Annotated in this window: 52 protein-coding genes, 2 tRNA genes and 1 pseudogene (1 of these 55 only partly in view); 28 read left to right on the forward strand and 27 right to left on the reverse strand. The window is 65.8% G+C overall.

Going from position 1 to position 54,819, the window contains the following annotated elements:
• The 4 genes from KHY18_RS00710 to KHY18_RS00725 form a co-directional block, all read left to right on the forward strand.
• Positions 1-1,110, forward strand: a 1,110-nt coding sequence (locus KHY18_RS00710) for a pseudouridine synthase (RefSeq protein ID WP_249728821.1), incomplete at its 5' end; no start/stop codon positions are given.
• A 236-nt stretch (positions 1,111-1,346) separates the two neighbouring features.
• Positions 1,347-1,697 (forward strand): hypothetical protein, encoded by a 351-nt coding sequence (locus tag KHY18_RS00715; RefSeq protein WP_213293291.1) that lies wholly within the window; start codon positions 1,347-1,349, stop codon positions 1,695-1,697.
• Positions 1,698-1,901: 204 nt separating this feature from the next.
• Positions 1,902-3,902, forward strand: a complete 2,001-nt coding sequence (htpG, locus tag KHY18_RS00720) for a molecular chaperone HtpG (RefSeq protein WP_213293292.1) — start codon at positions 1,902-1,904, stop codon at positions 3,900-3,902.
• Positions 3,903-4,049: 147 nt separating this feature from the next.
• The gene (locus tag KHY18_RS00725; RefSeq protein ID WP_249728822.1) at positions 4,050-4,463 is read left to right on the forward strand and encodes a hypothetical protein; all 414 of its coding nucleotides are present in this window, start codon (positions 4,050-4,052) and stop codon (positions 4,461-4,463) included.
• A 291-nt stretch (positions 4,464-4,754) separates the two neighbouring features.
• On the opposite strand, the gene KHY18_RS00730 is transcribed toward KHY18_RS00725, so the two are convergent.
• Both KHY18_RS00730 and KHY18_RS00735 read right to left on the reverse strand, forming a co-directional pair.
• Complete coding sequence (locus tag KHY18_RS00730; protein ID WP_213293294.1) at positions 4,755-5,804, reverse strand: serine/threonine protein kinase; 1,050 nt, start codon at positions 5,802-5,804, stop codon at positions 4,755-4,757.
• 26 nt (positions 5,805-5,830) lie between these two features.
• On the reverse strand, positions 5,831-6,679 hold the full coding sequence (locus KHY18_RS00735) for a 3-hydroxybutyryl-CoA dehydrogenase (protein ID WP_213293295.1): 849 nt from the start codon (positions 6,677-6,679) through the stop codon (positions 5,831-5,833).
• Between the two features lie 255 nt (positions 6,680-6,934).
• Here KHY18_RS00735 and purT point away from each other — a divergent pair, with 255 nt between their 5' ends.
• On the forward strand, positions 6,935-8,176 hold the full coding sequence (gene purT / locus KHY18_RS00740) for a formate-dependent phosphoribosylglycinamide formyltransferase (RefSeq protein WP_213293296.1): 1,242 nt from the start codon (positions 6,935-6,937) through the stop codon (positions 8,174-8,176).
• A gap of 18 nt (positions 8,177-8,194) precedes the next feature.
• Here the strand turns inward: purT and KHY18_RS00745 are convergent, their stop codons facing one another.
• The 5 genes from KHY18_RS00745 to KHY18_RS00765 all read right to left on the reverse strand — a co-directional run bounded on the left by KHY18_RS00745 (position 8,195) and on the right by KHY18_RS00765 (position 14,345).
• A complete protein-coding gene (locus KHY18_RS00745; protein WP_213293297.1) occupies positions 8,195-8,977 on the reverse strand; it encodes a class II aldolase/adducin family protein in 783 nt (260 codons plus the stop codon).
• 57 nt (positions 8,978-9,034) lie between these two features.
• The gene (locus tag KHY18_RS00750; protein ID WP_213293298.1) at positions 9,035-10,003 is read right to left on the reverse strand and encodes a Bug family tripartite tricarboxylate transporter substrate binding protein; all 969 of its coding nucleotides are present in this window, start codon (positions 10,001-10,003) and stop codon (positions 9,035-9,037) included.
• A 102-nt stretch (positions 10,004-10,105) separates the two neighbouring features.
• Positions 10,106-11,668 carry a hydantoinase B/oxoprolinase family protein gene (locus KHY18_RS00755; RefSeq protein ID WP_213293299.1) on the reverse strand — a complete coding sequence of 521 codons (1,563 nt, stop codon included), beginning with the start codon at positions 11,666-11,668 and terminating at the stop codon, positions 10,106-10,108.
• Positions 11,665-13,770 carry a hydantoinase/oxoprolinase family protein gene (locus KHY18_RS00760; RefSeq protein WP_213293300.1) on the reverse strand — a complete coding sequence of 702 codons (2,106 nt, stop codon included), beginning with the start codon at positions 13,768-13,770 and terminating at the stop codon, positions 11,665-11,667. The genes KHY18_RS00755 and KHY18_RS00760 overlap by 4 nt, the downstream gene beginning before the upstream one ends.
• A 23-nt stretch (positions 13,771-13,793) precedes the next feature.
• Positions 13,794-14,345, reverse strand: a complete 552-nt coding sequence (locus KHY18_RS00765) for an HD domain-containing protein (RefSeq protein ID WP_213293301.1) — start codon at positions 14,343-14,345, stop codon at positions 13,794-13,796.
• 279 nt (positions 14,346-14,624) lie between these two features.
• Here KHY18_RS00765 and KHY18_RS00770 point away from each other — a divergent pair, with 279 nt between their 5' ends.
• Positions 14,625-15,602, forward strand: a complete 978-nt coding sequence (locus tag KHY18_RS00770) for a LysR substrate-binding domain-containing protein (protein WP_213293302.1) — start codon at positions 14,625-14,627, stop codon at positions 15,600-15,602.
• Here the strand turns inward: KHY18_RS00770 and KHY18_RS00775 are convergent.
• From KHY18_RS00775 to KHY18_RS00800, 6 genes are all read right to left on the reverse strand, one after another.
• Complete coding sequence (locus KHY18_RS00775; protein WP_213293303.1) at positions 15,574-16,464, reverse strand: DMT family transporter; 891 nt, start codon at positions 16,462-16,464, stop codon at positions 15,574-15,576. The genes KHY18_RS00770 and KHY18_RS00775 overlap by 29 nt on opposite strands.
• Positions 16,461-17,048, reverse strand: a complete 588-nt coding sequence (locus tag KHY18_RS00780; protein WP_213293304.1) for a TetR/AcrR family transcriptional regulator — start codon at positions 17,046-17,048, stop codon at positions 16,461-16,463. The genes KHY18_RS00775 and KHY18_RS00780 overlap by 4 nt, the downstream gene beginning before the upstream one ends.
• A gap of 110 nt (positions 17,049-17,158) precedes the next feature.
• On the reverse strand, positions 17,159-17,719 hold the full coding sequence (locus KHY18_RS00785) for a DNA-3-methyladenine glycosylase I (RefSeq protein ID WP_213293305.1): 561 nt from the start codon (positions 17,717-17,719) through the stop codon (positions 17,159-17,161).
• Between the two features lie 11 nt (positions 17,720-17,730).
• Positions 17,731-17,913: a VOC family protein gene (locus tag KHY18_RS00790; RefSeq protein WP_249728823.1), complete on the reverse strand. Its 183-nt coding sequence runs from the start codon at positions 17,911-17,913 to the stop codon at positions 17,731-17,733.
• Positions 17,891-19,372, reverse strand: a complete 1,482-nt coding sequence (locus tag KHY18_RS00795; protein ID WP_213293306.1) for an AMP nucleosidase — start codon at positions 19,370-19,372, stop codon at positions 17,891-17,893. Before KHY18_RS00795 ends, KHY18_RS00790 begins: the two co-directional genes overlap by 23 nt.
• 3 nt (positions 19,373-19,375) lie before the next feature.
• Positions 19,376-21,454 carry a putative bifunctional diguanylate cyclase/phosphodiesterase gene (locus KHY18_RS00800; protein ID WP_213293307.1) on the reverse strand — a complete coding sequence of 693 codons (2,079 nt, stop codon included), beginning with the start codon at positions 21,452-21,454 and terminating at the stop codon, positions 19,376-19,378.
• Positions 21,455-21,580: 126 nt separating this feature from the next.
• Between KHY18_RS00800 and dbpA the strand changes: the two genes are divergently transcribed.
• From dbpA to dtd, 3 genes are all read left to right on the forward strand, one after another.
• Positions 21,581-22,978, forward strand: a complete 1,398-nt coding sequence (gene dbpA, locus KHY18_RS00805; RefSeq protein WP_213293308.1) for an ATP-dependent RNA helicase DbpA — start codon at positions 21,581-21,583, stop codon at positions 22,976-22,978.
• Positions 22,979-23,106: 128 nt separating this feature from the next.
• Entirely contained in the window at positions 23,107-24,072 is a 966-nt protein-coding gene (locus tag KHY18_RS00810) for a cation diffusion facilitator family transporter (RefSeq protein ID WP_213293309.1), read from the forward strand.
• Positions 24,069-24,527, forward strand: a complete 459-nt coding sequence (gene dtd / locus KHY18_RS00815; RefSeq protein ID WP_213293310.1) for a D-aminoacyl-tRNA deacylase — start codon at positions 24,069-24,071, stop codon at positions 24,525-24,527. Before KHY18_RS00810 ends, dtd begins: the two co-directional genes overlap by 4 nt.
• A 3-nt stretch (positions 24,528-24,530) precedes the next feature.
• Here the strand turns inward: dtd and KHY18_RS00820 are convergent, their stop codons facing one another.
• The 3 genes from KHY18_RS00820 to KHY18_RS00830 all read right to left on the reverse strand — a co-directional run bounded on the left by KHY18_RS00820 (position 24,531) and on the right by KHY18_RS00830 (position 26,852).
• Positions 24,531-25,283 carry a sulfite exporter TauE/SafE family protein gene (locus KHY18_RS00820; protein ID WP_213293311.1) on the reverse strand — a complete coding sequence of 251 codons (753 nt, stop codon included), beginning with the start codon at positions 25,281-25,283 and terminating at the stop codon, positions 24,531-24,533.
• Positions 25,284-25,413: 130 nt separating this feature from the next.
• Entirely contained in the window at positions 25,414-25,872 is a 459-nt protein-coding gene (ybeY, locus tag KHY18_RS00825; RefSeq protein WP_213293312.1) for an rRNA maturation RNase YbeY, read from the reverse strand.
• Positions 25,873-25,880: 8 nt separating this feature from the next.
• The gene (locus KHY18_RS00830; protein ID WP_213293313.1) at positions 25,881-26,852 is read right to left on the reverse strand and encodes a PhoH family protein; all 972 of its coding nucleotides are present in this window, start codon (positions 26,850-26,852) and stop codon (positions 25,881-25,883) included.
• Between the two features lie 48 nt (positions 26,853-26,900).
• On the opposite strand from KHY18_RS00830, the gene ruvA reads away from it, so the two are divergent.
• From ruvA to KHY18_RS00845, 3 genes are read left to right on the forward strand one after another with little or no spacing between them, the layout of a single operon-like run.
• Entirely contained in the window at positions 26,901-27,473 is a 573-nt protein-coding gene (ruvA, locus tag KHY18_RS00835) for a Holliday junction branch migration protein RuvA (RefSeq protein ID WP_213293314.1), read from the forward strand.
• Between the two features lie 6 nt (positions 27,474-27,479).
• A complete protein-coding gene (gene ruvB / locus KHY18_RS00840; protein WP_213293315.1) occupies positions 27,480-28,532 on the forward strand; it encodes a Holliday junction branch migration DNA helicase RuvB in 1,053 nt (350 codons plus the stop codon).
• Positions 28,519-29,706 carry an efflux RND transporter periplasmic adaptor subunit gene (locus KHY18_RS00845; protein WP_249728824.1) on the forward strand — a complete coding sequence of 396 codons (1,188 nt, stop codon included), beginning with the start codon at positions 28,519-28,521 and terminating at the stop codon, positions 29,704-29,706. Before ruvB ends, KHY18_RS00845 begins: the two co-directional genes overlap by 14 nt.
• Here the strand turns inward: KHY18_RS00845 and KHY18_RS26915 are convergent.
• A pseudogene (locus KHY18_RS26915) lies at positions 29,664-30,557 on the reverse strand (ABC transporter permease); the annotation flags it as partial. The gene KHY18_RS00845 and the pseudogene KHY18_RS26915 sit on opposite strands and share 43 nt — an antisense overlap.
• Positions 30,558-30,568: 11 nt before the next feature.
• Positions 30,569-32,230, reverse strand: coding sequence for an ABC transporter substrate-binding protein (locus KHY18_RS00850; RefSeq protein ID WP_213293316.1), 1,662 nt, complete (start codon positions 32,228-32,230; stop codon positions 30,569-30,571).
• Positions 32,231-32,460: 230 nt separating this feature from the next.
• Between KHY18_RS00850 and KHY18_RS00855 the strand changes: the two genes are divergently transcribed.
• The 8 genes from KHY18_RS00855 to KHY18_RS00890 all read left to right on the forward strand — a co-directional run bounded on the left by KHY18_RS00855 (position 32,461) and on the right by KHY18_RS00890 (position 40,010).
• Entirely contained in the window at positions 32,461-32,967 is a 507-nt protein-coding gene (locus tag KHY18_RS00855; protein WP_349630227.1) for a sigma-70 family RNA polymerase sigma factor, read from the forward strand.
• A gap of 8 nt (positions 32,968-32,975) precedes the next feature.
• Positions 32,976-33,938 (forward strand): FecR family protein, encoded by a 963-nt coding sequence (locus KHY18_RS00860; protein ID WP_213293318.1) that lies wholly within the window; start codon positions 32,976-32,978, stop codon positions 33,936-33,938.
• Between the two features lie 81 nt (positions 33,939-34,019).
• The gene (locus tag KHY18_RS00865; RefSeq protein ID WP_213293319.1) at positions 34,020-36,434 is read left to right on the forward strand and encodes a TonB-dependent siderophore receptor; all 2,415 of its coding nucleotides are present in this window, start codon (positions 34,020-34,022) and stop codon (positions 36,432-36,434) included.
• On the forward strand, positions 36,434-37,504 hold the full coding sequence (locus KHY18_RS00870) for a FecCD family ABC transporter permease (protein ID WP_213293320.1): 1,071 nt from the start codon (positions 36,434-36,436) through the stop codon (positions 37,502-37,504). Before KHY18_RS00865 ends, KHY18_RS00870 begins: the two co-directional genes overlap by 1 nt.
• Complete coding sequence (locus KHY18_RS00875; RefSeq protein ID WP_213293321.1) at positions 37,501-38,301, forward strand: ABC transporter ATP-binding protein; 801 nt, start codon at positions 37,501-37,503, stop codon at positions 38,299-38,301. The genes KHY18_RS00870 and KHY18_RS00875 overlap by 4 nt, the downstream gene beginning before the upstream one ends.
• Positions 38,298-39,455 carry an ABC transporter substrate-binding protein gene (locus KHY18_RS00880; RefSeq protein WP_213293322.1) on the forward strand — a complete coding sequence of 386 codons (1,158 nt, stop codon included), beginning with the start codon at positions 38,298-38,300 and terminating at the stop codon, positions 39,453-39,455. Before KHY18_RS00875 ends, KHY18_RS00880 begins: the two co-directional genes overlap by 4 nt.
• Before the next feature lie 5 nt (positions 39,456-39,460).
• A complete protein-coding gene (locus KHY18_RS00885) occupies positions 39,461-39,844 on the forward strand; it encodes a YkvA family protein (RefSeq protein ID WP_213293323.1) in 384 nt (127 codons plus the stop codon).
• Positions 39,845-39,933: 89 nt separating this feature from the next.
• Positions 39,934-40,010, forward strand: a tRNA-Arg gene (locus KHY18_RS00890).
• A 66-nt stretch (positions 40,011-40,076) separates the two neighbouring features.
• On the opposite strand, the gene KHY18_RS00895 is transcribed toward KHY18_RS00890, so the two are convergent.
• A complete protein-coding gene (locus tag KHY18_RS00895) occupies positions 40,077-40,310 on the reverse strand; it encodes a hypothetical protein (RefSeq protein ID WP_213293324.1) in 234 nt (77 codons plus the stop codon).
• A 125-nt stretch (positions 40,311-40,435) separates the two neighbouring features.
• Positions 40,436-40,660, reverse strand: a complete 225-nt coding sequence (locus tag KHY18_RS00900; RefSeq protein WP_213293325.1) for a hypothetical protein — start codon at positions 40,658-40,660, stop codon at positions 40,436-40,438.
• A gap of 161 nt (positions 40,661-40,821) precedes the next feature.
• Here KHY18_RS00900 and KHY18_RS00905 point away from each other — a divergent pair.
• From KHY18_RS00905 to greB, 3 genes are all read left to right on the forward strand, one after another.
• Positions 40,822-40,898 (forward strand) — tRNA-Arg (locus KHY18_RS00905).
• A gap of 178 nt (positions 40,899-41,076) precedes the next feature.
• Positions 41,077-41,403, forward strand: a complete 327-nt coding sequence (locus tag KHY18_RS00910; RefSeq protein WP_213293326.1) for a hypothetical protein — start codon at positions 41,077-41,079, stop codon at positions 41,401-41,403.
• On the forward strand, positions 41,400-41,963 hold the full coding sequence (gene greB, locus KHY18_RS00915; protein ID WP_213293327.1) for a transcription elongation factor GreB: 564 nt from the start codon (positions 41,400-41,402) through the stop codon (positions 41,961-41,963). The genes KHY18_RS00910 and greB overlap by 4 nt, the downstream gene beginning before the upstream one ends.
• A 521-nt stretch (positions 41,964-42,484) precedes the next feature.
• Here the strand turns inward: greB and KHY18_RS00920 are convergent.
• From KHY18_RS00920 to KHY18_RS00935, 4 genes are all read right to left on the reverse strand, one after another.
• Complete coding sequence (locus KHY18_RS00920) at positions 42,485-44,803, reverse strand: RelA/SpoT family protein (RefSeq protein ID WP_213293328.1); 2,319 nt, start codon at positions 44,801-44,803, stop codon at positions 42,485-42,487.
• A gap of 120 nt (positions 44,804-44,923) precedes the next feature.
• Positions 44,924-45,127 (reverse strand): DNA-directed RNA polymerase subunit omega, encoded by a 204-nt coding sequence (rpoZ, locus tag KHY18_RS00925; protein ID WP_159911168.1) that lies wholly within the window; start codon positions 45,125-45,127, stop codon positions 44,924-44,926.
• A 20-nt stretch (positions 45,128-45,147) separates the two neighbouring features.
• Positions 45,148-45,768, reverse strand: coding sequence for a guanylate kinase (gene gmk, locus KHY18_RS00930; protein ID WP_213293329.1), 621 nt, complete (start codon positions 45,766-45,768; stop codon positions 45,148-45,150).
• Between the two features lie 70 nt (positions 45,769-45,838).
• On the reverse strand, positions 45,839-46,735 hold the full coding sequence (locus KHY18_RS00935) for a YicC/YloC family endoribonuclease (protein ID WP_283771265.1): 897 nt from the start codon (positions 46,733-46,735) through the stop codon (positions 45,839-45,841).
• A gap of 89 nt (positions 46,736-46,824) precedes the next feature.
• Here KHY18_RS00935 and KHY18_RS00940 point away from each other — a divergent pair, with 89 nt between their 5' ends.
• The 4 genes from KHY18_RS00940 to hemW are packed head-to-tail and all read left to right on the forward strand — an operon-like array spanning position 46,825 to position 50,641.
• On the forward strand, positions 46,825-47,841 hold the full coding sequence (locus KHY18_RS00940) for a serine/threonine protein kinase (RefSeq protein ID WP_213293331.1): 1,017 nt from the start codon (positions 46,825-46,827) through the stop codon (positions 47,839-47,841).
• Positions 47,838-48,743 (forward strand): PP2C family protein-serine/threonine phosphatase, encoded by a 906-nt coding sequence (locus KHY18_RS00945; RefSeq protein ID WP_213293332.1) that lies wholly within the window; start codon positions 47,838-47,840, stop codon positions 48,741-48,743. The genes KHY18_RS00940 and KHY18_RS00945 overlap by 4 nt, the downstream gene beginning before the upstream one ends.
• A 51-nt stretch (positions 48,744-48,794) precedes the next feature.
• Positions 48,795-49,394, forward strand: a complete 600-nt coding sequence (locus KHY18_RS00950) for a non-canonical purine NTP pyrophosphatase (protein WP_213293333.1) — start codon at positions 48,795-48,797, stop codon at positions 49,392-49,394.
• A 2-nt stretch (positions 49,395-49,396) separates the two neighbouring features.
• The gene (gene hemW / locus KHY18_RS00955) at positions 49,397-50,641 is read left to right on the forward strand and encodes a radical SAM family heme chaperone HemW (RefSeq protein WP_213293448.1); all 1,245 of its coding nucleotides are present in this window, start codon (positions 49,397-49,399) and stop codon (positions 50,639-50,641) included.
• A gap of 382 nt (positions 50,642-51,023) precedes the next feature.
• Here the strand turns inward: hemW and KHY18_RS00960 are convergent, their stop codons facing one another.
• On the reverse strand, positions 51,024-51,353 hold the full coding sequence (locus KHY18_RS00960) for an I78 family peptidase inhibitor (protein ID WP_213293334.1): 330 nt from the start codon (positions 51,351-51,353) through the stop codon (positions 51,024-51,026).
• Between the two features lie 100 nt (positions 51,354-51,453).
• On the reverse strand, positions 51,454-52,197 hold the full coding sequence (locus KHY18_RS00965) for a GntR family transcriptional regulator (protein WP_213293335.1): 744 nt from the start codon (positions 52,195-52,197) through the stop codon (positions 51,454-51,456).
• A gap of 240 nt (positions 52,198-52,437) precedes the next feature.
• Between KHY18_RS00965 and KHY18_RS00970 the strand changes: the two genes are divergently transcribed.
• Entirely contained in the window at positions 52,438-54,663 is a 2,226-nt protein-coding gene (locus KHY18_RS00970) for a hypothetical protein (RefSeq protein WP_213293336.1), read from the forward strand.
• Here KHY18_RS00970 and KHY18_RS00975 read toward each other — a convergent pair.
• Positions 54,653-54,819: the 3' portion of a B12-binding domain-containing radical SAM protein gene (locus tag KHY18_RS00975; RefSeq protein WP_213293337.1), read on the reverse strand. 1,765 nt of this gene lie beyond the right edge of the window; only the last 167 of its 1,932 coding nucleotides appear in the window; its start codon lies off the right edge, out of view; its stop codon occupies positions 54,653-54,655. The two genes, KHY18_RS00970 and KHY18_RS00975, sit on opposite strands and share 11 nt — an antisense overlap.

Raw genomic sequence — 54,819 nt, forward strand, 5'->3', positions numbered from 1 at the left:
GGTTTCGGCCGTCCCGATGGCGCGCCGCGCTTCGAGGGCCGTGGCGGCCCGCGCCAGGATGGTCCGCGCTTCGACAATCGCGGCCCGGGCCGCGATGACCGTGGCGGCGACGACCGTCCTCCGCGTCCGCGCGTCGACGACCGCCGTTCGGGCGGTGGCGAGCGCGCGCGTCCCCCAGGCCGCTCCTTCGGCCCCGGCGCCGACCGCGGCGGCCGTGACGAGCACAGCGATGAAGCACCGCGCCGTCCGTTCACCGGCATCCGCACCTACCAGGTGCCCACGGGCGACGACGCGCGCAAGATTCCCGTCAAGCGCCCACCCCAGGCCGCGGTGACGCAGGAATCCGCTCCCGGTTCGGTGCGCATCAACAAGCGCATGGCCGACATGGGCCTGTGCTCGCGCCGCGAGGCCGATGACTGGGTCGAAAAAGGCTGGGTCCGTGTGAACGGCGAAGTCGCGGCCATGGGCGTGATGGTTCTGCCGTCCGACCGCATCACGGTCGACGAAGCTGCCAAGGGCGTGCAGGACCAGCAGGTCACCATCCTGATGCACAAGCCCATGGGCTATGTCAGCGGCCAGGCCGAAGACGGTCACACGCCGGCCGTGGCCCTGCTCAATGCACAAAGCCGCTGGAACCTCGACACCAGCGCCACGCGTTTCAACTTCGCGCAGCTCAAGGGCCTCGCGCCCTGCGGCCGCCTGGACATCGACTCCGTGGGCCTGCTGGTGCTGACGCAAGACGGCCGCGTCGCGCGCCAGTTGATCGGCGAAGATTCGGTGATGGAAAAGGAATACCTGGTGCGCGTGACCTACGGCGACGTGCAGGTCAATGTGCAGGAACGCTTCCCCGCCGAGCAGCTCGCGCTGCTGTGCCATGGTCTGTCGCTTGACGACCAGCCGCTCAAGCCCGCCAAGGTCGACTGGCAGAACCCCGAGCAGCTGCGTTTCGTGCTGACCGAAGGCAAGAAGCGCCAGATCCGTCGCATGTGCGAGCAGGTCGGCCTCAAGGTGGTCGGCCTCAAGCGCATCCGCATCGGCAACGTCGTGCTGGGCAACCTGCCCGCGGGCCAATGGCGTTACCTGGGCGCGGACGAGAGCTTCGGAGACTAAGGGGCCGCCGCGGGCTGTGTAAGCAGCCTGCCAGGATCCGCAAAAATGCCTGGCAATTTGTCAGGCATTTTTTTGGGCCCATAGTCGGCGAAAAAACGGTTCCTCTAACACCGGTTTCACTCAAGCGCTGAAACAGATAAACGCTTCATTGGAATTGCAACAATAATTTTTGCATTCTCTTACAAATGTAAAGAAAATACGCTAAAGTTGTTTCTTTTGCTTGCATTTGTACTTAAATGAAAAAAATCATCCTTGGCGCTTTGCTCTCCACAATCGTGGGCGCTGCGTTCGCCGGCAACGCGGACTTCACGTTGGTCAACCGTACGGGTTATGCCATCAATGAAGTGTTCATTTCTCCGTCGAAACAGTCCAATTGGGGCAAGGATCGTCTGGGTGAAAATCAATTCATGCATGGCCAGTCGCGCAAGTTCAAGTTTGGCGATACCAAGAATTGCAAGCAGGATATCCAGGTCGTTTTCACCGACGGCGATGAAGTCGAATGGGAAGACATCAACCTGTGCGAAGTGAACAAGGTCACATTGAAATACAACAAGAAGACCGGTGACGTCTCCGCCGATCTGGAGTGATATCCAGGCGATCTCTTGCCGGCTGTTTCCACAGCGCGCAAGAGGGCCGAGTCAAGGATGCCCCGCGATGCGGGGCATCTTTCTTTGGGCGCCCGAACGAGGGCTTGCGCACCCTGGTCTGCGCCAGCCTTGATAATCCTGGGCCAGGCCCTATCTGCAGCCTAGTTTGAAGTCGCAATCCGTCAGAAAATCCATTTCCACCTTATGAGCAAGCAAACCCATTCCTTCCAGGCCGAAGTCGCGCAGCTGTTGCACCTGGTGACGCACGCGCTGTACTCCAACAAGGAAATCTTTTTGCGCGAGCTGGTCTCGAATGCGTCCGACGCCTGTGACAAGCTGCGCTTCGAAGCGCTGAACAACACCGGTCTCTACGAAGACCAGCCCCAGCTCGAAGTGCGGGTTTCGTTCGACCAGGCCGCGCGCACGCTGACCATTGCCGACAACGGCATAGGCATGAGCCAGCAGGAAGCCATCGACCACCTGGGCACGATCGCCAAGAGCGGCACCAAGGACTTCATGGGCAAGCTGTCGGGCGACCAGCAGTCCGACGCCCAGCTCATAGGCCAGTTCGGCGTGGGCTTCTACTCGGGTTACATCGTCGCCGACAAGATCACCGTCGAATCGCGCCGCGCAGGCCTGCCCGCCGAAGACGGCGTGCGCTGGGTCAGCGGCGGCACGGGCGACTTCGAAGTCGAACAGATCACGCGCGCCCAGCGCGGCACCTCGGTCACGCTGCACCTGCGCGACGATGCCGACGAATACCTCAACGCCTGGAAGATCAAGCAGATCATCGGCAAGTATTCCGACCACATCAGCCTGCCCATCCTGATGGAAAAGGAAGAGTGGAAAGACGGCGAACTGCTGGTTCCCGGCGACGAGAACGGCGGCCGCCAGCCCGGCGGCATGGTCAAGACCGGCGAATGGGAAACCGTCAACCAGGCGAGCGCCCTGTGGACCCGTCCCAAGAAGGACGTGACCGAAGAGCAGTACCAGGAGTTCTACCGCGCGATCAGCCATGATTCAGAGAACCCGCTGACCTGGGCGCACAACCGCGTCGAAGGCAATGCCGAGTACACACAGCTGCTGTTCATTCCGGCCAAGGCGCCGTTCGACCTGTGGAACCGCGACAAGAAGGCGGGCGTGAAGCTCTACGTCAAGCGCGTGTTCATCATGGACGACGCCGAGGCCCTGCTGCCCAGCTACCTGCGCTTCGTCAAGGGCGTGATCGACTCCGCCGACCTGCCGCTCAACGTGAGCCGCGAGCTGCTGCAGGAAAGCCGCGACGTGAAGCTGATCCGCGAAGGCTCGACCAAGCGCGTGCTGTCCATGCTCGAAGACCTGGCCAAGCACGACCAGCATGCGGCGCCGGCAGCCGATGCTGCGGCAGCCGATGCTGCGGCAGCCGATGCTGTGACCGATGTGGTCAGCGATGACGACAAGGCCAAGGAGGGCAAGTACAGCGCGTTCTACGCCGAATTCGGCGCCGTGCTCAAGGAAGGCCTGGGCGAGGACTTCGGCAACCGCGAACGCCTGGCCAAGCTGCTGCGCTTTGCCTCGACGACCAGCGACGCCGCCAACGTGTCGTTCGCCGAGTACAAGGCGCGCATGAAGCCGGGCCAGGACGCGATCTACTACATCACGGCCGACACCCTGTCCGCCGCGAAGAACAGCCCGCAGCTCGAAGTGTTCAAGAAGAAGGGCATCGAAGTGCTGCTCATGACGGACCGCGTCGACGAGTGGGCACTGAACTACCTGACCGAATTCGACGGCACGCCGCTGCAGTCCGTGGCCAAGGGCGCCGTGGACCTGGGCGACCTGCAGGACGAAGCCGAGAAGAAGGCCGCTGAAGAAGCCGCCGAAACCTTCAAGCCGCTGCTGGCCAAGCTCAAGGAAGCGCTCAAGGACAAGGCCGACGACGTGCGCGTGACCACGCGCCTGGTCGACTCCCCGGCCTGCCTGGTGGTCAAGGACGACGCGATGAGCAACCAGCTCGCGCGCCTGCTCAAGCAGGCCGGCCAGTCGGCGCCCGAAGTCAAGCCCGTGCTTGAAGTCAACGCCGAACACCCGCTGGTCAAGAAGCTCGACGGCTCGGTGCATTTCCATGACCTGGCCCACATCCTGTTCGACCAGGCGCTGCTGGCCGAAGGCGGCCTGCCCGAAGACCCGGCGGCTTACGTCAAGCGCGTGAACGCACTGCTGGTGTAATTCCGGTCCGCGGTTCCCTGCGAATCCCCTGTGCTTTCGGGCCGGGGGATTTTTTTGCGCGTGGCCCGGCCTTCAGCAGAGAGGTACAAGCCATACATCCGCGCATGGCTACCCGCCCAAACGCCCATCTGCTGCAAAATGATCCCCATGTTCCCACTCCCCCGCATTGCCGCCACCGCCACCTTGCTCGCCGCCCTTGCCGGCTGCAACTCCATGGGCGTGGGCATTGGAATTCCGGTAGGCCCGCTGTCGGTGGGCGTGGGCATGGGCAGCGGCGGGCCCAGCCTGGGCGTGGGCACGGGCGTGGGGCCGCTGGGTGTCGGCGTAGGCGTGCAGCCTGGCGGTCAGGTCACGGGCCATGCGGGTGTGGGCGTGTCGGCACCCGTGGGCCCGGCGTCGGTGGGTGTAGGCGTGGGCCGCTCCACTGTGCTGCATGACCCGAACGCACGCACCGCGCCAACGCCCGAATCCGCGCCGGCGCCAGGCGCCGTGCGCCAATGGCAGGACGCCCAGGGTCGGGCCGTGCCCGAGTGCCAGGTGTATGGCGGCTGCGGGCGCTGAGACGCGCGTTGGCCTCCAGCCCCCGTTCGCTCAGAGCGGGGTAAGCGAGCCGAGGTCTCGCAAGGCGTTCAAAAGAAACAGCGGGCTTCAAAATCCCCGTTCGCCCTGAGCCTGTCGAAGGGTGAACGGCCTGCGCTCAAGTCATGAGGACGGGCCGTTCATGGTTCGACAGGCTCACCACGAACGGTTTGGACGCGCTCGTCGCTGTTTGCACAAATCGAGTGCTTTCTAAGTACTTGATTTAATTGATGAAAAAAGCTGTTTCTTGAGAGCTTGTCAAAGGGCGACGCTTCAGGCCGACAGCGGCGCTTCCTGCATCGCCTCTATCTGTTCGATCAGCATGTCGGTCTGGCCGCGCCAGTAGTCGGGGCTGCCGAACCAGGGGAAGTTGATCGCGAAGATCGGGTCTTCCCAGCGGCGCGCGAGCCAGGCGCTGTAGTGGATCAGTCGCAGCGTGCGCAGCGGCTCGATCAGCACCAGCTCGCGCCGGTCGAACGCGCGGAATTGCTCATAGCCGTCGAGCAGCGCGCCCAGTTGCTGCGTGCGCTGGCGGCGGTCGCCCGACAGCAGCATCCACAGATCCTGCACGGCCGGGCCCATGCGCGCGTCGTCGAGGTCGACGAAATGCGGGCCGCCCGTGCCGCTCGCTTCGTCCAGCGGCGTCCAGAGGATATTGCCCGGATGGCAGTCGCCATGCAGACGGATGCAGGTCGCGTCTTCCAGGCCGAACGGCCGCATCTCGTTCTTGGAGCTGATGCGTTCGGCGATCAGGGCCAGCGCCTGTTCGCAGGCCGTGCGCCAGGCGGTTTCGGCTTCGAGCGGAATCATTTGCTGCTTCAGCAGCCAGTCGAGCGAATCCTGGCCGAAGCTTTGCAGGTTGAGCGTGGGGCGCGTGACGAAAGGCTGGGACGCGCCGACGGTGTGGATGCGCGCGAGAAAGCGGCCAATCCATTCGAGCACTTCGAAATCATCGAGTTCGGGCCGGCGTCCGCCGCGCCAGGGGCTGACCGAAAACGCAAAGCCCGCATGCTGATGCAGGGTCGCGCCTTGCAGCGTCATCGGGCCCACGGCCGGAACTTCCGCGGCTTCGAGCTGGGCGGAAAACGCATGCTCCTCGCCGATCTGCGCCGCGCTCCAGCGGCCGGGACGATAGAACTTGGCGACCACGCGTTCGCCGTCTTCGAGAAACACCTGGTACACGCGGTTCTCGTACGAACTCAGCGCCGTGAGCCGCCCATCCCCGTAGAGGCCGACCGAGGCCAGCGCGTCCAGCACCACATCGGGTGTGAGCTGTTCGTAAGGGTGGGCGCTGGGCGCGTCGGCAATGGGGGGCATGGTCATGCCCGCCATTGTCCTCCCTATGTGGGTCAGTACTGGTAAACGCCTCGGCCTGTCTTGCGGCCCAGGCGGCCGGCGGCAACCATTTCCTTGAGCAGTTGGCTGGGGCGGTACTTGCTGTCGCCAAACTGCTCGAGGTAGACCTCCATCACGGCCAGGCACACGTCCAGGCCGATCATGTCGGCCAGGGTCAGCGGGCCTATGGGCTGGTTGCAGCCCAGCTTCATGCCGGCGTCGATGTCCTCGGCCGTGGCCAGGCCTTCGGACAGCACGAAGAAGGCTTCGTTGATCATCGGCACCAGGATGCGGTTGACGACGAAACCGGGTGCATTCTTCACCGTGATCGGGCTCTTGCCCAGGCGCACGGCCAGTTCCTTGACGGTATCGTGCGTGGCGTCGCTGGTCTGCAGGCCGCGGATGATCTCGACCAGGGCCATCATAGGCACGGGGTTGAAGAAGTGCATGCCGATGAAGCGGTCGGCGCGGCCGGTGATCGCGGCCAGCTGGGTGATCGAGATCGACGAGGTGTTCGAGGCCAGAATGGCTTCGGGCGCCAGCAGCGCGTCGATCTGCTGCAGGATCTTGACCTTGAGCGCGAAGTTCTCGGTCGCGGCTTCGATCACGATCTGCGCGGCCTGCAGGTCTTCATAGCGCGTCGACGTCTTGATGCGCGCCAGCGCCGCGGCCTTGTCGGCTTCGCTGATCTTCTCTTTCTTGATCAGGCGGTCGAGGCTGCCCGACACCGTGGCCAGGCCCTTTTGCACCGCTGCGTCCGAGATATCCACCAGCACCACATCGATGCCCGAGACCGCGCAGGCCTGCGCGATGCCGTTGCCCATGGTGCCTGCGCCGATGATCCCGACAGTTTGAATCGCCATTTGGAAAGTCTCCACAAAGTAAATTGGACCGCGTGATGGTATCGGGAATCGGCGCCGGGGTGCGCTTTGCGCCGGCGCGGATGTTGCAATGCACCATCGCCGGCCTGTGTTGCACCGCGCTGGTGCCGCGCCATTTTTGTACCCGCGAAAGTAGGGGGAAAGGCGTCACCGGCGCGCGCAAATGCGTAAGAATCACGCCTGTTGCCGGCGCGCAGCCTGCGCCTTGCCCCCGACTTCTTTTTCGAATCGATTGCCATGACGACTCTAGGAACCCCTCTCTCCCCCCACGCCACCAAAGTCATGCTGCTGGGCAGCGGCGAACTCGGCAAAGAGGTGCTGATCGCGCTGCAGCGCCTGGGCGTCGAGACGATTGCCGTCGACCGCTACGAGAACGCTCCGGGCCATCAGGTCGCGCACCGCGCGCACACCATTGCCATGACCGATCCGGCCCAGCTCAAGGCCTTGATCGAGCAGGAGCGCCCGGGCTGGGTCGTTCCCGAGATCGAGGCGATCGCCACGCCCATGCTCGAGGAACTCGAAGCCGCTGGCGTAGTGAAAGTCGTGCCCACGGCGCGCGCCGCGCGCCTGACCATGGACCGCGAAGGCATTCGCCGCCTGGCCGCTGAAACCCTGGGCGTGCCCACCAGCCCCTACCGCTTTTGCGACTCGCTGGCGCAGTTGCAGGCCGCGATCGACGGCCACGACGGCCAGGCCGCGATCGGCTACCCCTGCGTGGTCAAGCCCGTGATGAGCAGCTCGGGCAAGGGCCAGAGCAAGATCGACGGCCCGCAGGACGTGTCGGCGGCCTGGGACACCGCGATGGCCGGCGGCCGCGTCAACCATGGCCGTGTGATCGTCGAAGGCTTCATCGATTTCGAATACGAGATCACGCTGCTCACGGTGCGCGCGCGCGGCGCCGACGGCCAGGTGCAGACGCATTTCTGCGCGCCCATCGGCCATCTGCAGAAAAGCGGTGACTATGTGGAAAGCTGGCAGCCCCAGCCCATGCCGTCCACGGCGCTGGAGCGTGCCCAGGCGATCGCGCTGGCCGTGACGCACAACCTGGGCATGGACAGCAACGGCCAGCCCGCGGGCCTGGGCCTTTACGGCGTGGAACTGTTCGTGCGCGGCGACGAAGTCTGGTTCAGCGAAGTCAGCCCGCGCCCGCACGACACCGGCCTGGTCACGCTGAGCACGCAGTGGCAAAGCGAGTTCGAGCTGCATGCGCGTGCGATTCTGGGCCTGCCCGTCGACACCTCGTTGCGCAATCCGGGCGCGAGCGCGGTGATCTACGGCGGTGTCGATGGCGAGAACATGGTGTTCGACGGCGTTCAGCAAGCACTGGCCGTACCGGGCACCGATCTGCGCCTGTTCGGCAAGCCCGAAAGCTTCGTCAAGCGCCGCATGGGCGTGGCGCTGGCGCGCCACGACGACATCGAGCTGGCGCGCGCCCACGCCCGGCTCGCGGCCAGCAAGGTCAAGCCGCGCCTGGCCTGATCCTGCGGCGCCGCGGCTTCAGCAGCGGTAGTCGCTGTTGTCGCGGTCTATCAGGCGCAGCAGCGCCGTCCATTCGCGGTCCAGATGCACCGTGTCGAGGTAGGCGTAGTCGTCGTGCTGTTTGGCCGCGTGCTCGCAGACTTCGGGTGAAGGCAGCACATAGGGCTGGCCCATGGACAGCGTCTGCTGCTGAATTTCGCAGGCGCGGTTCAGGTAGAACATGCGCGTGAACGCTTCGGCCACCGAGCGGCCCGTGGTCAGCAGACCATGGTTGCGCAGAATCAGATAGTGGGCTTCGCCCATCGACTGCACGATGCGCGAACGCTCGTCGAGGTCCAGCGAAATGCCTTCGTAGTCGTGGTAGTTCACGCGGTTGTAGAACTGCATGCTGATCTGGTTGAGCGGCAGCAGTCCGCACTGCAGCGCGGCGACGGCCATGCCCGCGCTGGTGTGCAGATGCACCACGCATTCGACGTCCTGGCGGCTCTGGTGCAGCGCGCTGTGGATGGTGAAGCCCGCGGCGTTGACTTCGAAGCGCTCGTCGTCGACCGGGCGGCCGTCGACATCGATCTTCACCAGGCTGGAGGCCGTGATCTCGTCGAAGAACCAGCCGTGCGGGTTGATCAGGAACTGGTCGTGCCGGCCCGGAACGCGCACCGAGATATGGGTGTAGATCAGATCGGTCAGCTGGAACTTCGCGGCCATGCGGTAGGCCGCGGCCAGCTGCACGCGCACTTCCCATTCGGCGTCGCTGATGTTGCGCGGCTTGCGGTTGGCATGGGGGTTGGTGGTGGAAATCATGGGCGGGAGGAGGGTGCGTTCAGGGGAAAGCCGGGCGGCGCTGCCGCCCGGCGCGGTTCAGTCGGCCTTGATGCCTGCGGCGTCGATGACCTTCTTCCACTTCGCGGTGTCGCTGTCGATCAGCCTGGCCAGGTCCTGCTGGCTGCCGCCGCCGGGAACGATGCCCATGGCCGTCATCTGGGCGCGCACATCGGGCTCCTGCAGCGTCGCGTCCAGCGCCTTGTGCAGGATGGCCTGTACGTTCTTGGGCGTGGCCGACGGCACGACGAAAGCCGACCAGAAGATCATCTCGAAGCCCGGCACGCCCGATTCGGCGACCGTGGGCAGATCGGGGTACTCGGGCGAGCGCTGCAGCGTGGTGATGCCGATCGCGCGCATCTTGTTGGCCTTGACCAGGGGCAGGGCCTCGGGCATCAGGCCGACCATCATCTGCAGCTGTCCGGCCATCAGGTCGGCGAGCGCGGGCGCGCCGCCCTTGTAGGGCACATGCAGCGCATCGGCGCCGATAGCGCGCTTGTACATTTCGGTCGCCAGATGGTTGGGCGTGCCGTTGCCGCCCGAGCCGTAGGCGGTTTCGGGGTGGGCCTTCAGGTAGGCCGGCAGTTCGGCCATGGTCTTCACGGGCACGCTGGGATGCACCACGAAGAGGCTGGGAATGGTCGCGGCCAGCACCAGCGGCGCGAAGTCCTTTTTCGGTGCGTAGGCGAGCTTGCTGTAGAGGCTGGGGTTGACCGTGAGGCCGGTCATGGTCGACAGAAAGATGATGTGGCCGTCGGGCGGCGACTGGGCGACGAAGGTCGAGGCAATGACTTCGCTGCCGCCGGGCTTGTTCTCGACGACCACGGGCTGGCCCAGCTTGGCGGCCAGCTTGGTGCCGACCAGGCGTGCGACCGCGTCGGTCGAGCCGCCCGCGGCGAACGGCACGATGATGCGAATCGGCTTGCTCGGGAAGTCCGCCGCATGCGCGACGGACAGCAGGGGGGCGAGGGCCAGGGCCCCGACGCGGAGAATGGAAGTGAGTTTCATCGTGTAGTCCAGGAGGTGGAGAAATCGGCCCCGCCGAATGCATCAGTCGCGCTTGCAATGCCTCTTCACGAGGCATGTTTCGTGCCCGTCGAAGCCTGGGCTTCAACCGGGCGGAGTTCCCAGGCCGCCGCCGCCGGGCGTGCGTATCACCAGCGTTTGCCGCGGCTGTATCTGTTGCGCGCCCTTGCCGAGCATGGGCGTGCCGTCGGACAGGCCCACATAGCCCGCGGCGCCGGCCGCGCCGCCGTCGATGCCGCGCGGCGGGTAGTCGATGCGGTCGAAAGCCGCGAGCAGCGTGATGGCGCTGCCCGACACGTTCTCGATCAGCATGTCGACGCCGTCGCCGCCGCGCCATTCGCCCGCGCCGCCCGAGCCCTGGCGGATTTCCTTCTTCCAGAAGGTCAGCGGAATCGCCGACTCGAGCACTTCGACCGGCGTGCCGCGCACGCCGCTGGGGTAGGAAGTCACCGAAAGCCCGTTCTTGCCCGGGCGCGCGCCCGTGCCGCCGTTGGTCGTGACCGTGGTCGCGAACACCTTGCCGGCGTCGGTCATGCCTTGCAGGTTGATGTTCCACAGGCAGGACGCGCCTTCGGCCGGCACCTTTTCGGGCGCGAACTGGCGCAGGCAGCCGAACACCACGTCGGGCAGCATCTGGCCCAGCACATGGCGTATCGCCACGGGCGCGGGCCGCTGCGCATTGAGAATGCAGATGTCGGGCGCCGAGACGGTGAACAGATCGAGCGAGCCCGAATTGTTCGGAATGCCGGGCATCAGTGCCGACATCAGCGCGAACGTGCTGTAGGCGCTCGCATAGGTCAGCGGCACGTTGATGCCGTATTCCGACGGTTCGGACGAGCCCGCGAAATCGACGTTGATGCTGCCGTCTTCCACCGTCACGCAGGCCGCGAGGCGCACCGACTTGCGGTAGCCGTCGACTTCCATTTCGTAGCGGAACCGGCCGCGCGGCAGCTCGGCCAGGCGCGCCAGCGCGGTCGAGCGCGTGACGTCGCAGATGTAGTCGGACAGCGTCGCGATGTCGGGCAGAGCGAACTCCTGCAGCATGGAGCGCAGGCCGCGAATGCCGATCTCGTTGCTGTTGACCAGCGAGTAGATGTCGCCTTCGGTCTCGACGGGCAGCCGCGTGTTGGCCTTGATCACGTCCATCAGCAACAGGTTCATTTCGCCGCGCTCGGCGAGCTTCACGGGCGGCACGCAGAAGCCTTCCATGTAGACGTCGCGGCCGTCGGGGCCGTAGCCCATGCCGCCTACGTCCATCAGATGGCTGGTGCAGCACAGCAGCGCGACCAGACGGTCTTCATGGAATGCCGGCGTGACGACGACGAAGTCGTTGAGGTGGCCGGTGCCCATCCAGGGGTCGTTGGTGACGTAGATGTCGCCGGGGGCGATGGTCTCGATGGGGAAGTAGCGCAGGAAATGCTGCACCGACGCGGCCATGGTGTTCACATGGCCGGGCGTTCCCGTGACCGCCTGGGTGATCATGCGGCCCTTGAGGTCGAAGATGCCGGTCGACAGATCGCCGCATTCGCGCACGATGGTGCTGAAGGACGTGCGCAGCAATGCCTGCGCCTGTTCCTCGACGATCGCCAGCAGGCGGCTCCACTGCACCTGCATGCGCAGCTTGTTCAGTCCTTGATCGGTGCTCATGCCGTGATCTCCGTTTCGTCAATGATTACGTAGCGCTCGGCGACCACCTGGGCCGTATAGCCGGCCGGCAGCAGCAGCGTGGTGGATTCGTCGTCGAGCAGCGCCGGGCCGGCGAAATGCGCGCCGACCGCAAGATCGGGGCGCCAGAACACCGGCACATGTTCGAACTCGCCGCCGCCGTCGGCCAGCAGCTGGCGCGTTCCGGCGCGGGTCGCGGCCTGGCGTGCGCCGGTCGCGGCCAGCGGCGCGACTTCGGCCGTCGCGCCTATCAGGCTCACGGTCCAGGTCACGACTTCGATCTGCGCGTCGGGAATCACGCGGCCGTAAAGCGCCTTGTATTGGGTCTCGAACCATTGGCGCAGCTGCACTTCGGCCTGGGCATCGAGCGCCGCCGTGGGCAGTTCGACCAGCACTTCATGGCCCTGGCCCATGTAGCGCATGTAGGCGCGGCGCACGACACGGTGCTCGGCGGCGTTCGCGTCCTGACCGGCCGTGACCACGGCCCGGCCTTCGTCTTCCATCGCCTGCAGCAGCGCCTGGGCGCGCGCATGGTCGAAGCCCGCGACCGGCATGCAGTGGCTGCGCACCAGTTCGTATTTCATGGGCGCGAGCAGAAAGCCCACGGCCGAGCCCACGCCCGCGTTGGGCGGCAGGATGATCTGGCGAATGCCCAGCTTGCGCGCCACCGCGACCGCATGCACCGGCGCCGCGCCGCCGAAGGCCACCATCGAGAACTTCGCCAGGTCCTTGCCGCATTCGCTGGCATGCACGCGCGCCGCGTTCGCCATGTTTTCCTCCACGCGCTGCGACACGCCCAGCGCCGCGATGTGGGCCGCGCAGTCAAGCCGTGCGCCCAGCGTGCGCGCAATCGCCGCCGACGCCGCCGCGGTGTCGAGCGCGATCGTGCCGCCCGCGAAGTTGTGCGCGTCGAGCCGGCCCAGCACCAGGTTGGAGTCGGTGACCGTGGGGCGCGTGCCGCCGTTCGGATAGCAGGCCGGGCCGGGCACGGAGCTTGCGCTTTCGGGGCCCACGGTGATGTTGTCGAACATGCCTATGTCGCACAGAGAGCCGCCGCCGGCGCTGATCTCCACCATGTCGATCACGGGAATGCGCAGCGGCAGGCCGCTGCCCTTGCGAAAGCCCGAGGCGCGGTCGACTTCGAAGCTGCGCGAAGTGTGGGGCTCGAAGTCGTCGATGAACGACACCTTGGCCGTGGTGCCGCCCATGTCGAAGGCCAGCACGTTCTGGCGCTCGCACAGCCGCGCCACATGCGCGGCGAGAATGGCGCCACCGGCCGGGCCGCTTTCGACCAGGCGGATGGGGAATTCCATCGCCGAGCGCAGCGTCGTGAGGCCGCCGCCCGAAGTCATCAGATAGGTCGGGCAGCGAAAGCCCTGCTCGACCAGTTCCTGCTCCAGCCGCTGCAGGTAGCCGGCCATGATGGGCTTGACGTAGGCGTTGGCCGCCGTGGTCGAGCAGCGCTCGTATTCGCGCACTTCGGGGCAGACCTCGGACGACAGCGAGACAAACCAGTCGGGGTGGTGTTCGGCGATGATCTGCGCGACGCGGCGTTCGTGCGCGGCATTGGCATAGCCGTGAATGAAACAGATCGCGACGCTGCGAATGCCCAGCGCGTCTATGCGTTCCATCAGCGCATGCACCGCGGCTTCGTCGAGCGGGCGCAGCACTTCGCCCGCGGCGCTCATGCGTTCGGGCAGCGTGAAGCACAGCTCGGGCGCAATCAGCGGCGCGACCTTCTCGATGAAGATGTCGTACTGGTCGAAACGGCCTTCGTCGCCAATGCTCAGGATGTCGCGAAAGCCTTCGGTGCCGATCAGCGCGCAGCGCGCGCCGCGGCGCTCGAGAATGGCGTTGGTCGCCAGCGTCGTGCCGTGCACGAAGATGTCGACCATTTCGGGCGCTATGCCCATGTCGCGCATCATCTGCAGGCTGCCGTCGATCACGGCGCGCTCGGGCTGGGCCGGCGTGGTCAGCACCTTGCGGGCGTGCATTTCGCCGTCGATGCTGAGCACGATATCGGTGAACGTGCCGCCGATGTCGGTGGCCCATCGGATATTCTTGCGGGGCGTTGGGGAATTCATGGATTACATGTCCTGATGATTATCTAGACCGTGGGCTGGGCCAGGAATATCTTGTTCACATACGGAACAAAGAATTCGAGAGGCAGGGTTTCATAATCCGGGTCAAATGAGTTCTGGTCCCATTCGTCGCAGAATTTCTCCGCGGAATCAAAATAGCGGTGACCGCGAAACTCTTCGCGTGCATGCTGGTTGCGGCCAATATGGTGCCAGTAATAGAATCCCTGAAATACACCGTGGTGGCGCACCACCCAGAAGATTTCTTCCGAAACAAACGGCTTGAGAATTTCGGCGGCCACGACCGAATGGTTGTCTGGCGCGATCACATCGCCCATGTCGTGCAGCAGCGCGGCGACAATCCATTCGTCGGAAGCTCCCGAGCGGTAGGCGCGGGTCGCGGTCTGCAGCACATGGTCGAGCCGGGAAATCTGGTAGCCGCCATCGTCATCGGCCAGCATTTTCAGCAGCTTCAATATGCGGTCGGGCAAGGTCTTGCTGTATTCCTCGTCCAGATCGCTCAATAACTTGAACTCCGCGGGGCTACCGTTTTTCATCGCGGTAAAATTCACTTTTTGCATTGTCTCCACCTTGGTAAGAAGTGCGCCTTCGTGAGCGGACTTATTCCTGAATAAAATCCGGATTTCGCTGCGAATCGAATCGCAGTGGTATCGGGATTTATTCTGGGTTTTTTACAAAACGGTGACAACCAATAAAAAACATGGGCTAGGGCAAGCGCAGGTTTGCGCCGGCTGCCTGAGGGCAGGCGCTGGTTTACGAGCATGCGCCGCGGCCCCTGTGCGCACTGGCCTGCGGCATACTTCTTGCGTTGCCTGCGTGTGCAGATTTCAACCCTTCCCATGCGTCACCGACTTCCTCCTCTCAACACCTTGCGGGTCTTCGAGGCCATCTACCGCCGGGGATCGATACGCCAGGCCGCCGACGAGCTGTGCCTGACGCCGCAGGCCGTGAGCCAGCAGCTCAAGCTGCTCGAGTCGTCACTGGGGCAGGAGCTGTTCGAGCGCAACATCCGCAGCCTCACGCCCACGCCGGCCGCGCACCTGCTGTACGAGCCCGTGAAGCAGGGTTTCGATTCGCTCGCCAAGGGCGTGCTCGCGGTGACCGACAAGGACGCGCGCCGCACTCTGGTGCTGCATGTCAGCCCGTACTTCGCGACCCAGTACCTGATTCGCAACCTGGGCCACTTCAAGGCCGAGTTCCCCGATATCGACGTGCGCATGCTGGTGGGCGTGGAGATGCCCGACCTGCAGCAGCAGGGCATAGACGCTGCCATCCATTGGGGCTATGGCGGCATTCCGCTGCTGTCGGAGACGCCGCTGGTCGAAGACCTCAAGGTGCTGGTCGCGGCGCCGTCGCTGCTCGCGCGCCTGCCGGTGAACATGCCAGAAGATCTGCTGAAGCATTCGCTGGTGCTGCCCCTGGCCGAAAACACGCTGTGGCAGGACACGCTCGAATTGCTGGGCCTGCGCCAGACCAACCAGCAGCCCGCGCTGCAACTGCACACCCATGACGCCATGCTCGAAGCCATGCTCGCGGGCCTGGGCATAGGCCATATTTCCTACCTCGACGCGCTCGCGCACATCCAGGCCGGCAGCCTGGTCGCGCCGTTCGGCGTAGACCTGCTCAAGCAGTTGCCGCTGGAGAAGTCGCCGCGCTTTTTCCTCTATTACCGGCCGGACCGCAAGAACTATCCCGTGCTCAAGCGCTTCTCGGAATGGCTGCAGAGCGATGTCTGCCGGCCCGAAGTGATAGGTTTCGAGTCGCGCTGCCGCGTGGAGCCGGAACGCGTCAGCGATCTCGACGCGCGCGCAGCGTGATGCACACCAGGCAGGCAAAGATCAGCGCCACGCCGACCCAGCCCTGCGCCGGCAGCCGCTCGCCGACGATCAGCGCGGCCAGTCCCGCGGCGACCACGGGCTCGACCAGCGTGATCGCCGTCGCGCTGCTCGCGGGAATGCGCGCCAGCCCGTAGCCGAAGCAGACATAGCCCAGAAACATGGGCACCAGCGCCATGTAGATGCCCACGGCCGCGTTGTTCCAGGAGGCGAGGAAAGGCGCGCCGGTGGCGAACAGCACCGGCATCAGCAGCAGCCCGCCCAGGCCGAACATCGCGCCCATCGCGGCGCGCGGCGCTATGCCGCGCTGCATCAGCCGGCGCGCGGCCCACGAATACAGCGCATAGGTCAGCCCGGCGAGCAGGCCCAGCAGCACGCCGCTCATGACCGAAGGCGCGGGCGTGCCATGGCCCGTGCCTTCGGCAAAGCACAGCAGGCCCATGCCGATCACGCCCAGCGCCGCGCCCACGGCCCAGCGCCGGCTGACGCGCGTGCCATCGAGAACCATTTCCAGCGCGGCCGAAAACAGCGGCGCCGAGCCTATCGACACCACGGTGCCTATGGTCACGCCGGCCAGGCGCATGGAGCCGTAGAACGCCAGCGGATAGACCGCGACCGCGAGCGCGCCCAGCAGCAGCCAAGGCCACTGCGCGCGCAAGGCCGCGCGGGCGCGCGCCATGGGCCGCAGCGCCAGCGCTGCCTGCAGCAGCCCGCCTATGCCCATGGCCGCCGCGCCTATCGCGGCCGCGCCCACTTCGGGCGCGAAAGTCGCGGCCACGCCTGTCGTTCCCCACAGCAGCGAGGCCAGCAAGATGCTGGCAATGCCCCAGAGATGGGGCGTCATTTCGCTTCCAGCATCGACGCCGCGATGGCCCTGGCCTGCTGCACGCAGTCGCTGCGGCCTTCGAGGCCGGCGCGCGCCATCGCGCCTTCGAGCAGGAACGACAGATGCCTTGCGAGCTGCGCGGCGCGCTGCGCATCGGCGGGCAGCAGTTCGCCGAGATGGGTGCGCAACAGCGTCTCGACTTCCTCCTTGTGGCTGCGCACCGCGGCGCGGCCGTCGTCACCGGCCTGCAGTTCGGCCGCCGCGTTCAGCAGCCCGCAGCCGCGAAAGCCGCGTTCATAGGCATGCTCGGCGTGGTCGGCATAGGCATCGAAGATCGACAGCACGCGCGCCGCCGGCCCCTGCGCCTGCTGCAGCCGCGCGGCATACAGCGACAGCCATTCGGCATGGCGGATGCGCAGGTATGCAGCGACCAGCTCGGCCTTGGAGTCGAAGTTGTTGTAGAGGCTTTTCTTGGCGACGCCGGCTCTTTTGACGATGGCGTCTATGCCCGTCGCGGCAATGCCGTCGTTGTAGAACAAGGTCGCGGCCGCGGCCAGCAAACGGTCATGCGCGCTGATTTTTTCGGTGGAGGAGGTGAGCATCGTGGACGCCATCAGGTAAAAGTAGGTAGACCAGTATACCTACTTTCATGGCAAGCGAATCACCGCTGTCTTGCGCGCGCAGGCCGCGGCTCACGACGCGCCGCTGGAAATCATGGAGCGGTCACTTGTGCGCGCCGAAAGCACGACGCCGCGTGGTCATCGACCATGCCCACGGCCTGCATCCAGGCGTGAACGATGGTCGGCCCGACAAACTTGAAGCCGCGGCGCTTCATGTCCTTGGAGATCAGCGCCGACATCTCGGTCTGCGTGGCATTGCCCGAGTTGGGCAAGGTCTGGCCCTGGGTGAACGACCAGCAGTAGTCGGCGAAGTCTTCGCCGCGCGCCTGCATCTCGAGATAGATCTGCGCGCCGCGAATCGTCGCCTCGATCTTCGCGCGCGCACGCACGATGCCCGCATCGCCCATCAGGCGTTCTATGTCCTGCGCGCCAAAGGCCGCCACGGCCTGCGGGTCGAAGTCGGCGAAGGCCGCGCGAAAAGCTTCGCGCTTGCGCAAAATGATTTCCCACGAGAGCCCGGCTTGAAAGCCTTCGAGCATCAGCGTCTCCCAGAGCATGCGTGAATCGCGCAGCGGCACACCCCATTCGGTGTCGTGGTAATGCTGCATCAGCGGATCGGCGCCCGCCCAGGCGCAGCGGGAAATCGGAGTCATGGGTGTTTGGGTCATGGTGCGTGCTGCCAGCTCTTGTAGACAAATTCCAGACTGTAGCCGTCGGGGTCCAGCACGCCGGCCGCGTAGTCGCGCGGATCGTAATGCAGGCGCGCGCCCGGCGCGCCGTTGTCGCTGGCACCCGCGGCCCGGGCCGCGTCGAAGGCCGCGCTTTTACTGGAACGCCACTTCCGCAAAACTGCGCAACTTGCGGCTGTGCAGCCGTTCTATGCCGCCCGCGCGCAGGATTTCGATGGCGCGCATGCCTATGCGCAGATGCTGGTCCACGCGCTCGCGGTAGAAATGGTTGGCCATGCCGGGCAGCTTGATTTCGCCGTGCAGCGGCTTGTCGCTGACGCACAGCAGCGTGCCGTAGGGCACACGGAAGCGGAAACCGTTGGCGGCGATGGTCGCGCTTTCCATGTCGAGCGCCACCGCGCGGCTCTGGCTGAAGCGCCGCTGCGGCAGGTTGTCCGGCAGCAGCTCCCAGTTGCGGTTGTCGGTGCTGGCGACGGTGCCGGTGCGCATGATGCGCTTGAGGTCGCTGCCGGGCATCTGCGTCACGTCGGCCACGGCCTGCTGCAGCGCGACCTGGATTTCGGCCAGCGCCGGAATCGGCACCCACAGCGGCAGCTCCTCGTCGAGCACATGGTCTTCGCGCACATAGGCGTGGGCCAGCACGTAGTCGCCCAGTTGCTGGCTGTTGCGCAGGCCCGCGCAGTGGCCCAGCATCATCCAGGCATGCGGGCGCAGCACGGCGATATGGTCGGTGATGGTCTTGGCGTTGGCCGGGCCCACGCCGATGTTGACCATGGTGGTGCCGCTGCCGTCGGTGCGCACCAGGTGGTAGCCCGGCATCTGCGGCAGGCGCGGCGGCGGGTTGCCGAGTTCGTCCACGGCTTCGGCGGGCAGGCCGGTGCGGCGCGTGACCACGTTGCCGGGTTCGACGAAGGCGCAGTACTCGCTGTCGGGCTTGGCCATTTCGGCATGGCCCAGGCGAATGAATTCGTCGATGTAGAACTGGTAGTTGGTGAACAGCACGAAGTTCTGGAACCACTCGGGCGCGGTGCCCGTGTAGTGGCGCAGGCGGTGCAGCGAGTAGTCGACGCGCGGCGCGGTGAACAGCGACAGCGGCAGCGCGCCGCCGGGCTGGGGCTGCCAGGTGCCGTTGGCGATGCCGTCGTCCATGGCCTCGAGGTCGGGCAGGTCGAACACATCGCGCATCAGCATGCGGCGTTCGGGCGTGAGCGTGCCTTCGATATGGTCGTTCTCGGCGAACGAGAAGTGAATCGGAATCGGCTTGTCGCTCAGGCCCACTTCGAAATCGACTTCGTGGCTGGCGCGCAGCAGGCGCAGCTGTTCGGCGTAGTAGTCGGCGAACAGGTCGGGCCGCGTGAGCGTGGCTTCGTAGGTGCCCGGGCCTTCGACAAAGCCATAGGCCAGCGTGGTGTCGGCGCGCGCCACGGTGTGGGTATGGACCCGTACCTTGGGGTAGAACGCATGGATGGGCGAGGAGGGCGTTTCGCCCGCGACAAAGCGCTGCATCGCGTCGCGCAGATGCCCGACTTGCTCGCGATAGAGCTGCTGGATATGAGTGAGCGCCTGCTCTGGAGTGGTGTGCCGGGTGATGGCACGGTCATGCGTGAACTGTTCCATGGCCTATTGTGCCTGCAGCTTGTGACAATAATCTTTCTGCCATTGCAGCGCCTGCTCGGCGGGCATGGGCGGAGCGATGTGATAGCCCTGGGCCATCTCGCAGCCCAGCGTGCGCAGCAGCGCCAGCTGCGCCGCGGTTTCCACGCCTTCGGCGACGGTGCGCAGGCGCAGGCTCTTGGCCATCTGCACGATGGCCGTGACGATGGCGGCGTCGTCTTCGTTCCCGGGCAGCTCGGTGATGAACGAACGGTCGATCTTGAGCTGGTGAATGGGGTGGCGCTTGAGATAGGCCAGCGACGAGTAGCCCGTGCCGAAATCGTCGATCGCCAGCTGCACGCCCTGCTGCTGCAGCGCATGCAGCGTGCGCTGCACCTGGGCGTCGGAATGCATCAGCGTGCTCTCGGTGAGTTCTATGTGCAGCAACTCCGCGGGCAGGCCGGTTTCGACCAGCACCGCGGCGACATCGCTGGCCAGGTCGGCGTGGCGGAACTCCTGCGCCGACATGTTGACGGCCACGGGCACGCGCGGCATGCCCTGGGCGTACCAGGCGCAGGCTTCGCGGCAGGCCTGGCGCAGCACCCAGCGGTCGATGGCGGTGATCAGGCCGCGGGCCTCGGCCAGCGCGACGAACTCTTCGGGGCTCACCAGCCCGCGCTCGGGGTGGCGCCAGCGCACCAGCGCCTCGAAGCCCGCGAGCGCGCCGTTGTCGGTGCGCACCTGGGGCTGGTAGTGCAGCTCGAAGCCGCCCAGTGCTATCGACTGGCGCAGCAGCTGCTCCTGGTTGAGCATGCGGCTGGCGCGGCTTTCGAGCGCGGGCGTGTAGAACTCGAACGCCTGGTGGCTGTTGTCCTTGGCCAGATAGCGGGCCGCGCCCGCGTTGCGCAGCAGCGTTTCCACGTTTTCGCCGTCTTCGGGGAAGATGGAAATGCCGATGGCGGGAGCGATCACCAGCTGCTGCGCCGCCACCTGGCAGGGCATTTCGAGCATCGCCACCATCTGCCGGGTGATCAGCTCGGTTTCGGCGCGCGAAGTGCCGCCCGCGAGCACGACGATGAATTCATCGCTGCCCGCGCGCGCCACCAGATCGGTGCCGCGCACGCAGCTGCACAGGCGCTGCGCGACTTCGCACAGCACCTGGTCGCCGGCCTGGTGGCCCAGGGAATCGTTGATGGCCGAGAAATGCTTGAGGTCCAGGCTCAGCACCGCCACGGCCAGATTTTCGAGGCGCGCGCGCGAGATCAGCTGCTCGAGCTGTTCGCTCAGATACCAGCGATTGGGCAGGCGGGTCAGCGCATCGTGCTCGGCGAGAAAGCGCACCTGGGCCTGGGCCTGCTGGTGGGCGGTGATGTCGCGGATCACGACCAGGCGGAAGTCTTGCGTGCCATCACCATCGGGCATGGGCAGGCCGTCGATCTCGACGGGAATGCTGTGGCCGTCCTTGTGCCTGACCGTGGCTTTATAGGACGCATTGCGCCGGCTGTGGATGGCTTCGAGCGCCACCGGCCAGAATTCCTTGTCCAGATATTGCAATGCCGACTGGCCGCGGATCTCATCGAGACCATAGCCTATCAGCCGCAGCATCGCGGCATTCGCATCGAGCACGATGCCTTCGCGGTGGATCAGAATGGCTTCATGCGTGGCGGCGGAGAACAGCCGCATGCGCTCTTCGCTCTCATCGAGCTGCTGCTGCACGGACCGGCCCAGGCTCAGATCGATGACCTGCACCACGGCGCCGCGCATCGTGTCCTGCTCCAGGTGGGGCGTGAGGCGCACTTCGATTTCGCGCGGCAGGCCTTGCGGCGAGCGCGCCTGGCGTATGTAGCGCACATGTTCGCCGCGCAGGCAGCGTTCCACATGCGGTGCGATCGCCTGCCAGTTGTCGGCACCCATGACTTCCCAGGGCAGCATGCCCAGCATTTCGACCGGGTCGAAGCCGTAATAGGTGGCGTACGCATGGTTGGCGAAACGACAGGAAAGCGTTTCAGCCTCGTAGTACGCCATCATTCCTGTCGCCGCATCAATGATGAGGCGCAGCATGGCATTGCTGTCGCTGTCGCTGAGCGCACTGGAACTGGGGGGCATGAGCCTTCCTATGGAATACCTGTTTATAACGTAACCGGACGTCAGGACGCAATGTACAAGGCGCAAGATCGTGACTCTACAGCCCTGCACAGCGGTGGACTGGCGCGACCCGGGATAATCGGGCCCATGAACGCCTCTTCTTCTTCCGCCAGTACCGGTTTTGACACACTGGCCCTCAGCCCTGCGATGCTCGACAATCTGCAGCAGCTGGGCTACCACCAGATGACTCCCATTCAGTCCGCGAGCCTGCCGCCCGCGCTGCTGGGCAAGGATCTGATCGCCCAGGCCAGTACCGGCAGCGGCAAGACCGCGGCCTTCGGTCTGGCGCTGCTGACCAAGCTCAATCCGCGCTGGTTCGCCGTGCAGTCGCTGGTGCTGTGCCCGACGCGCGAACTCGCCGACCAGGTGGCGACGGAAATCCGCCGGCTGGCGCGCGCGCACGACAACATCAAGGTCGTGACGGTCTATGGCGGCGTGCCTTCGCGCGCGCAGATTGCAAGTCTCGAAAACGGCGCCCACATCGTGGTCGGCACGCCGGGTCGGGTCATGGACCTGATGGAGCGCGGCGCGCTCGACCTGTCGGGCCTCAACACGCTGGTGCTCGACGAAGCCGACCGCATGCTCGACATGGGCTTTCACGCCGACATCGACACCGTGGTGCGCCAGTGCCCCAAGGAGCGCCAGACGCTGCTGTTCTCGGCGACCTACCCTGAAGGCATTGCCGACCTGAGCGCGCGCTTCATGAAGAACCCGCAGCGCATCACCGTGCAGGCCCAGCACAGCGAAGGCAAGATCGCCCAGCGCTGGTACGAAGTCAGCGAAGGCCAGCGTCTGCAGGCCGTGGCCGATCTGCTGCTGCATTTCCGCCCCGAGTCGAGCATTGCGTTCTGCAACACCAAGCAGCAGTGCCGCGACCTGGTGAGCCTGCTCCAGGCCCAGGGCTTCAGCGCGCTGGCGCTGTACGGCGAACTCGAACAGCGCGAGCGCGACGAAGTGCTGGTGCAGTTCGCCAACCGCAGCTGCTCGGTGCTGGTCGCGACCGACGTGGCCGCGCGCGGCCTCGACATCTCGAACCTGGCCGCGGTCATCAACGTCGATGTCACGCCCGACTCCGAAATCCATATCCACCGCGTGGGTCGTACCGGCCGCGGCGATGCCGAAGGCCTGGCGCTGAACCTCGCCAGCCTCGATGAAATGGGCAATGTCGGCAAGATCGAAGTGCTGCAGGGCCGGCCTTCGAGCTGGTTCCCGCTGAGCGAGCTCACGCCCGCCAGCGACGAGCCGCTGGTGCCGCCCATGCAGACCATTCAGATCATCGGCGGACGCCGCGAGAAGATCCGTGCGGGCGACGTGATGGGCGCGATGACCGCCGATTTCGGCTATACCCGCGAGCAGATCGGCAAGATCAACGTCAACGACTTCTCGACCTATGTCGCCGTCGACCGCCGCATCGCGGGCGCGGCCGTGGCCAAGCTCAACGCGGGCCGGGTCAAGGGCAAGAGCGTCAAGGCGCGCCTGCTCTAAGAAGAACGGCTCAAACGGCCCTTGATACGTCGTTGCTTTCCCTTGCCGTGCTATTCGCACTGTCTGCGGAAAAGCGCCTAGTCTCAAGGGCCGTGTGAACCGTTCCAAGACAATATCGTGGGAGGCTCATGCTCGACGAATCGGTGTGGATTTCGCCGCGCGCGGTGCGCTGGCTGAGCCCGTCCCATCTGCTGCGGGTGTCGGTCGCCGTCGCGGTGCTGACCATCGTGCTCAAGACCCTGGCCTGGGCGATGACGGGCTCGGTCGGTCTGCTGTCGGACGCGCTGGAGTCGCTGGTGAATCTGGCGGGCGCGATCTTCGCGCTGACCATGGTCACCATTGCCCAGCGCCCGGCCGACGACGACCACCCCTACGGCCATACCAAGGCCGAGTATTTCTCGGCCGGCTTCGAAGGCATTCTGGTGCTGGCCGCGGCGCTGGCCATCGTCTGGGCCGCGGTGCTGCGCCTGCAGGCGCCGGCGCCGCTGGAGCAGCTGGGCTGGGGCCTGGCGCTGTCGCTGGTGAGCACGGCGTTCAACGGCGCGCTGGCCTGGGTCATGTTCCGTTCGGCGCGCGTGCACCGCTCGGTGGCGCTCGACGGCGATGCCCGGCATCTGGTGACCGATGTCTGGACATCGATCGGCGTGGTCGTGGGCCTCGCGGCTGCCCACCTCACGGGCTGGCTGTGGCTGGACGCCGTGGTGGCGATCGCCGTCGCGCTGAACATCTGCAAGGAAGGCGTGCGGCTGGTCTGGCGCTCGTCGCAGGGCCTGATGGACCAGGCCGTCGAGCCCGAGGTGCTGACGCGCATAGAAGCCGCGCTCGCGCGCTTTGCCAGCGACGAAGTGCATTTCGACCATGTGGGCACACGCCGCGCGGGCCAGCGCAGCTTTGTGACGCTGCATATGCATGTGCCCGCCGACTGGACGCTGGGCCATGCCGCGCATCAGCGCGAGCAGGTCGAAGCGGCGCTGATGCAGGCCGAGCCCGGCCTGCAGGCAACGATTGAACTGCTGCCCGAAGGGGCGGTGACTGCTTTGGAAAAAATTGAAGGTCCAGGCCAAGCCGGGCCTATAGAGGGAAGAGTGAAATGATCAGCGTATTGCAGCGCGTGCGACAGGCGCGCGTGGAAGTCGACGGCGAAGTGTGCGGCAAGATCGATCAGGGCCTGCTGGTGCTGGTCTGCGCCGAGCGCGGCGACAGCGAGGCCGAGGCCGACAAGCTGCTGGCCAAGTTGCTCAAGCTGCGCATCTTTGGCGATGACGAGGGCAAGATGAACCGCAGCGTGCAGGACATCGCCGGCGGTCTGCTGCTGGTGAGCCAGTTCACGCTGGCCGCCGACACCGCGAGCGGCAACCGCCCGAGTTTCAAGCAGGCCGCCGCGCCCGACGAAGGCCGGCGCCTCTATGACTACCTGGTGCAGCAGGCCCAGGCGGCCCACCCCACGGTGCAGACCGGCCGTTTCGCGGCCGACATGCAGGTGCATCTCGTCAATGACGGCCCGGTCACGGTGCCTTTGCGCATCGCGCCGCGCCCGCAGACCGCGTGACGCTTATTGCTGCCAGAAGAACAGCGCCGACATCACCAGCCCCGTGACGACGATGCCCGCGCGCAGCCAGGGCGCGGGAATGTGGCGCGCCAGGCGCGCGCCGCCATAGCCGCCCAGCGTGGCCGCGGCCATCATGCCCAGCGCCTGCGGCCAGGCGACCAGGCCGCCGGCCGCATAGACCACGACCGCAATCGCCGTGAGCAGCGCCGAGACCAGGTTCTTCATGCCGTTCATGGCCGCGAGACGGGTCTGGCCCAGCAGGCCGAACAGCGCCAGCAGCACGATGCCCAGCCCGCCGTTGAAGTAGCCGCCATAGATGGCCACGGCCAGCATGCCGAGCCCCGCCTTGAAATGCGAGGGCGCATGGCTGTGTGCCGTGCCCGCCGCCCATTGGCGCAGCCACGGGCCGAAAGCGAACATCGCCGTGGCCGCGAGCAGCAGCCAGGGCACGACGCGGCGGAACATGGCATCGGGCGTGACCAGCAGCAGCAGCGCTCCGGCCGCGCCGCCCAGCAGCGACAGCCCGACCACGCGCTTGAAGGTCAGCCCCGGCGGCGACTGCACGTCTTCGCGAAAGCCCCAGGCGCCGGCCAGATAGCCGGGCAGCAGCGCGACCGTTCCCGTGGCGTTGGCGATCACCGGCGGCACGCCCGTGAAGACCAGCGCCGGCAGCGTCAGAAAGCTGCCGCCCCCGGCCACGGCGTTGAGCGCGCCCGCGACACATGCTGCCGCGAGCAGCAAAAACCATTCACCCATGCCTTGTCCCCTGTGGTGCCGGCGTGGTCGCCGATCATGCGCACCATCTTAGTGCGCGACCTGGGCTTGGGCAGGGAAATGTGCGACAGCGGCAACGCAAAACAGTAATGACTATTTTGCGCGGCAGGGCCTATTTTTGATAAGGGTCTTCGAACCCCAGCTCGCGCATGATGTCGCTCTCATACGCTTCCATCTCCTCGGCGTCTTCGTCGCCGGTCTCGTGGTCCCAGCCCTGGGCGTGCAGCGTGCCGTGGACCAGCAGGTGGGCGTAGTGCTCCTCGAGCGTCTTGTTCTGCTCCTTGGCTTCGCGTTCGACCACGGGGGCGCACAGCACCAGGTCGGCCATCACCGTGGGCTCCTGCTGGTAGTCGAAGGTCAGCACATTGGTCGCGTAGTCTTTTTGCCGGTACTGCAGGTTCAGCGCCTGGCCTTCTTCGGCGTCGACGATGCGCACGGTGATTTCTGCGTCCACGGCCAGCGCGTGGCGAATCCAGCGCGTGACCTTGCTGCGGGACAGCACGGCGCGGTGGGCGGCAGCCGCTTCGAAGCGGCCGAATTGCAGGGAAAGTTGTAGTTGTTGTAGAGGCATGGGGAAACTCACTCGTCGGTGGCGCGCGTGCGGCTGCGGGCCGCGGGCTGGCGGCCGCGCGCTTCGTAGGCGTCGACGATGCGCGCGACCAGCGGGTGGCGCACCACGTCGGCGCTGGTGAAATGCGTGATGGCAATGCCCTTGACGCGCTTGAGCACGCGCTCGGCGTCGATCAGGCCGCTCATCGCGCCCTTGGGCAAATCGATCTGGCTCACGTCGCCCGTGACCACGGCCTTGGCGCCGAAGCCTATGCGCGTGAGGAACATCTTCATCTGCTCGGGCGTGGTGTTCTGCGCTTCGTCAAGAATCACGAACGCGTTGTTGAGCGTGCGCCCGCGCATGAACGCCAGCGGCGCGATCTCGAGCACATTGCGCTCGAAGGCCTTTTGCACCTTCTCGTAGCCCATGAGGTCATACAGTGCGTCGTAGAGCGGGCGCAGATAGGGGTCGACCTTCTGCGTCAGGTCGCCGGGCAGAAAGCCCAGGCGCTCGCCGGCTTCGACGGCCGGGCGCGTGAGCACGATGCGCTGCACGGCGCTGCGCTCGAGCGCATCGACCGCGCAGGCCACGGCCAGATAGGTCTTGCCCGTGCCCGCGGGGCCTATGCCCAGCGTGATGTCGTGGCTCGCGATATTCTCGAGGTACAGGTTCTGCGTGGTGGTGCGCGCGCGCAGATCGGCGCGGCGCGTCGACAGTTGAATCGCGCCCACCGGTGCCTCGACCAGTTCGGCGTCGCCCGCGAGCATCAGCTGCAGGTGGGCTTCGGGAATCGGGTCGTCCGCCATCTCGTAGAGTGCCTGCAGCATTTCGAGCGCCTGCTGCGCGCGCGCCTTGGGGCCGTCGATCTTGAACTGCTCGTGGCGGTGGGCGATAGCCACCTTGAGCGCGGTTTCTATGGTGCGCAGGTGCGCATCGGCGGGGCCGCAGAGGTGACTCAGGCGGGTGTTGTGGTGGGGAGTGAAGGTGTGGCGCAGGATCACGCGGATAATTCCAGACTAGAGCTGCCAACGGGGCGGCAAAGGACTTCAATGATAGGCAAATTGACCGGCACCCTGCTGGAGAAAAACCCGCCCACGGTATTGGTGGACTGTCACGGCGTGGGCTACGAGGTGCAGGTGCCCATGAGCACCTTCTACAACCTGCCCGCGACCGGGGCCCAGGTGGGCCTGCTCACGCACTTCATCGTGCGCGAGGATGCGCAGCTGCTGTTCGGCTTTGGCACTTCATCCGAGCGCGAGACTTTCCGCGAGCTGATCAAGATCACGGGCGTGGGCCCGCGCACGGCGCTGGCCATCATCAGCGGCATTGGCATCGAAGACCTGGCCCAGGCGGTGACGCTGCAGGAAATGGGCCGGCTGATCAAGGTGCCGGGCATAGGCAAGAAGACCGCCGAGCGGCTGCTGCTCGAGCTCAAGGGCAAGATCGGCGCCGACATGGGCTCCAAGTCGCTGTTCACCAACGAGCACCAGAACGACATCCTGCAGGCGCTGCTGGCGCTGGGCTACAACGACAAGGAAGCCGCTGCCGCGCTCAAGGCCTTGCCGCCCGACATCGGTGTGAGCGACGGCATCAAGCGCGCGCTGCAGGCGCTGGCGAAATAATCTCCCATGACCATTCACACCGACGATTTCGCGCCTGCGCCCCCCAAGCGCGCCATTTCCGCCGCGCCGCTGTCGCACCATGAGGAAGCGATGGAGCGCGCGCTGCGCCCCAAGCTGCTGCAGGAGTACGTGGGCCAGGTCAAGGCGCGCGAGCAGCTCGAGATCTTCATCGGCGCGGCCAAAAAGCGCGGCGAGGCGCTGGACCATGTGCTGCTGTTCGGCCCGCCGGGCCTGGGCAAGACCACGCTGTCGCACATCATCGCCGCCGAACTCGGCGTGAATCTGCGCCAGACCAGCGGCCCGGTGCTCGAGAAGCCCAAGGACCTGGCGGCGCTGCTGACCAATCTCGAAGCCAACGATGTGCTGTTCATCGACGAGATCCATCGGCTGTCGCCCGTGGTCGAAGAAATTCTCTACCCCGCGCTCGAGGACTACCAGATCGACATCATGATCGGCGAAGGCCCGGCCGCGCGCTCGATCAAGCTCGATCTGCAGCCGTTCACGCTGGTCGGTGCGACCACGCGCGCGGGCATGCTCACCAACCCGCTGCGCGACCGCTTCGGCATCGTCGCACGGCTCGAGTTCTATACCTCCGAGGAGCTGGCGCGCATCGTGGTGCGCAGCGCGGGCCTGCTGGGCGTGCCCATGGACGCCGAAGGCGGCTGGGAGATCGCGCGCCGCTCGCGCGGCACGCCGCGCATCGCCAACCGCCTGCTGCGGCGCGTGCGCGACTACGCCGACGTCAAGGGCGACGGCCGCATCACGCAGGACATCGCCAACCGCGCGCTGGCCATGCTCGACGTGGACCCGCAGGGCTTCGACGTGATGGACCGCAAGTTGCTCGAAGCCGTGATCCACCGCTTCGACGGTGGCCCCGTGGGCCTGGACAACATCGCGGCCAGCATAGGCGAGGAGTCGGGAACGATCGAGGACGTGATCGAGCCCTATCTGATCCAGCAAGGCTATCTGCAGCGCACGCCGCGCGGGCGCATCGCGACCAAGGCCGCGTATCTGCACCTGGGCGTGGCAATTCCCAACAGCGCCGATGAAGGCCTCTGAGGGCGCTCCGTCCCAGTCACTCGGGCCACGCGGCTGGCGCCTGATGGCGTTCGCGCTCGCGCCGCTGCTGCTGGCCACGCTGGGCTGGCGCATCTGGCACTGGAGCGTTCCTGAAGTGGCGGCGATCGAAGTGCAGGCCGCGCCGTTGCAGCGCAGCCTGCAGTTTTCGGCGCGCGTGGCGCGGCTGTCGCGCGTCGAAGTCGGCGCGACGCTGGTCGGGCGCGTGCAGTCGGTCGCGGTGCGCGAAGGCGCGCAGGTGGTGCAGGGCGCGCTGCTGGTGCAGCTCGAAACCGCTGAAGCCAAGGCCGCGCTGGACCAGGCACTGGCCACGCTCGCGCAGCAGCAGGCGCGTGCCGCCGGGCTGCGCAGCACGGGGCGCAGCGGCATCGATGCCCAGCTGGCCCAGGCCGACGCCGGCCTGCGCGCCGCGCTGCGCGACCTGGAGCGCAGCCGCGCGCTGCGCGCCCAGGGCTTTGTGAGCCAGGCCCAGGTCGACGACAGCGAACGCGCCTTGCAGGTGGCCCAGGCCCAGCAGCGCGGCGCCGCGGCCCAGCGCGATGCCTACCAGGACAGCGGCAGCGAAATCGCCCAGGCGCGCGCCCAGATAGCGCAGGCGAGCGCGGCCGTCGCTGCGGCGCGGCTGCGCCTTGAGCAAACCGCGGTACGCGCACCAGCGGATGCCCAGGTGCTCACGCGCAGCGTCGAGCCCGGGCAGATCGTGCAACCCGGCACGGCGCTGATGCGCCTGGCGCTGGCCGGGCCCACGCAGATCGTCGCCCAGGTCGATGAACGCTTTCTCGATCAGTTGCGCACGGGCCAGCGCGCTGCCGTGGTCGCCGACGCGTTCAGCACCCAGCCGCTCGCGGCGAAGATCCTCTCGATCGCGCCGGCGGTCGACGCCCAGCGCGGCGCCGTCGAAGTCAAGCTCGCGCTCGATGCGCCCGCGCCGGATTTCCTGCGCGAAGACATGACGCTGTCGGTCGAGGCCGTGACCGGCGAGCGCGCGAATGCGCTGGTGCTGCCGCTGGCCGCGCTGCAGGCGAGCGCGCGCGCCGCGGGCAGCAAGGCCAACCTCACGCGCGGATCGACCAGGGCCTGGCACAGGTCGGCCAGCAGATTGCAGACCAGCGTGGCGACGGCCAGGAACAGCACGATGCCCATGAGCAGCGGATAGTCCCGGCCCTGCACCGCCTCGAAGCTCAGCCGGCCCACGCCGGGCCAGTTGAAGATGGTCTCGGTCAGCAGCGCCGACGACAGCAGCGCCGGAATCTCCAGACTGAGAATGATGATCAGCGGCCGCGCCGCATTGCGCAGCAGGTGCGGAGTCACCACGCGCCGCAGCGGCACGCCGCGCGCGAACAGCGCGCGCACGAAATCCTGGTCGACGAGTTCGCTCACGGAGCTGCGCAGATAGCGGCTCAGGATGGCAATGTTGCCCAGCGCCAGAACCGTGCAGGGCAGGATCAGATGCAGGGCCACGTCGCGCACATGGGCCCAGCCTTCATGCCCCGCGCCAATCGTGATGACGCCGCTGGTGGGCAGCCAGCGCAGGTCCATGGCAAACCACTTGATGAGCAGCATGGCGAGAAAGAAAGTCGGCACCGAGACCAGCACGAACGACAGCACCGAGGTCGCGATGTCGGGCCCGCCGTTGCGCCGCAGGCCGATGAACAGACCCAGGGGCAGGGCCACGGCCAGGGTCAGCAGCAGCGAGCCGCCGGCCAGCAGCGCGGTATTGCCCAGCCGCTCGCCAATCAGTTCGGTCACGGCGCGGCCCTGCAGCACCGAGTTGCCCAGTTCGCCGCTGGCCATCCTGCCCAGCCAGCGCAGGTACTGGACGGCAATCGGGTCGCCATAGCCGTAGCTGCGCAGCAGCTCGGCTTTCTGTTCGGGCGTGGCGTCCGGACTCACCAGCTCCACGAACGGGTCGCCGGGCTGCAGATGGACCAGCAGGAACACCACCAGGGAGATGCCCAGCAGCACGGGCAGCGAAATAGCGAGGCGTCGCAGGGTGAAGCGCAGCATTCAGTCGCGCCTCATTTCTTCACCGTCCAGTTGACGATGTCGTTAAGCGGCTCGTAGGGGTGGGCCTTGTAGTTCGTGACGCGCGGGCCGACCGCGTAGCCGCCGTTGCGCACATACAGCCACACGCGTATGGCTTCGTCGTTGATACCCTTGAGCCAGGCGCCTACGTTCTGGCGCAGCACCGCCTGGTCGATGCTGGAATTGAAGGTGTCGGCGTAGGCCGTGAGCTGGGGCGTGCTGAAGCGCTCCCACCAGAAGTTGTTGTCGTACTGTCCCGGGCGGAACAGGCCGCCCATGAGCACGCCGTCGTACTGCTGCTTGGGGTCCTGCAGGATGCTCAGCACCGCGTTGAAGTCGGCGGGCGCGAGTTCGACCTGTATGCCCACGGCCTTCAGGTTCTGCTGGATGATGGGCGCCGACAATTCCCGCGTGCGGTTGCCCGTGGGCACGTTCAGCTTGAACGTGAACTTCTCGCCGTTGCGATCGAGCACGCCGTCGCCATCGCTGTCTTTCCAGCCCGCGGCCGCAAGCAGCTCCTTGGACTTGTTCACGTCATAGGCGTAGGGGTTCAGGTCGGCGGGATAGAACGGGCTGTCCGGGTGGGCGTTGGTGTTGAACAGCACGCCATGGCCGAACAGCAGGCGGTCGACCAAGGCCTTGCGATTGATCGCATGCACGATGGCCTGGCGCACGCGCTTGTCGTTGAGCTTGGGGTTGCGCGTATCGAGCGTCAGGTACTGGCCGTTGGTACCCGCTTCCTCGACGACGCGGATGTTCGCCCGCTTGTAGATCTGCAGATCGCGGTCGTTCCAGTTGGTGACTTCGGCGATGTCGAGTTCGCCGTTGATCAGTTCGTTCTGAATGGTCTGCGAATTCGATATCTTGAAGATCAGTGTCTTGATTTTCGGCTGGCCGCCGAAGTACTCGTCATTGCGTTCGAGCTTGACGTACTGGTCCGAACGGAATTCGACGAATTTGTAGGGCCCGGTGCCCACGGGGTTCAGCAGCTGCTGCGTCGCCTGGTTCCAGCTTTTGACCGGGATCTTTTCCCAGATATGCCTGGCCAGCACCGGCCGGTCGGCAAAGTGCGAGAACGCGGCCGCATAGGGCTCCTTGAAGCTGAATGCCACGGTGTTGTCGTTCACCACCTTGATGCCGCTGAGCGTCTTGGCCTTGCCGCTGCTGAACTCTTCGTAGCCTTGCAGCAGCTGCACGAACGGCGGCTTGTCGCGCGTGAAGTCGGGGTGGGCCTGCGTGCCGTACGTGAAGGCCACGTCCTGCGCGGTGAAGGGCTGGCCGTCATGCCATTTCACGCCCTTGCGCAGGTTCAGCGTCAGCGTGCGGCCGTCTTTCGAATATGACCAGGAATCGGCCAGCGACGGCTTGGGATTCTGCTTCTCGTCCAGCGTGATCAGCCGGCCGTAGACCGCGAAGATCACCGCGCGGTCATAGTCCGTGAAATACAGCGTGGGGTGCAACGTGCCTTTGGGGTTGGCGCTGAGCGCGTAGCGCAGGATGTCGCCGTCCTGCGCCTGCACCGGCGCCGCGCTCAGGGCCAGGGCCAGGGCCAGGGCCGCGGTAGCCATCAGAACCGAAAGCGCGGTCTTGGCGCGCGTCTTGACCTTGGCGAGCAAGGCGCTCACCCGCGCCCTGGAATCGAGTTTGTGTTGCATGAATCGTCTTGATTGGCAGGGCAAAGGATCGACGCATGCCGACCGGCTCCCTGAATTTGGAAGCTGCAGTCTAGGTTTGCGCAAAGTTATGAAGAAGCGCTATTTCTGCATATCGATAGTTGCGGATTGGTCGGCCATGTATGCCTGTGTCCCATGGGGATACGCGGCGGCTCGGGTTTGCCGGCGCTGGCTACAATAAGAATCATTTTCATTTGAGTGGTGAAGCGACTGTGATCGACAACGTTCGACGTCAAGCCCTGCAGGTCCTGTATTCCTCGCACCACAGCTGGTTGCTGGGCATGCTGAGCCGCAAGATTCGCAATCGCAGCGATGCGCAGGACGTCACTTCCGAAACGTTTTTGCAGGTCGTCGACTCCGATCTCGACCCGCGGCTGTTCCACGAGCCCAAGGCGTTCCTGACCACGGTCGCCAAGCGGGTGCTGTTCCACTTCCACCGCCGCCAGACGCTGGAGCGCGACTACCTCGAACGCATGGCGCTGCTGCCCATGGCTTTCGCGCCGTCGGCAGAAGAGCGCGCCTTGCTCGTCGAGGCCATCGTGCAGATCGACCGCGCGCTGCACGGCCTGCCCTTGCCGGTGCGCCGCGCCTTTCTCTACAGCCAGCTCGACGGCATGTCGCAGGAGCAGATCGCCGCCGAACTCGGCGTGTCGGTGCGCACCGTGGCGCGCTATCTCACGCAGGCCTTGCGCCACTGCATGCTGGCCACGGCGGGGTGAAGAGCGCCATGCCATCGCTGGATCCGGCGACCGAAGAAGCCATTGACTGGATGGTGCGCCTGGACGCGGGGCGTGCGGGCGCCGATGTGCAGCAGCGCTTCGCGCAGTGGCATGCGAGCGATGCACGCCATGCCGAAGCCTGGCGCGCGCTGCAGCAGCGCCTGGGCCAGCCGCTGGACACCGTGCGCGCGCTCGACAGCCGTCTGCCCGGCCAGGCGCGCGAAGCGCGTGAGGTGCTGCTGCGGCCCACGCGGCGCACGCTGCTGCGCGCGGTGGCGCTCGCCGCGCCCGTCGGCGCGGGCCTGCTGCTCGCCGACCGCGTGCAGCCGCTGGGCGCGCTGATCGCCGATTTCAGCACCGGCACGGGCGAGCGCCGCAGCTTCTCGCTGGCCGACGGCAGCGAATTGACGCTCAACGCCAGAACGCGCGTCGACGCATCTTTCGTCGCCGGTGCGCCGCAGCTGCGGCTGCGCGAAGGCGATATCGTGCTGCAGGTTGCCGATCATGCGGCCCACCCCGTGAGTGTGCTCAGCGCAGAATCGGTGACGCGTGTGCTGGGCGCACGCGTCATGGTGCGCAAGGAGCCGCAGGCCACGCGCGTGACGGCGCTGGCGCACAAGGTCGAAGTGCTGGCGGCCCAAGGCCAAGGCGAAGTGCTGCGCGCGCAGCAAGGCGTGCGCATTTCCGCGACCGGCATACAGCGCCTGGCCGACAACCAGGTCGACGGCGCCGACTGGCTGCAAGGCCTGCTGGTGGTCAACCGCCGCCCGCTGTCGTATGTGCTGGGCGAACTGCAGCGCTATCGCCGCGATCTGCTGCGCGTGTCCGACGCCGCCGCCGACATTCTGGTGCAGGGCGTTTTTCCGCTCGGTGACGTCGATAGAGCGCTGCTGGTGCTGAGCGAAACCCTGCCGATCACGGTCGGCCGCTACGGCCCCTGGCTCACGCGCATCGATGCGCGCACAAAATAATTTCGCTTTCGCTGTCCGGTTTTCGCGCGTCGATACACATACCTCCCAGATGCACATGTGTTGCACAGGAGATTTCCCCTTATGTTCTGCCGCCAGGCTTTCCGTCCCGCGCTTCTCGCCACCGCTCTCACGACCCTCGCCGCCGCCATGGCCGCGCCCGCCATGGCGCAGACCGCGCCTGCCGCCGCAGGCCAGAACCAGGGCGCGCGGCTGAACTTCCAGATCGCCAGCGGCCCGCTGGCCGGCACGCTCAATGCGATCGCCGTGCAGGCCGGCCTCGTGGCCTCGGTCGATCCGGCGCTGGTCGACGGCAAGCGCGCGCCCGCCGTTCAAGGCCGCTTCACCGTGGGCGAGGCCTTGCGCCAGGTGCTGGCCGGCAGCGGCCTGGAACTGGCCATGACGGGCAGCGGTGCGATCAGCGTGCGGCCCGCGGCCAGGATCACGCCGCCGGAAGTGCCGACGGCCGCCTTGGCTCCGGTGGTGGTGCGCGCCGCCGCCTATGAAGGCGCGACCACCGAAGACAGCGGCGCCTACGCGGCGCGCTCCGTGACCATAGGCCGGGCCGAGTTGAAGCTGCGCGAAATTCCGCAGGCGGTGTCGGTGGTCACGCGCCAGCAGATGGACGACCAGAACCTCAACTCGCTGCTGCAGGTGCTGGAAACGACCAATGGCGCGACCATCATCAAGAACGACGACTCGCTGGAACGCTCCGAGGTCTACTACCGCGGCTTCAAGCTCGACAGCCTCAAGGTCGACGGCGTGTCGGTCTCGACCAACGTCGAAGTCATGACCTTCGACACCGCCATCTACGACCGCGTGGAAATCCTGCGCGGCCCGGCCGGCGTGCTCCAGGGCGCGGGCGAGCCCAGCGGCACGGTGAACCTGGTGCGCAAGCGCGCGCCGGCGGCCTTCGCGGGCAAGGCCGAAGTGACGCTGGGCGAGTGGAATCGCCAGCGCGCCGAAGTCGACGTCGGCGGGGCACTGGTCGAGTCCGGTGCGATACGCGGGCGCGTGGTGGCGCTGGGCGAGCAGGGCGACTCGTATGTGGATCTGGTGAACTCCCGGCGCAGCCTGGCGTTCGGCACGCTGGACTTCGATCTGTCGCCGCGCACCACGCTGACGCTGGGCGCGACCCACCAGACCGGCGAAAGCCGCGATTCGCGCGGCCTGCCTACGTACACCGACGGCCGTCTGCTGCCGGTGCCGCGCTCTACCTTCATAGGCCCCGACTGGGCGCACAACGACACGCGTTCCAAGGATGTGTTCGCCAGCCTCGAGCATTACTTCGACAACGGCGCGCTGCTCAATGTGAGCAGCAATTACCTGGACCGCACGCGCGACAGCAAGCTGGCGTTTGCCGATGGCGGCGTGAACCCGGCGAACGGCAATACCCGGCTGCTGCCGCAGCACCGGCTCGATGCCGAGACCAACTTCAACTTCGATGCGTCGCTGAATGTGCCGTTCAAGGTCGCGGGGCTGGACCAGTCGCTGCTGCTGGGCACCGACTACCGCAAGGCGACGACCGAAGGCACGCGCGCGCGCGCAGGCCGCATCGCACAGAACGTGTTCACGCCGCAGCACGATCTGCCCGAGCCCGACTTCGATTTCAATCTGTTCGACCGCGTGCGCACCCAGCAGCACAGCATCTACGGCCAGACGCGCATCAAGCCCGTCCAATGGGGCACGCTGGTGCTGGGCGGGCGCATGAGCTGGTGGGACAGCCAGACATCCGACCGCGTGAGCCACGAGATCACCGCGTCGTCGCGCATCGATCGCAAGTTCACGCCCTATGCGGGCCTGGTCGTCGACCTGTCGCCCCAGCTTTCGGCCTATGCCTCGACCGCGGCCATCTTCGTGCCGCAATCTGGCCTGACGATAGAGCGCGAGGCCTTGCCCGCGCGCAGCGGCCGGCAGTACGAGCTGGGCCTCAAGGGCAATACGCCAGACGGCCGTCTCAACGCACGCGTGGCGCTGTTCCGCATCAACGACAGGAATCGCGCGCTGGCCGATGCCGCCGACGACAACTATTTCGTCGCTTCGGGTGAAGTCCAAAGCAGCGGCTTCGAAGCCGAAGTCAGCGGCGCGATCACGCCCGCCTGGCAGGTGATCGCGGGCTACACCTATCTGACTTCGCGCTACGAACGCGATCCGGCGCTGGCCGGCACCACGTTCCAGACGCGTTCGCCGCGGCATTCGCTGCGGCTGTGGACCAAGTACACGTTGCAAAGCGAAGCCTTGCGCGGCTTCGACATCGGCGGCGGGCTGCGCGCCTCGTCCAATGTCTACGCCATCGACGCCGGCCAGCGGCTGGACGCGCCCGGCCATGCGGTGCTGGACCTGCGCCTGGGCTACCGCTTCAACAGGAACCTCAGCGCCAGCCTCAGCGTGAGCAATGTGCTGGACCGCAACTACTACCAGACCGTGAGCTATCTCACGCGGCAGAACTACTACGGTGATCCGCGTGCCGTGACGCTGAGCCTGCAAGCGCGCTTCTGATGTCGGCGGCTGTTCTTGCGGCGCCGGGCTCGGCGCAGGCCATGGCCCAGGGCTATGCGCGCCTGGTGCGCCGGCGCATTCTGATTCTGGTGATTGCGGCGCTGTGCCTGCTGCTGAGCATCGCGGTGGACCTGTCCGTGGGCTCGTCCGCGTTCGGTCTGCGCGAACTGCTGGCGGCGGTCTTCGCGCCCGACACCGTTTCGGTGGAGACCGCGATCATCGTGCGCGACCTGCGCCTGCCTTACGCGCTGATGGCGGTGCTGATCGGCGCGGCGCTGTCGCTGGCCGGCGCCGAAATGCAGACCATTCTGAACAATCCGCTGGCCAGCCCGTTCACGCTGGGCGTGTCGTCGGCGGCCTCGCTGGGCGCGGCGCTGGCCTTTGTGCTGGGCGTGGGCATTCCCGGCATTCCGGGCGACTGGCTGGTGTCGGCCAATACCTTCGTGTTCGCGTTTGCCTCGGTGCTGCTGCTGCAGGCCGTGGCGCGCGCGCGGCCCGCGGGCCGCCAGGTGCTGGTGCTGTTCGGCATCGCCATGGTGTTCACTTTCAACGCGCTGGTGGCGCTGCTGCAATACGTGGCTTCGCCCGAAGCGCTGCAGCAGCTGGTGTTCTGGAGCATGGGCAGCCTGGCGCGCGCGAGCTGGCCCAAGCTGCAGGTGCTGGCCGTGGTCATCGCCTGCGTGCTGCCGTTCTCGCTGCGCGCGGCCTGGCAGCTCAACGTGCTGCGCCTGGGCGAGGAGCGCGCGATCAGCTTCGGCGTCGATCTGGGCCGGCTGCGCCTGATGTCGCTGCTGCGTGTGAGCCTGCTCGCGGCGACTGCCGTGGCCTTCACCGGCACCATCGGTTTCGTCGGCCTGGTGGGCCCGCATATCGCGCGCATGCTGGTCGGCGAAGACCACCGCTTCTTCCTGCCCGGCAGCGCGCTGATCGGCGCCCTGGTGATGTCGCTGGCGTCGATCGCGAGCAAGACGCTGGTGCCCGGCACCTTGCTGCCCGTGGGCATAGTCACGGCGCTGGTCGGCGTGCCGCTGTTCGTCTGGCTGATCTTCAAGGGAGGGCCCAAGCCATGAGCGCGGCCAGCGATCTGCAGGTGACGGGGCTGAGCGTGCATTACCGCGGCCGGCCCGTGATCACCGATCTGGATCTGCCGGCGCTGCGGCGCGCGCGCGTGACTGCGCTGGTCGGGCCCAACGGCGCGGGCAAGACGACGCTGCTCAAGGCCCTGGCCGGCCTGGTGCCGGCCAGCGGCGCGCTGCAGCTGGGCGATCAGGCGCTGCACCGCATGCGGCCTGCCGAGCGCGCGCGCCATGTGGGCTACATGCCGCAGTTCGCCGCCGAAGGCGTGGAGCTGACCGTGCTCGAAAGCCTGCTCGCGGCCTTGCGCACGCAGCGCTCCAGCGCGGGCGCGCAGACCGCGCCCGCGCTGGAGCGCGCGCATGCGCTGCTCGAACGCCTGGGCATTGGCGCGCTGGCGCTGCGCCCGCTCGACGCGTTGTCGGGCGGGCAGCGGCAGCTGGTGAGCCTGGCGCAATCGGTGGTGCGCGAGCCCGGTGTGCTGCTGCTCGACGAGCCGACCAGCGCGCTTGACTTGCGCCACCAGGCGCTGGTGATGTCTACCGCGCGCGCGCTGGCGCTGCAGGGGCGCATCGTGATCGCGGTGCTGCACGACCTCAATCTCGCGGCGCGCTGGGCCGACGACATCGTGGTGCTGCAGCAGGGCCGGCTGCATGCGAGCGGCACGCCCGTGCAGACGCTGACGCCGGCAATGCTGTCGGCGGTCTACGGCGTGCAGGCGCGCACCGAAACCTGCTCGGCCGGCTGGCTGCAGATCATGGTCGACGGCGCCGCGCCCGTGGGGGCGCCATGAAGCGGCTGCAACAGATTGCGCGCTGGTGGCTGCTTGCCAGCGCCCTGGGCCTGGCGCTGGCCGCGGGCGCCGCAGAATATCCGCTGCGCGTGCTCGACATCGCGGGCCGCGCCGTGATCGTGCCCCAGCCGCCGCAGCGCATCTTCGTGCAGAACGGCAATACGCTCACGGCGCTTGCGCTGCTCGAACGCGAAGATCCGTTCGCGCGCGTGATCGGCTGGAACAATACGCTGGGCCATTCCGATCCCAGCATCTGGCGCCTGCTGCAGCAGCGCTGGCCGCAGGCGCGCAGCGTGCCCACGCTCGACTTCGACAACTCGGGCCATGTCGATCTGGAAGCGCTGGTGCGCCTGCGGCCCGACCTGGTGCTGCTCGACATAGAGACCCGGCCCGCCGTCGAAGGCGGGCGCGCGGGACCGCTGCTCGCGCAGCTGGGCATTCCCGTGCTGTACCTCGACATTTCGCGCAATCCCGTGGTCAACTTGCCCAGGACGGTCGCGCTGTTGGGCCAGGTGCTGGATCGGCAGGCGCGCGCCGAGGCCTATCTGCAGTTCTACCGCCAGCGGCTCGCGGCCATTCAGGCCGTGGTGGCCCAGGTGGGCGAGCGCCCGCGCGTGTTCGTCGAAAGCCGGGCAGGGCGCATGGGGCTGGAGCAGTGCTGCTACTCCCAGGGCAAGACCGCCTGGGGTCTGCTGATCGAGGCCGTGGGCGGCATCAATCTCGCGTCGCAGCTGTTGCCGGGCATCACCGGCGACATCGCGCTCGAGACCCTGATACGCCTGCAGCCCGATGTCTATCTGATGACCGGCACTTCGCAGGTCAAGCGTGGTGCGCAGACCATAGGCTTCGGTTACGGCGCTTCGCGCGATGACGCGCAGGCCGCGCTTGCGCGTCTGATGGGGCGGCCCGGTTTCCGCTTGCTGGGGCAGGGGCCGGCCAGCTGCGTGCATGCCGTCTACCACCAGTTTTACGACAGCGCGTTCAACATCGTCGCGCTGGAGTACCTGGCGAAAATCCTCTACCCGCAACGCTTTGCGCATCTTCAGCCCGCAGATACCTATCGCCACCTGTTGCAGACGTTCACGGCGCTGCCTGACGCGCCATTCGTCTTCGACATCCGCCGCGGTTTTGCGGACCGTCCCTGCGCAGAATAGACCCCATGAAACCCACCGAGACGCTGCGCCAGTGGGCGCGCACCATCAAGCGCGACGGCCTGACCCTCTGGTTCGCGCGCAAGCACCCCGCAACGCCCTGGCATGCCAAGGTGCTGGGCATCGTGGTGGTGGCCTATGCGCTCAGCCCCATAGACCTCATTCCCGACTTCATTCCGGTGCTGGGCTATCTGGACGATGTGCTGCTGCTGCCCGCGCTGATCTATTTGGCGATCAAGCTGCTGCCGGCGCAGGTGCTGGCCGACTGCCGCGCCCAGGCCGAAGCCTGGCTCGCGGCCAAGGCCGCCAAGCCCCGCAGCCGCGCGGGCGCGGTCGCCGTCGTGCTCATCTGGCTCGCGCTTGCTGGCGGATTGTGGCTGGCCTTGGCATGAAATGCCGGGAGTTTTGTTTGAAGCGAAAAATCTGGGGTATACTTGCATTCTTGGCGCAGTAGAGCGGTGCAAACCTTCTTCTGCCAAACGCGGCTGTAGCTCAGCTGGATAGAGTACTTGGCTACGAACCAAGGGGTCGTGGGTTCGATTCCTGCCAGCCGCACCAGACGACAAGCCCCAGAACAGCAATGTTCTGGGGCTTTTTCGTTGGTGTTTGCGAAATGCCCGCGATTCAGCGCTTCCCACCGCCCTCGATACACCGGAATTTGCCGCCAGGCCGCATGGCTGCACGGGGCTGGCGCCGCTCGCGGCGCAGCGCATGCCAGCTCATCAGGCCGCCGAACAACAGCGCCCAGGCGCCGAGGATGAATGCAATGGACGGCGTGACGACTCCGCAGATGATGCACAGGGCGGCCCCCATGGACGCGGCGGCCAGAACGAAATCGGCGCACATCTGTTTCATCATGGTCTAATGCTATTAATTTAAATATAGTTAAATAATTTAACTATTATTTATCTGTAGGAATAAACGCTTGTGCCCAGGTGCTGGCGTCGTGCTCTAGCGGGATGCAATACGCCGGGCGAGGGGCTTTATTTGAAATGTGCAGTCCGGGGCCGCGCGCTGTCGTCGCTGACCGATTCCGGCTCGTCCCGCACGGATCTTGACTTCAGCCAGACCGCCATGGCGCCTAGCGCCAGCATCCAGGCGCCGAAGAAGGCGGGAGCCGAAGACTGAAGAATGCCGCGGGCAACGAACAATGCCGCAGCCATCAGCAGGGTGACCAGAAGCAGGTCGGCAAACAAACGCTTTGTCATAGTTTCATCCTATAAAATATGACAATTCTTGTGATTTTTGCTATTTACTAGCGTAGGCAAAGATCCAAAGCCCTTGCCGCCGACCGCGCCCATGCAATGTGGGCAAAGAATTTCAGGGTTTTTTCTGTAAGAGGGTTTTTGGGTCTATAATCGAAAGCTTAGCGGCTGTAGCTCAGCTGGATAGAGTACTTGGCTACGAACCAAGGGGTCGTGGGTTCGATTCCTGCCAGCCGCACCAAACGTGAAGCCTCAGAGTAGAAATACTCTGAGGCTTTTTCGTTTTGGGTCGGCGCGAGACGTCGGTGTCTGCCGCACGAGTCAATATCTGCCATGGCGGACAAGCCAGCCAACTCGCCCGCAAGATGCTCGCCCGCATGGCCTTGGCCTGTTTTGCGCGGCGTGTGCGCTGATCGGCCATGTATTTCTTGCTCAGGATCTGCTGCACCACGGCATCGCCCTGGCTGTTTTCATACATTGTGCCCAGGCTGAACTCTGCTTTTTCCAGCAGATCGACGGACTGGCCGCTTGCCAGGCCGGCGACGAAGCGCAGGCAGGCCAATGCTGCTTGTTGGACCAGTGTTTTGGAGCAAAAAATAGTCGTGGTTTTTGGTAAATGGGTTTTGATGGTTTTTAACCATATTCATTTCCAAATGGGTTTTCCAGTCCGCACACCGTTGCGCGCATGTGGTGCAAAAGCCCGAGACTTTTGCCGCAGCGCGTTTGATGCAAAGATCGGCGCATGAGCAAAGCCTTCACCAAAGAATCGGATGCCGGGGATGACGACGACGAACTGGGCGCGCTGGCGCCCATTCCTGCCGGCAGCAAGAACTACATCACGCCCCAGGGCTACCAGCGCCTGCGCGACGAGTTGTTCGCGCTGATCGACACCGAGCGTCCGCAGATCGTCGATATCGTTCATTGGGCGGCGAGCAATGGCGATCGTTCGGAAAACGGCGACTATCTCTACGGCAAGAAGCGTCTGCGCGAGATCGACCGGCGCATACGCTTTCTGACCAAGCGCCTGGAAATCGCCGAAGTGGTCGATCCCACGGTGCACGCGGGCAGCGAACAGGTGTTCTTTGGCGCGACCGTGACCTATGTCGAGGACGACGGCGTGGAGCGCACTGTGAAGATCATGGGGATCGATGAAGCCAACAGCGCGCAGGGCGAAGTCAGCTGGATCTCGCCGGTCGCGCGCGCGCTGCTCAAGGCGCGCGTGGGCGATGAAGTCGCGCTGCAGACGCCGGGCGGCGTGCGGCTGCTGGAGGTGCTGGAGGTGCGCTATCCCGAGCCCGGTGCCTGAGGGGTGCGCAAGACCTGGGGGTGCAGCGCGCTGCAAACGGCGGCACAACTGTGAACCGTTCGTGGTGAGCCTCCCTGGCCGGGCGCGTCGCACCATGAACGCCCCGTCCTCGTGACTTGAGCGCAGGCCGTTCATCCTTCGACAAGCTCTCAAGAAACAGCTTTTTTTGCCAAATAAATCAATGACTTAGAGGGTGGTCGATTTTGGCAAACGGTGGCTAAACAGTGACCCGTTCGTGGTGAGCCTGTCGAACCATGAACGGCCCGTTCTCATGACTTGAGCGCAGGCCGTTCACCCTTCGACAGGCTCAGGGCGAACGAGGATTTTGAAGCCCGCTGTTTCTTTTTAACGCATTGTGAGGCTTAGCCTCGCTTACCTCGCCCAGGACGAACGGGGGGAGGGCGTGGCGAAAAAATCCGTTCGGGCCGAGCCTCGCTAGGCGCGTTCGTCCAAGCGCCGGTATTCAACAAACCGGTCTCATGCCACCGCTGCCCGGTCGCGGGCGGCAGGGCTTGGGGTTCTCAATCGACCGACGGCATGATGCGCATCGCCTTGATCACCACGGGCGCGCGGCGCAGGTTGCGCAGCGCGGCTTCGACCTGCTGCTGGTTCTTGACCGTGACCACGAAGCGCAGGTCGGTCGTGCCCATGGGGGCTTCGTCGACCATTTCCAGGTGCTGGATGTCGACTTCGGCGTCGGTCAGCTCGGATGCCACGCGCGCCAGCACGCCCTTGCCGTTGCGCACCGTGACCAGGATGCCGCTTTCGAACACCTGGGTCAGCCCTTCGGCCCATTCGACGGAGATGAAGCGGTCCGGGTCTTTCTCGTAGAGCCGCTTGACGATGGCGCAGCGTGCATGGTGGACCATCAGGCCCTCGCCGCGGCCCAGGTAGCCCAGAACCGGGTCGCCGGGAACGGGGCGACAGCAGTGCGCGAAACGGATGGACGCATTGGTGCTGCCGTCGAGCGTCACCGTGCCTTGCGAAATCTTGTCCTTGGCGCTGTAGCGCTCCTGGCTCAGCAGCACGGCGTTCGGGCGGTGACCATGGTCGCCGAGCAGCACCATGATGCGCGCCGCGACCAGGCTGGCGATGCGCCGGCCCATACCTATGTCGGTCAGCAGTTCGCTGCGGCTGCGGTTGCCGGTGTCCTGCAGCAGCTGGTCCCAGAGCGCCTCGTTGGCTTCGTCTTGCGGTGGCAGGTGCTCTATGCCTTCGGCGCGCAAGGCCTGCGACAGCAGTTTTTCGCCAAGACTGGCGGATTCGTTTTGCGACGAAGTCTTGAGGTGGTGGCGGATCTTGGAGCGCGCGCGCGCCGTTTTCACGAAGCCCAGCCAGGCCGGGTTGGGGCGCGCGTTCTCGGCGGTGATGATTTCGATCACGTCGCCGCTCTTGAGTTCGGTGCGCAGCGGCACGTCTTCGTTGTTGATGCGCGCGGCCGTCGCATGGTTGCCGATCTTGCTGTGGATCGCATAGGCGAAATCGACCACGGTGGCGCCGCGCGGCATGGCCATGATTTCGCTCTTGGGCGTGAACACATAGACTGCGTCGGGGAACAGGTCGACCTTGACGTGGTCCCAGAACTCGGTCGCATCGCGCGTTTCGTTCTGGATGTCGAGCAGCGACTGCAGCCACTGGGTGCTCATCTGCTCGGTTTCGCCGGGGCGCTGCTGCGCCTGGTAGAGCCAATGCGCGGCAACGCCGGCTTCGGCGACGATGTGCATTTCTTCGGTGCGCATCTGGAACTCTATGCTCACGCCCGAAGGGCCGACCAGCGTGGTGTGCAGCGACTGGTAGCCGTTGTTCTTCGGAATCGCGATGTGGTCCTTGAACTTGCCGGGCACGGGCTTGTACATCTGGTGCAGCACGCCCAGCGCCGTATAGCATTCGGTGACCGAAGGCACGATCACGCGAAAGCCGTAGATGTCGGTGACCTTGGCAAAGCTCTGGTGGTTCTTCTCCATGCGCAGGTACAGCGAGTACAGCGTGCTTTCACGGCCCGCGAGCCGCGCCTGCAGGCCCTGGCGCGCGAACTGTGCATCGACTTCGGTCTGCACGCGCTGCACCAGGTCGCGGCGGCGGGTGCGCGACTTGGCGATGGCTTTCGACAACGTCGAATAGCGCCAGGGGTGCAGGTGGCGGAACGACAGGTCCTGCAGCTCACGGTAGGTCTGGTTCAGACCCAGGCGGTGGGCGATGGGCGCATAGATTTCGAGCGTCTCGGACGCGATGCGGCCCCATTTGCTGCGCGGCATGTCGGACAGCGTGCGCATGTTGTGCGTGCGGTCGGCGAGCTTGATGAGAATGACGCGCACATCGCGCGCCATGGCCAGCAGCATCTTGCGAAACGATTCAGCCTGGTTCTCTTCGCGGGTATTGAACTGCAGCTTGTCGAGCTTGGTCAGGCCGTCGACCAGTTCGGCCACGGGCGTGCCGAAGCGCACGGCCAGGTCGCCCTTGGTGACGCCGCAGTCTTCCATCGCGTCGTGCATCAGCGCGGCCATCAGTGCGGGCGCGTCGAGCTTCCAGGACGCGCACAGCGCGGTCACGGCAATCGGATGGGTGATGTAGGGGTCACCGCTGCTGCGCCACTGGCCGCTGTGGGCCTGGTCGGCGAACAGATAGGCCTGGCGCACCTGCTCGATGCTCGCGGCGTCCAGATAGCCCAGGTTGTCGAGCAGCGCGGCAAACGCGGCCCGGGAAACGGCCGTGGCCGAGGCGGCGGACCTGGAAGCGACCTCCGTGGAAACGGCGGCCGCACTCGCCTGGCTCTCTGGTGCCGGGGCATTGACAGGGAGGTTGGCGTCTTGGACAGATGGCTGGGGCTGGACCGCTTTCATACCTTTAATGTAGCGCGCTCTCTGATGGGTTTCTTATTGCATAAAAAAAAGCACCGCAAAGCGGTGCCTCTGTTGCCATTTGGGCTCGCCATGACGGCTTGCCGTTACGGCAGCGTCCGGTCAGCCCGGAACCTTCTTGAGCATCTCCAGGCCAACCTTGCCGGCGGCGATTTCGCGCAGCGCGGTGACGGCGGGCTTGTTCTTGCTTTCAATCTTGGCCGTGTGGCCTTGGCTCAGCATGCGCGCACGGTAGGTGGCGGCCAGAACCAGTTGGAAGCGGTTGGGGATTTGCTCCAGGCAATCTTCAACGGTGATGCGTGCCATCAGGATACTCCAGGGGAAATTCAGGTGATATTGAGCGACTCGAAGGTATCGGCACGCGCACTTCGCTGGGCCGCATACTTGAGTCGCTGGGCGTGAATGATCGCTTTCAGATCAAAAAGCGCAGTCTCGAACAACTCGTTGATTATAACGAAGTCGAACTTTTGCACCTGAGCCATTTCCTCGGAAGCGTTCTTGAGGCGCAATTCGATGACTTCCGGGGCGTCCTCGCCGCGGTTTTCCAGGCGTGCGCGCAGCTCTTCCCAGCTCGGCGGCAGGATGAAGATCAGCACCGCCTCGGGGAAGGCCTGCTTGACCTGCAGCGCACCCTGGTAGTCGATTTCGAGCAGCACGTCGGCACCGCCCGCCAGGCGATCGGCGAGCGCGCGCTTGGACGTTCCATAGCGCTTGCCATGGACATTCGCCCATTCGAGGAACGCATTGTTGGCGACCATGGCGTCGAATTCCTGCTCGGACGCGAAGAAGTATTCGCGGCCGTGCTTTTCCTGGCCGCGCGGCGCGCGCGTGGTGTGCGAGACCGAGGGCGAGACATGGGCATCGAGCTCGCGCAAGGCCTTGACCAGGCTGGACTTGCCGGCCCCACTGGGGGCGGCGACGACAAAGAGATTTCCGGGATGTTGCATATGCGAATCGGTGCGCCGGGTTGGCGGCGTCTTGCAAAAAGGGCGCTTGCGCGCCCTGTGGAATGGTGGTTTATTCGATGTTTTGCACCTGCTCGCGCATCTGCTCGATCAGGACCTTCATGTCGACGCTGATGCGTGTGAGCTCCAGCGCGGCGGACTTCGAGCCCAGCGTGTTGGCTTCGCGGTGCAGCTCCTGGATCAGGAAATCCAGGCGCTTGCCGATTTCGCCGCCCTTCTTGAGCAGGCGCTCGATTTCATCGAGGTGCGAGTCCATGCGCGTGACTTCCTCGGCGACGTCGATGCGGATCGCAAACGCCGTGGCTTCGGTCAGCGCGCGGTCCTGCGCGGCCTCGGGCGCGACCGAACCTTCGGCCAGCGCCATGGCTTCTTTCCAGCGCTCGACAAAGCGCAGGCGTTGCTGCTCGACGAGCTGCGGAATCAGCGGCGTCGCGGTGCGCGCCAGCGTGCGCAGCTGCTGCAGCCGGTCGTGCAGCATGTCGGCCAGGCGCTTGCCTTCACGGGCACGCGCCTGCACCAGCGATTCGAGGGCCTCGGTGGCCAGCGCGGGCAGCACGCTGCTCCAGTCCTGGCCGCGGTCGCCGTCGCCCGCGCCGCACAGGCGCAGCGCGTCGGAGACGCTCAAGGGCCGGGCGTCGGGCAGCCAGGCCTGAATGGTGTCCTGCGCCGAAACCAGGCGCTGCAGCAGATGGGGCGAAGGCTGGGGCACGGAGCCGCTGTCGTCGGATTCGATCGCGGCGCGCACTTCGACCTTGCCGCGCTTGAGGCGGGCGGTGAGCAGGGTGCGCAGCGCGGGCTCGTGCATGCGCAATTCGTCGGGCAGACGGAACGACAGGTCGAGGAAGCGGCTGTTGACCGAACGGATCTCGAGACCGAGTCGCCGGTTGCCCGCAGGCGCCTCAGCACCCTCGGCAGACGCGCCGTACTGGGCGCTGGCGTATCCGGTCATGCTGTAAACTGACATTGGACTTTTGATGGTTGCTTGCAATCCGTCGATTATCCGGGTTCCGCCCCATTCACGAGGTTTACCCGTAAAAAATGTCTTCCAAGAACAAGCCTGCTCCCCTTCCTCCCGATAGCGTGATAGGGGGATACCGCATTCTGCGGCGCCTGGCTGCAGGGGGATTTGGCGTGGTCTACCTGGCGCTGGACGCCGCGGGCCAGCAGGTGGCGATCAAGGAATACCTGCCGGCGTCGCTGGCCTTGCGCGAGCCCGGCGAGCGCCTGCCGCAGGTGGTGCCCGAGAAGCTGTCGCTCTATCGCCTGGGCCTCAAGAGTTTTTTCGAAGAAGGGCGTTCTCTCGCCCAGCTGTCCCATCCCTCGGTGGTCAGCGTGCTCAATTTCTTTCGCGAGAACGAGACCGTCTACATGGTCATGAATTACCTCGAAGGTGCAAACCTGCAGGAATTCATTCTCACGGCGCGCGCTCTCAAGTCAGACAAGGTGCTGCGCGAATCCTCGATACGCTCGCTGTTCGACGAAGTGCTGCGCGGCCTGCGCATCGTGCACCAGCACAAGATGCTGCACCTCGACATCAAGCCGGCCAACATCTTCATCACCGATGACGACCGCGCCGTGCTGATCGATTTCGGCGCGGCGCGCGAAGTGCTTTCCAAGGAAGGCAGCTTCATCCGGCCCATGTACACGCCGGGCTTTGCCGCGCCCGAGATGTACCGGCGTGGCGAGTCCATGGGGCCATGGACCGACATCTATGCGATCGGCGCCTGCATGTATGCCTGCATGCAGGGCGTGCCGCCGCCGGCCGCGCCGCAGCGCCAGGAGAAGGACCGGCTCAATCAGGCGCTGTCCAAGCTGCGCGGGGTCTACTCCGACAAGCTGATCGAAGTGGTCGAGTGGTGCATGGCGCCCGATCCGCTGTCGCGGCCGCAGTCGGTGTTCACGCTGCAAAAAGAACTCAACCGCGAAAGCGAGCGCCGCCACACGCGGCTCAGCATGGCCGACAAGATGCGCCTGCAGATCGGCGCGCTGGTCAGCGATACGCGCAAGAGCGTGCAGAAAATCAGCGGCGCGCGCGGCACGCCGCCCGCGCCATGAAGTTCTCGGTGTTCCAGCTTAGCCGCCGCGGCGGGCGTGAGAAGAACGAGGACCGTATGGGCTATTGCTACACGCGTGACGCCTGTCTGCTGGTGCTGGCCGACGGCATGGGCGGCCATGCCGACGGCGAAGTCGCGGCGCAGATCGCGCTGCAGCAGTTCTTCGCGCTGTTCGAGGCGCGCGCCACGCCGCTGATCCCCGATGTCCCGGCCTTTCTTTCCGACGCCTTGCTCCAGGCCCATCGCCATATCCTGGGCTATGCGCAGGAGCGCGGCATGACCGACGCTCCGCGCACCACGCTGGTCGCGGCCCTGCTGCAGCAGGGGCAGGTGCACTGGATTCACTGCGGCGATTCGCGCCTTTATCTGGTGCACGGCGCCACGCTGCTGGCGCGCACGCGCGACCATTCCTACCGCGAAATCGCCCAACGTTCGAGCCCGCCGCAGGCCAGCAATGTCAACCGCAACCTGCTGTTCACCTGCCTGGGATCGCCGTCGCTGCCGCTCTATGACCAGGCGGGGCCCAGCCGGCTGGCGCTGGGCGACCGCCTGCTGCTGTGCTCCGATGGCCTGTGGGATCCGATGAGCGAGGCCGAGCTGCTCGCGGGCCTGGCGCGCGATGCAGTATCCCTGTGCGTGCCACGGCTGGTGGACGCGGCGCTGCAACGTGCGGGCAGCAACAGCGACAATGTCACCGCGATCGCGCTGGAATGGGAAATGCCCGGGCCGCAAACCGCGCTCGATAGCATTTCGACCGAAGCGCTGGACGACGAGATGTTCCAGTCGACGCTGCAGCCCGAAGCGCTCGAAGCGCTGGAAGACGAGCTCAGCGATGCCGCCATCGAGCGCTCGATCGCCGAAATCAACGCCGCCATTCGCCGCCCCGGCGGGCCGCGGCGCTGAAAACCTTTTTGTCATTGCAGGCGCGCCCGGCGCGGCCCTGCCATTTGATCCATGAAAATTGTTCTAGCCTCCAACAACCGCGGCAAGCTCGCCGAGCTGCAAGCCATGTTCGCCCCGCTGGGCGTGGAACTCGTGTGCCAGGGTGACCTGTTCGAAGGCGAGGCGCCCGAGCCGCATTGCACTTTTGTCGAGAACGCGCTGAGCAAGGCGCGCTTCGCCGCCGAACGCACGGGCCTGCCCGCGATCGCCGACGACGCCGGCATGTGCGTCGATCACTTCGGCGGACTGCCGGGCGTCGATACCGCCTACTACTGCACCCAGTTCGGCTACGAGAAAAGCGATGCCAACAATGTGCGCGCGCTGCTCGAACAATTGCAGGGCGTGGAGAACCGGCGCGCGGCCATGGTCAGCACGCTGGTCGGCGTGCGCGGCGCGCGCGACCCCGAGCCGCTGATTGCGGTGGGCCGGGTGCAGGCGCTGATCGCACCCGAGCCGCGCGGCAGCAATGGCTTCGGCTTCGACCCGGTGCTGTTCCTGCCCGCGCTGGGCCTCACATTTGCCGAGATGGACCCGGCCATCAAGCATGCGCACAGCCACCGCGGCCTGGCGACGCAGCAGATGCTGGCGCTGGTGCGCGAGCGCTGGATGTGATGATGATTCCGATCGAATCCGTGGCCGCCGACAGCGGCCCGGCCGTGCAGCGCGACATTCAGCACTACATGCGTCCGGGCACGCTGCAGCTGGGCAGCCTGCCGCCGCTGTCGCTCTACATTCATCTGCCCTGGTGCCTCAAGAAGTGCCCGTATTGCGATTTCAACTCGCACGAGTGGCGCAATGGCGATGCCCAGACCGGGCTGCCTGAAACACGCTATGTCGACGCACTGATCGCTGATCTGGAAGCCGCGCTGCCGCTGATCTGGGGCCGCACGGTACACAGCATCTTCATGGGCGGGGGCACGCCCAGCCTGTTTTCGCCCGCGGCCATAGACCGGCTGATCGCGGCCGTGCGCGCGCGCGTGCGCATGGAGCCCGACTGCGAAATCACGCTGGAGGCCAACCCCGGAACCTTCGAGAAAGACCGTTTTCGCGCCTACCGCGCGGCCGGTGTGACGCGGCTGTCGATAGGCGTGCAGAGCTTCGACGACCGCTTCCTGCGCGCGCTGGGCCGCGTGCACGACGGCGACCAGGCACGCGCGGCCGTGGCCGAAGCCGCGGAATCGTTCGAGACGTTCAATCTCGACATCATGTATGCCTTGCCGGGCCAGACGCTGGAAGACCTCGATCGCGATCTGCAGACGGCGCTGTCGTTCAAGCCGCCGCACATCTCGATCTACCACCTGACCATCGAGCCCAACACCTATTTCGCCAAGTTTCCGCCGGCCATTCCGGAAGACGACACGGCCTACGCGATGCTCGATCGCATCAGCGAAACGACGGCGCTGACGGGCATGCAGCGCTACGAAATTTCGGCCTATGCGCAGCCGGGCCATGCGTGCTTCCACAACACCAACTACTGGCAGTTTGGCGACTACCTGGGCATAGGCGCAGGCGCGCATAGCAAGCTGAGCTTCGCCCACCGCGTGGTGCGCCAGGTGCGGTTTCGCGATCCCGCGCGCTACATGGAGCAGGCGCTCGCCGGCCATGCGCTGTCCCAGGACAACGAGGTCAAGCGTGCGGAGCTGCCGTTCGAATACATGCTCAACGCACTGCGTCTGCGCGAAGGCTTCACGCTGCAGCATTTCATGGAGCGCACGGGCCTGCCGCTGAGTTCCATCGCCAAGGGGCTGGAGACCGCCGAGCGCAAGGGCCTGATCACGCGCGCCGCGGGGCGGGTCACGCCCACGGAGTTGGGGTTTGATTTCCTCAGCGATTTGCAGGAGTTGTTTTTGGCGGATTGAGGAGCGCGCGCATTGGTCTCGGGTGGAGACGCCCTTCGACAAGCTCTCAAGAAACAGCTTCTTTTGTCAAATAAATCAATGACTTAGAAGGTGGTCGATTTTGGCAAACGGCGGCAGAAGAGTGACCCGTTCGTGGTGAGCCTCCCTAGCCGGGCGCGTCGCACCATGAACGGCCCGTCCTCATGCCTTGAGCGCAGGCCGTTCACCCTTCGACGCGGCCGGCGAGGCAGGCTCAGGGCGAACGGGGATTTTGAGGCCCGCTGTTTCTTTTTAACGCCTTGCGAGACCCCGTGTCGCTTACTCCGCTCAGGGCGAACGGCCATTCGTGCTGAGCAGGTGAACGAGGACTGTTCTGAACGGCCTGCCCTCAAGTCAGGAAAATTTACCCGCAGCGCACGGCCAGAATGCGCCCCGTGGCATCGACTTCCAGATTCAGGCGCTCGGCGTTGAATTCCTTGGTCGTGATCTGCCCCGGATGCAGCACGCGGGCCATGGCCGCGCCCGAGCGCTGGCGCGCCTGTTCGAGGTTGGCCGAAGTGTTGGTGCGGCCGACGAAGCTTTGCGCGGGCTGGGCGTTGCAGATCTGCTTGGGCGCCGGTGGGGGCGCGGTGGTGGCGCCGCCGCTGCTCCAGGGAGTGCCCATGCTGCTGCAGCCTGCAAGCGAGGCCAGCGCGATGGCGGAAACGGAGAGAGCGGTGGTGCGCAGCGACATGGAAATTCCTGACAAAGTGATACTTGTGAGCACCTTAGCCTAATCCTGAAGCAACGCACGTCACAGACCGTAAACAGGATGCGCGCCTACATCGAGCGGCCTAGCCCAGCAGATCCATCTCGATGTGTGCGTATTCGCTGAGAAAACGCAGCTGTGCCCAGTGCACGATCTGGCCCTTGCGGTCGCAGGCCCAGCGCAGCGTCTGCAGTAGCGGAGTGCCCAGCGACACGCCCAGATGGGTCTGTATCAATTCATCGGCCGGTGCAATGCTCAGGCGCTGGCGCGCCGTGGCCAGCGGGCGCGGGCCGCGCGTCAGGGCCTCGACGACAGACAGCTGCGGCAACTGCGGCGCGATGCGTTCGTAGAGGCTTTGCTCGACATACATCTGGCTCAGGCAGAACGGCTGGTCGCCGCAGCAATGCAGGCCCAGCAGGCGCTGATAGGCCGGGGCCAGTTCGCCTTGCACGCTGCTCAGGCCCGCGGGAATCACGGGCAGGCAGCTGGCCTGGCTCTCCAGCGTGCGATAGCCGGTGTTGCCGTGGAACACCACCAGGTCTTTCCAGGTCGAAGGCAGCAGGAAAGAGGGCGGGCGCTGGGGCGCGGCCATCACCTGGGTGCCGCCACGCTTGCGGGTCTTGAGCAGGCCTTCGCTGACCAGGCTGCCCAGCGCCATGCGCACGGTGGTGCGCGAGGCGCTGTGCAGCGCCTCGAGCTGTTCCACGGTGGGGATGGAGCTGCCCACGGACCACTGCCCGGTGACGATCTTGTTGCGAAACAAACCGGCTAGCTGGAGGTAGCGCTTTTCCTGGGGGGCGCGGAATCCTGCGGGTGTCTCGGCATGCATGGTGTGCGTCTTCTGTCAATATTGTGCCGATTCTGGTATTTAAATTGCAAAGCAAACCTAGGGGAAACCCAGGTTGCGAGAGGCTCACAAGAAGAAACATGTGTGTCCGCAGCGAACAGCGCTGGGAAATGGTCAATTTCCACGCAAACCGTCGATTTTTTGTAGGACTTTTACACTCGGCGGTTGGGCCTGGGATAGGGCAGTGGATGAGACGGGCCTGGCCCGCAAGCAGGGAGTTGGATGCACAAGCACGCATGGCAGTTTTTCCGTGCCGGAGGGGTGGACCAGGTGGCCATCCGTACCGGAGAAGATATCGCTCGCATCGGCGAGCTGGACCAGACGCTGTGGGTGGCGCTGGCCTGCCCCACGCGCGGCATAGAGTTCGACAGCGCGACGCTGGACCTGATAGACCATGACAAGGACGGCCGCATACGCGCGCCCGAGCTGGTGGCGGCCTGCGAGTGGGCCGTGGCCCAGGTCAATGATCCCGATGTGCTGACCAGCGGCAGCGATGTGCTGCAGCTCGCGAGCCTGCGCACCGATACGGACGAGGGCGCGGCGCTGCGCGCCGAAGCCGAGCGCATCCTGCGCTGGGCCGAGCGCGAGGGGGAAGACGGCCTGACGCTGGCCGAAGTGCAAAAGCGCCTGGCGGCGCTCAATGCCATGCCATTCAACGGCGACGGCCTGCTCAATCCCAAGACGCTGTCGGAAGCGCCCGAGCTGATCGAACTGGTCGACCGCATCATGGCGCTGTATGGCAGCGCCGAAGGCGTGGATGGCCAGCCGGGCATGGCGCTGGCGGCGCTGGATGCTTTCTTTGCCGACGTGCGCGCCATCCAGGCCTGGCACGATCAGGCGCTGGACCACGCCTGCGTGCTGACGCAGCGCGAGCAGGCGATGGCCGCGGCCCAGGCGCTGAATGCGGTACAGGAAAAGATCGAGGATTTCTTCGCGCGCACGCGGCTCGCTGCGTTCGACGCCACGGCGCTGGTGCCGCTGAGCCCTAGCGTCGAGGGCTATGCCGCGCTGGGCCAGGACCTGCTCAGCAGCAGCAGCGAATCGATTGCCGCGCTGCCGCTCGCATCTGTCGTCGCGGGCGGCGAGTTGCCGCTGGCGCACAACCTCAACCCGGCGTGGAGCGAGGCCATGCAGGCGTTTCGCCTGCATGTGGTGCAGCCTTTGCTGGGCGCGGACCGGCAGTCGCTGAGCGCGGCGCAATGGCAGGCGCTGCAGGCCCAGCTCGCGCCCTGCCAGGCCTGGCTGGCCGCTTATCCCGGCTCGGTGCTGGGCGACATGTCGCCCGCCCAAGCCCAGGCGCTGCTCGAGGGCGGCGCGCAAGCGCGGCTGCAGGAACTGATCGCGCGCGATGAAGAGGAAAAACAGCACAACCAGCACGCGGTGCAGCTCGAAAAGCTGATCCGCTATCAGCGCGACCTGCTCAAGCTGCTGAACAACTTCGTCAACTTCGCCGACTTCTACCGCCGCGAAGGCGCGGCCTTCCAGGCCGGCACGCTGTACCTCGACGGCCGCAGCTGCGAGCTCACGGTGGACGTGACCGATGCCGCGGCACACGCCAAGCTGGCCGGGCTGGCCAAGGTCTACCTCGCGTACTGCGACTGCCGGCGCAATGGCGTCAAGCGCAGCATAGTCGCGGCCTTCACCGCGGGCGACGTCGATTTTCTGCTGGTCGGGCGCAACGGCCTGTTCTACGACCGCGAAGGCAAGGACTGGGACGCGACCATCAGCAAGATCATCGAGAACCCGACCAGCATCGGCCAGGCGTTTTCGGCGCCCTACAAGAAGTTTCTGCGCATGATCGAGGAGCAGGTGGCCAAGCGCGCCGCGGCGCAGGATTCTGGCGTCACGGCCGGGCTGTCGACCCAGGCGCAGGCGCTGGTCAATACTCCCGCGACGGCGGCCGCGGCGCCCGTGCCCGGTTTGCGCAAGACCGATGTCGGCACGGTGGCGGCGATCGGCGTGGCGCTGGGCAGTTTGAGCGCCGTTGCCGTGGGAATTTTCGGCAAGTTCATCGAGCTGGGCCCGTGGATTCCTATCGCGCTGCTGGGAATGATCGTCGCGATTTCGGGGCCCAGCATGCTGATTGCCTGGCTCAAGCTGCGCCAGCGCAGCCTGGGGCCGATTCTCGACGCGAGCGGCTGGGCGATCAACGGCCGCATGAAGATCAATCTGCGCCTGGGCCGTTCGCTGTCGCAGACCGCCAAGGTGCCGGTGCAGGCGTCACGGCTGATGCATGACCCCTATGCCGATTCCAGCGCCTGGGTCTGGTGGGCCGGGGCCGGGCTGCTGGCGCTGGCCATCGGCGTGCTGGCCTGGCGACTGCAGTGGATAGAGCCTTTGCTGCCCGCGGCGTGGAAAGCGGCGCCCGCGGTCACGGTGCCGGCGGTCGCCGCGCCTGCGCCGGCCGCGCCCGCGCCCGTGCCCGTGCCCGGCACTCCTATCCCTTGACGCGCAACGCTTTTTCGATCTTGTTGCGCGGCACGGTGGTCTTGGGCACCTTGAACGGAAACCAGGTGCGCACGTCTTCCTCTACGCCAATGCCGTGCATGTAGTTGTAGATGGCTTTCTTCAGCACCGCTCCCAGCGCGTCGTGGTCCACGCCGC

The organism is Acidovorax sp. CCYZU-2555 (assembly GCF_018413525.1).
GTDB lineage: Bacteria > Pseudomonadota > Gammaproteobacteria > Burkholderiales > Burkholderiaceae_C > Comamonas.

What these genes read in the sequence shown, in the direction of transcription:
- KHY18_RS00715 (WP_213293291.1), top strand. Translation starts at nt 1,347, where the DNA reads ATGAAAAAAATCATCCTTGGCGCTTTGCTCTCCACAATCGTGGGCGCT.
- htpG (WP_213293292.1), top strand. Translation starts at nt 1,902, where the DNA reads ATGAGCAAGCAAACCCATTCCTTCCAGGCCGAAGTCGCGCAGCTGTTG.
- KHY18_RS00725 (WP_249728822.1), top strand. Translation starts at nt 4,050, where the DNA reads ATGTTCCCACTCCCCCGCATTGCCGCCACCGCCACCTTGCTCGCCGCC.
- KHY18_RS00730 (WP_213293294.1), bottom strand. Translation starts at nt 5,804, where the DNA reads ATGACCATGCCCCCCATTGCCGACGCGCCCAGCGCCCACCCTTACGAA.
- KHY18_RS00735 (WP_213293295.1), bottom strand. Translation starts at nt 6,679, where the DNA reads ATGGCGATTCAAACTGTCGGGATCATCGGCGCAGGCACCATGGGCAAC.
- purT (WP_213293296.1), top strand. Translation starts at nt 6,935, where the DNA reads ATGACGACTCTAGGAACCCCTCTCTCCCCCCACGCCACCAAAGTCATG.
- KHY18_RS00745 (WP_213293297.1), bottom strand. Translation starts at nt 8,977, where the DNA reads ATGATTTCCACCACCAACCCCCATGCCAACCGCAAGCCGCGCAACATC.
- KHY18_RS00750 (WP_213293298.1), bottom strand. Translation starts at nt 10,003, where the DNA reads ATGAAACTCACTTCCATTCTCCGCGTCGGGGCCCTGGCCCTCGCCCCC.
- KHY18_RS00755 (WP_213293299.1), bottom strand. Translation starts at nt 11,668, where the DNA reads ATGAGCACCGATCAAGGACTGAACAAGCTGCGCATGCAGGTGCAGTGG.
- KHY18_RS00760 (WP_213293300.1), bottom strand. Translation starts at nt 13,770, where the DNA reads ATGAATTCCCCAACGCCCCGCAAGAATATCCGATGGGCCACCGACATC.
- KHY18_RS00765 (WP_213293301.1), bottom strand. Translation starts at nt 14,345, where the DNA reads ATGCAAAAAGTGAATTTTACCGCGATGAAAAACGGTAGCCCCGCGGAG.
- KHY18_RS00770 (WP_213293302.1), top strand. Translation starts at nt 14,625, where the DNA reads ATGCGTCACCGACTTCCTCCTCTCAACACCTTGCGGGTCTTCGAGGCC.
- KHY18_RS00775 (WP_213293303.1), bottom strand. Translation starts at nt 16,464, where the DNA reads ATGACGCCCCATCTCTGGGGCATTGCCAGCATCTTGCTGGCCTCGCTG.
- KHY18_RS00780 (WP_213293304.1), bottom strand. Translation starts at nt 17,048, where the DNA reads ATGCTCACCTCCTCCACCGAAAAAATCAGCGCGCATGACCGTTTGCTG.
- KHY18_RS00785 (WP_213293305.1), bottom strand. Translation starts at nt 17,719, where the DNA reads ATGACTCCGATTTCCCGCTGCGCCTGGGCGGGCGCCGATCCGCTGATG.
- KHY18_RS00795 (WP_213293306.1), bottom strand. Translation starts at nt 19,372, where the DNA reads ATGGAACAGTTCACGCATGACCGTGCCATCACCCGGCACACCACTCCA.
- KHY18_RS00800 (WP_213293307.1), bottom strand. Translation starts at nt 21,454, where the DNA reads ATGCCCCCCAGTTCCAGTGCGCTCAGCGACAGCGACAGCAATGCCATG.
- dbpA (WP_213293308.1), top strand. Translation starts at nt 21,581, where the DNA reads ATGAACGCCTCTTCTTCTTCCGCCAGTACCGGTTTTGACACACTGGCC.
- KHY18_RS00810 (WP_213293309.1), top strand. Translation starts at nt 23,107, where the DNA reads ATGCTCGACGAATCGGTGTGGATTTCGCCGCGCGCGGTGCGCTGGCTG.
- dtd (WP_213293310.1), top strand. Translation starts at nt 24,069, where the DNA reads ATGATCAGCGTATTGCAGCGCGTGCGACAGGCGCGCGTGGAAGTCGAC.
- KHY18_RS00820 (WP_213293311.1), bottom strand. Translation starts at nt 25,283, where the DNA reads ATGGGTGAATGGTTTTTGCTGCTCGCGGCAGCATGTGTCGCGGGCGCG.
- ybeY (WP_213293312.1), bottom strand. Translation starts at nt 25,872, where the DNA reads ATGCCTCTACAACAACTACAACTTTCCCTGCAATTCGGCCGCTTCGAA.
- ruvA (WP_213293314.1), top strand. Translation starts at nt 26,901, where the DNA reads ATGATAGGCAAATTGACCGGCACCCTGCTGGAGAAAAACCCGCCCACG.
- ruvB (WP_213293315.1), top strand. Translation starts at nt 27,480, where the DNA reads ATGACCATTCACACCGACGATTTCGCGCCTGCGCCCCCCAAGCGCGCC.
- KHY18_RS00845 (WP_249728824.1), top strand. Translation starts at nt 28,519, where the DNA reads ATGAAGGCCTCTGAGGGCGCTCCGTCCCAGTCACTCGGGCCACGCGGC.
- KHY18_RS00850 (WP_213293316.1), bottom strand. Translation starts at nt 32,230, where the DNA reads ATGCAACACAAACTCGATTCCAGGGCGCGGGTGAGCGCCTTGCTCGCC.
- KHY18_RS00860 (WP_213293318.1), top strand. Translation starts at nt 32,976, where the DNA reads ATGCCATCGCTGGATCCGGCGACCGAAGAAGCCATTGACTGGATGGTG.
- KHY18_RS00865 (WP_213293319.1), top strand. Translation starts at nt 34,020, where the DNA reads ATGTTCTGCCGCCAGGCTTTCCGTCCCGCGCTTCTCGCCACCGCTCTC.
- KHY18_RS00870 (WP_213293320.1), top strand. Translation starts at nt 36,434, where the DNA reads ATGTCGGCGGCTGTTCTTGCGGCGCCGGGCTCGGCGCAGGCCATGGCC.
- KHY18_RS00875 (WP_213293321.1), top strand. Translation starts at nt 37,501, where the DNA reads ATGAGCGCGGCCAGCGATCTGCAGGTGACGGGGCTGAGCGTGCATTAC.
- KHY18_RS00880 (WP_213293322.1), top strand. Translation starts at nt 38,298, where the DNA reads ATGAAGCGGCTGCAACAGATTGCGCGCTGGTGGCTGCTTGCCAGCGCC.
- KHY18_RS00885 (WP_213293323.1), top strand. Translation starts at nt 39,461, where the DNA reads ATGAAACCCACCGAGACGCTGCGCCAGTGGGCGCGCACCATCAAGCGC.
- KHY18_RS00895 (WP_213293324.1), bottom strand. Translation starts at nt 40,310, where the DNA reads ATGATGAAACAGATGTGCGCCGATTTCGTTCTGGCCGCCGCGTCCATG.
- KHY18_RS00900 (WP_213293325.1), bottom strand. Translation starts at nt 40,660, where the DNA reads ATGACAAAGCGTTTGTTTGCCGACCTGCTTCTGGTCACCCTGCTGATG.
- KHY18_RS00910 (WP_213293326.1), top strand. Translation starts at nt 41,077, where the DNA reads ATGTATTTCTTGCTCAGGATCTGCTGCACCACGGCATCGCCCTGGCTG.
- greB (WP_213293327.1), top strand. Translation starts at nt 41,400, where the DNA reads ATGAGCAAAGCCTTCACCAAAGAATCGGATGCCGGGGATGACGACGAC.
- KHY18_RS00920 (WP_213293328.1), bottom strand. Translation starts at nt 44,803, where the DNA reads ATGAAAGCGGTCCAGCCCCAGCCATCTGTCCAAGACGCCAACCTCCCT.
- rpoZ (WP_159911168.1), bottom strand. Translation starts at nt 45,127, where the DNA reads ATGGCACGCATCACCGTTGAAGATTGCCTGGAGCAAATCCCCAACCGC.
- gmk (WP_213293329.1), bottom strand. Translation starts at nt 45,768, where the DNA reads ATGCAACATCCCGGAAATCTCTTTGTCGTCGCCGCCCCCAGTGGGGCC.
- KHY18_RS00935 (WP_283771265.1), bottom strand. Translation starts at nt 46,735, where the DNA reads ATGACCGGATACGCCAGCGCCCAGTACGGCGCGTCTGCCGAGGGTGCT.
- KHY18_RS00940 (WP_213293331.1), top strand. Translation starts at nt 46,825, where the DNA reads ATGTCTTCCAAGAACAAGCCTGCTCCCCTTCCTCCCGATAGCGTGATA.
- KHY18_RS00945 (WP_213293332.1), top strand. Translation starts at nt 47,838, where the DNA reads ATGAAGTTCTCGGTGTTCCAGCTTAGCCGCCGCGGCGGGCGTGAGAAG.
- KHY18_RS00950 (WP_213293333.1), top strand. Translation starts at nt 48,795, where the DNA reads ATGAAAATTGTTCTAGCCTCCAACAACCGCGGCAAGCTCGCCGAGCTG.
- hemW (WP_213293448.1), top strand. Translation starts at nt 49,397, where the DNA reads ATGATTCCGATCGAATCCGTGGCCGCCGACAGCGGCCCGGCCGTGCAG.
- KHY18_RS00960 (WP_213293334.1), bottom strand. Translation starts at nt 51,353, where the DNA reads ATGTCGCTGCGCACCACCGCTCTCTCCGTTTCCGCCATCGCGCTGGCC.
- KHY18_RS00965 (WP_213293335.1), bottom strand. Translation starts at nt 52,197, where the DNA reads ATGCATGCCGAGACACCCGCAGGATTCCGCGCCCCCCAGGAAAAGCGC.
- KHY18_RS00970 (WP_213293336.1), top strand. Translation starts at nt 52,438, where the DNA reads ATGCACAAGCACGCATGGCAGTTTTTCCGTGCCGGAGGGGTGGACCAG.